This window comes from Catenulispora yoronensis, assembly GCF_039531695.1.
Lineage (GTDB): Bacteria > Actinomycetota > Actinomycetes > Streptomycetales > Catenulisporaceae > Catenulispora > Catenulispora yoronensis.
This window is the reverse complement of record NZ_BAAAQN010000009.1, coordinates 1-55,227: the sequence shown is the minus strand read 5'-3', so window position 1 is coordinate 55,227 and position 55,227 is coordinate 1. Positions and strand designations below refer to the sequence as shown.

Sequence of the window (55,227 nt, the reverse complement as noted above, 5' to 3'; positions counted from 1 at the left end):
TTGAACAACTTCGCGCCGCCGCGGAACCACTGACCGACGCCGCCCAGTGAAATCAAGACGCTGCGAAAGCGGGTGTATCAGGCTCCGGATACCCATCCGGCATAGAACAGCGCCAGTCCGATGCCGACGAACATCCCGCACAGCAGCCAGAACCGCACCACCACAGTGGTTTCGGGCCAGCCGATCATCTCGAAGTGGTGATGCAGCGGCGCGATCTTGAAGATGCGTTTGCCGTCGCGGTAGCGGTAAGAGGCGACCTGAAGCACCACCGACAGAGTCGTGATGACGAACAGTCCGCCCAGGACGGCCAGCAGGAGTTCGGTGCCGGTGCAGATGGCCAGGCCGGCCAGGCCGCCGCCGAGGGCCAGGGCGCCGGTGTCGCCGAGGAAGATCTGCGCGGGAGCCGTGTTGAACCACAGGAATCCCGCGCAGGCGCCGACCACGGCGGCCGCCACGATCGCCAGGTCCATGGGGTCGCGGACGGCGTAGCAGGCGTGGGGACCGGTGGGCAGGGCGCCGGGGCGCTCGCAGGATCCTCCGTCCTGCCACACGCCGATGAAGACGTAGGAGGAGAACACCAGGAGGCAGGCGCCGGTGGCCAGGCCGTCGGCGCCGTCGGTGAGGTTGACTCCGTTGGAGGAGCCGATCACCAGGCCGACGGCCCAGATGACGAACAGGATCGGTCCCAGGTAGAGCGAGGTGTCGCGGGCGAACGACAGGTACTCCGACGCGGGGTGGTAGCTGTGGGCGCCGTCGCTGGGAAAGAACAGGGCCAGGATCGCGAAGGCCAGGCCGCAGCCCCATTGCCCGACGGCTTTGGCGCGGGCGCGCAGGCCGAGGTTCCGCTGCCGGAACACCTTCAGGTAGTCGTCGAGGAAGCCGACCAGGCCGAGGCCGGCCATCAGGGCCAGGACCAGGACGGCGGAGGCGGTGGGTACTTTGGCGGTGACGGCTTTGGTGAGCGCGTAGGCCAGCAGGGTGCCGAGGATGACCACGACGCCGCCCATGGTCGGGGTGCCGTGCTTGACCTTGTGGGTGCTCGGGCCGTCTTCGCGGATCGGCTGGCCGTAGCCGCGGCGGGTGAAGATCCTGATCGCCAGCGGGGTGCCGGACAGGGACAGCACCAGGGCGAGGCCGCCGGCCAGGAGGACAGCGCGCACGTCGCCGAGGTCCACGGTGGTGCCGGCGGTCGCCAGTGGGCTGCGGGCGAGAGGCGCGCCGGACACCGCGCCCGGCGCACCGGCACGCTCGAAACCGAGCCCGGCAAAGCGTTCACTGACGTGTGCGATCACAGCCGGAAACGGCATCGGCGGAAGTCCCCCCACGTGGCGGTCGTCGGTCCCGCGGTGTCCCCCGGCCGACGGACGTGACGTCGAACGTATCAGCCCGGGCCGTTCACGGGGTCGGGCGGCGGGCGACACAGCGCCGAGGGACGCCGCACCGCGACCGCCGTGACCAGCACCGCGAGTCCCGCGACAAAAACCGCCCACCAGAGGACCCAGCCGCCGGGCGGCGCCCACTCGATCGGGTAGATGCCGTACTTCTTCCAGCCGCTGTGCGCGTAGCGGATCATCGACCAGTAGAAGGCGCCGACGCCGGCCAGGCCCAGGACGATCGCCGCCACCGCCGGGACGCGTCGTTCGATCGCGTCGGGCAGGGCCGGGCCGATGCGGCGCGCCACCAGCAGCCCGGCCAGCACCGGCAGGCCGACCACCCACGCCAGGATGTAGCGGCCCTGCCAGCCGATGCCGACGCGCCGGGCCTCGGAGATCTGGGCCGCGAGCGGGATCAGCACGGTGCCGAGCATCAGCGCCACCAGGACCAGCGTCTCGCGCCAGCGGGCGCAGCCCAGCGCGCACAGCACCAGCAGGCCGACGACCGCGTACCAGGCGATGGTGGTGCCCGGCGGGAGCGCCACGTCCAGCCAGCCGAGGTTGCCGATGGCCTCGATGAGGTAGGTGCCGGAGTTCCAGAAGACCTCGGTGGCGACCTGGCCGGTGGTCAGGTCCGGGAAGGACAGGGTCTGGGTCGTCAGGCGGTCGGAGTAGCGGTTCCACAGGACCGCCGCGACGCCGCCGGCGACCAGGACGCCGATCACGACCTGGACGGTGTGGTTGCGGCCGAGGCGGAGCAACGTCCGCGGACCGGCCACGACGGCGAGCGCCACGAGCACCGAGAGGGTGAACAGGACGCCGAGGCTGCGGGTATTGGCCAGCAGGACGCCGCCGACGCCGAGGGCGATGGCGCGGCGGGTCACCTGGCCGGGGCGCGGGTCGTCGTCGAGGGCCAGGGACATGCCGGCGGTCCAGGCCAGGACGGCGGCGGTGGCCTCCATGCCGTTGGAGTTGACGGTGCCGGACAGGAACAGCGTCATGGGGGTACCGCAGGCCAGGACGCCGAGGATCGGCCAGCCGGGGCGGCGCCAGCCGGCGGCGACGCCGACCGCGGCGGCGAGCAGCGCCGAGTTGAGGAGGGCGGACATGAGGCGCATGCCGTAGAGGGCGCTGACGCCGGGGAGCCAGCGGCTGGGCAGGCCGACGGGCCAGTAGTAGGCGGGGTTGTAGTTGCCGGCGGAGGTCTCGACGATCTTGATGGTGTCGTCGGTGCCGAACTTCTTGCCGCAGGCGGCGGAGAGGAACTTGTTGCGGAAGCAGGCCGACATGGCGTCGAGGGTCGCGTATTTGGCGGGGAGGGGGTAGCCGAGCCAGGTCTTCTCGAAGCCGCCCTTGATCTCGTGGCGGGAGGTGGAGTTGATGAATTCGCCGCGCGCGGTGGCGGCGGCCTTGACCATGTGGGAGGGCTCGTCGGGAGAGGTGGCGAGCGGCGAGGCGAAGGCCCAGCCGGCGGAGACGAGGAAGAAGCCGGCGAGGGCCAGGAACCAGGGGCGGGTGAGGAAGCGGGTGGTGGCGCGGGTGGCGCGGCGCCAGGGGGAGAGCGGAGCGGCGGGCGGCGGGGGCTCTGCGGCGAGGGGGACGGCGGCCAGGGGCAGGGTGGGGTTCGGTGGTGGCTGGAATTCGGTCGGCCGGGGGCGCGGGGCTTCGGGTGTCGCGGAGTCGGCGTGGGACCAGCCTGATGGCCATTCGGGCATCGGTTCCGGGATCAAGTCGGCGCGCACAGGCGGAAGTTGCCTCGTGGCAAGGCCATCATCGGGCGCTGGGCCATCGGGAGAAGCAAGCTCATGCTCCGCCGATCGCTCGCCAACCGCATCAGACACCACCGGCTTCGGAGCCCGGCCAGCAGAAGAAGCAGGCTCATGCTCCACCGCCTCAGGAGCAATCGGCTCGGAACCCTGGCCACCGGAAGCAGCAAGCTCCCGCTCCGCCGCCGCTCGCTCGCCATCCGCCTCAGGCACCACCGGCTTCCGAGCCGGGCTGTCGGCAGCACCGGGCTCGCGCTCAGCCTCTCCTGGAGGTTCCGGCTCTCCCGGACCACCACCGCTCACCGTGCTGATCCTCCGGAGCGTCGTGCGGGGCCGAAGGCGTAGCGGGCCAGTGTCCGTACTCCTGAGCTGCTCCCCCGGCGGGCTGCGCCGGGCAGCAGGGTGGCGGCGTGCAGGCGGGAGGACAGGTGGAGGCGGGCTGTGCGGGCGGCTTTGCGCCAGCCGAGGCGGTCCATTTTGGCGGCTTCGTCGAGGAAGAAGGCGCGTTCCTCGGCGAAGCGGGTGCCGGTGTGGGCGCGTTCGCTGGAGACGCTGACGGCGTGGCGGCGGTATTGGAAGCAGGTGGTGTCGCTGACCACGATCTGGGCGCCGGCGCGGATCCATTCCAGGGTGAGGGCCAGGTCCTGGACGACGCGGAGGCGGGGGTTGAAGCCGACTTCGGTGATGATGTCGGCGCGCCAGCAGATGGCGGGGAAGTACATCCAGTTGCCGCGCAGCAGGCTCACGGCCAGGCTCTCGCCGCCCAGGACGGCCGCGCCGTGGACGCGGGGGGCGTAGACGCGGCGTTTGACCTTGTCGATCCAGGGGTCGACGACTTCGCCGTTCTCGTCGATGATCTCGACGCCGGGCTGGGTGAGGGAGGCCTGGGGGAAGGTGTTCATCAGGGCACGGACGGTGCCTATGTAGTTGGGCAGCATGCGGTCGTCGCTGCCGATCATGGTCACCAGCGGCTGGGTGACGAGGTCCAGGCATTTCTGGAAGTTCTCGGTGATGCCGAGGTTGGTCTCGTTGCGCTGGTAGTGGATCTTCTCGGGGCCGTGTTCGGCGACGAGGCCGGCGAACCATTCCGGGACGCCGGGTTCGGCGCCGTCGTCGACGACGGTCAGCCGCCAGTGCGGGTCCCGCTGGTTCAGGACGCTGCGCACCGCCTCCTGCATCATCCCGACGTCGCCGTAGTAGGGCATGAGGACGTCGACCGTCGCCTCCGGCGGCCGGGGCGGGGGCGGCGGGGCCAGGCTCGTCGCCGGGGGTAGGCCGGCGCGGACCCGGGCCCAGGTGAGGGCGTCGCGGATGGCTTCGGAGACGGTGAACTTCGGGGTCCAGCCCAGCAGCTGGCGGGCTTTGGCGGTGCCGGTGTAGGCGCCGATGACGTCGCCGGGGCGCCGGGGCGCGGTGACGACTTCGAGCTCGCCGGGGACCGCGTCCTGGAAGGCGTCGGCGAGCTCGCGGACGGTCGTGCCGTCGCCGGTGCCGAGGTTGATCACCTCGTAGGGCACCTCGCTGCGCTGCGTCCCGGGGACCAGGTGGCGGGCCACGATGGCGTCGAAGTTCCGCAGCGCGGCGAGGTGCGCCTCGGCGAGGTCCCAGACGTGGATGTAGTCGCGGATGGCGCTGCCGTCGCGGGTGGGCCAGTCCACGCCGGTGATGTGGAACGGCTGGTCCTGCTCGTAGGCGGTGATCATCTTGCCCAGCACGTGGGTGGGCTGGGGGTTGGGGTTGCCCGTGCGGAACTCGGGATCGGCGCCGATCGGGTTGAAATAGCGCAGCGCGATGGCCTGGAGTTCGCCGGCGCGCGCCACGTCTTCGAGGATCCATTCCATGACGGCTTTGGTCCGGGCGTAGGGGCTGGCGGGTCCGATGGGCGCGTTCTCGTCGACTTCGCCGGTGGCGCCGGCGGCGTAGACGGAGGCCGAGGAGGAGAACACCAGGCGGTGGCAGCCGTTGCGGACCAGGCCCTCGATGAGTTCGAGGGTTTTGGTGACGTTCTCGCGGTAGTAGCGGATCGGGTTGGCGACCGATTCGGGGACGACGGTCAGGGCGGCGCAGTGGACGGTGGCGGCGAGGTCGGGGTGCTCGCGGAAGATCCGGTCCAGGAGGGCGGCGTCGGCGATGTCGCCTTCGTAGAAGGTCCGGCCTTCGGTGAATTCGCGGCGGCCGGTGGACAGGTTGTCCAGGATGACCGGGACGTAGCCGGCGTCCAGGCAGGCGGAGGCGACGGTGGAGCCGATGAAGCCGGCGCCGCCGGTGATCAGGATTTTCTGCGGCGGGTGCACGCCTGCCGTCTGCTCCGTGCTCGTCGGCTCGGTGCTCATCGGCTCCGTGTTTGCCGGCTCGGTGTTCGTCGGCTCAGTGCTCATCGGTGTCCCGCCTCGAAGCGCTCGGCGTTCAGCTCGATGGCGTCGCGGACGGCGATGGCGCGCGCCAGTTCGGTGAAGCGTGCTTCCTGGGTCTTGAGCCGGAAGTAGGTGTTCACGGACACGAAGACGAAGGCGATGGCGAGGACGTAGAGGACGAGGTCGGTGCCGCGTCCGACGCCGACTTCGTGGGCGAGCCAGTCGACCCAGTCGGGGCGCAGGACGGCGATGACGACGGCGATGATGAAGCACAGGAAGGCGAGCCGTTTGAGGGCGCGGGTCTGGACGGCGTTCCAGTTGCGGATGAACAGGAGCAGCAGGAGGGCGGCGACGGCGAGCAGGACGATCTGGATGATCATTCATGACCTCCGTGACCGCAGGGAGAGATCGAACAGGATGTTGACGCCGTTGATGAGGGACTGGCCCTTGGCTTTGGAGTAGTCGGTGTACAGGACGGTCACGGGCACTTCGGTGACTTCCAGTTCCGAGCGCGCCAGGTAGTCGACGATCTCCGAGGCGTGGGCCATGCCGTTCATGGTGATCTTCAGCTGGGAGGCGGCGGGCCGGTTGAGGACGCGCAGGCCGTTGTGGGCGTCGGTGAGTTGGAGGCGGCGCGCGGCGGGGCTGAGGGCGGCGACGGTTTTCAGCAGGGCTCGTTTGATCCAGGGGACTTGTTCGGTGTCGCCGAGGAAGCGGGAGCCGAGGGCGACGTCGGCGTCGCCGCCCTTGACGGCGCGGACGAGTTCGGCGGCGTCCTCGACGCGGTGCTGGCCGTCGGCGTCGAAGGTGACGAAGTACTGGGCGTCGTCGTGGAGCAGCGCGTATTCCAGGCCGGTCTGGAGGGCGGCGCCCTGGCCCAGGTTCACGGGGTGGGTGACCAGGTGGGCGCCGGTGTGGAAGATGCGTTCGGCGGAGTCGTCGCGGGAGCCGTCGTCGACGCAGACGACGTGCGGGAAGGTCGGAAGCACGTCCTCGACGACGTCGGCGATGACCGCCGCCTCGTTGTAGACGGGGATGACGACCCAGACGTCGTCGAATTCCGAAGTCCCATCCGTACCGGGAGGCTCCGCTGTATGCACAGCTCCCAGATTGTGTCCTTATAGGACGTATCGCACGGCGATTAGGCCGTCCGCGCCAGCACGCGCCGGATCGCGCCGTCGACGGCGTCCGGGTGCTCCAGCGGCAGCACATGGCCGCCGCGGGGCACGATCTCCAGCCCGGCCCGGTGCCCGGCGCCCTCCGGCAGCGCGGCGGCGCCCTCGTCGATCTGGGCGGCCATCCGCTCGCTGTGGAAGGCCGGGGTGAGCAGGTCGTGGTCGCCGACGACGATCTCCACCGGCACGTGGCCCAGCGTGGCCAGGGCCCCGGCCTTGTCGTGCGCGGCGAAGGTCGGGAAGAAGTCGGCGATGACGTCCATCGGCGTCGAGGACAGCATCTCGTCGGTGAAGCGGACCAGGGCCGGCGGCACGTCGGAGGCGAAGGCGTAGCGGCGGGTCAGCAGCTGCGCGAGGTCGGTGCCGGCGCGGCGGGTGCGGTCCACGAGCGTGTGGCCGCGGCCGAGCAGCGCGAACACGCCGGGCGCGGTGCGCTGGAACAGCCGCGCGGCCCCGGCCGGCAGGCCCAGCGTCATCTCGTTCCAGTGGCCGTCGGTGGTGGAGACCAGCACCACGCCGCACACCCGGGCGTGGTCCCCGGCCCCGCCGCCGAACAGCTCGGGGTGTTCGGCGGCCAGCGCCAGGATCGACATACCGCCCATGGAGTGGCCGATCAGGATCACGTCGCCGTCCGGGCACACCGCGTCCAGCACGGTCCGCAGGTCGCGGCCGATCTGGTCGATGGTGTGGGAGGCCTGGGTGCCGCGCTCGGAGCGCCCGTGGCCGCGCTGGTCCCAGAACACGCAGCGGTTGGTCGCGGCGAACTCGGCGCGCTGGTAGTGCCAGGTGTCCTGGTGCAGAGCGTAGCCGTGGCAGAACACGAGGGTGGGGCCGCCGGGCGTGGTGCCGGGGCCCTTGCGGGCCCAGCCGGCGCCGCCGGTGAACAGCTGCGGGCCGTCCACCTCGACGTAGAGGCCCACGCCGTCCTCGGCGCGGACGGTCAGGGGACGCCCGCGCAGCGTCCCGTACGGCTCGGCCGGCCGGCGAGGTTCGGCCAAACGGCGTACCGCGCGGCCGATCGTGGCCCGCTCCAGGGCGAACCCGGCGGCCGCGCCGGCCGCGATCACCCCGACCGCGACCCCGGCTATGCCCGCCTTCTTCGCGGTGCTCGCTGCCATTGCGCCCCTTCCGGTGTTTGGGTCTACATCAAGATTTCCCGACGTAGACCCTCGGAACACGCGGACCGATGCGCGTGACGATCTCGTAATTCAATGTTCCCGCGGCGCGGGCCCAGTCGTCGGCGGTGGGCTCGCCCCGATCGCCGGGCCCGAAGACGACCACCTCGTCGCCGGCGTGGACGCGGTCCACCGCCGCCGGGTCCTCCAGGTCGACGACGAAATGGTCCATCGCCATCCGCCCGGCCACCCGGTACCGCTGCCCGCCGACCAGCGCCTCGCCGATGTTGGAGGCGTTGCGCGGCAGGCCGTCGGCGTAGCCGAGCGGGATCAGGGCCAGGGAGGTGTCGGCGTCGGTGTGGTAGCTGTGGCCGTAGGACACGCCGTGGCCCGCCGGGACGGTCTTGACCAGCGCCACGCGGCCGCGCAGGGTCATCGCGGGGCGCAGGCCGAGCTCGGCCGGGGTCACGTCGGCCAGCGGCGACAGGCCGTAGAGCGCCAGGCCGGGGCGCACCAGGTCGAAATGAGCTTCCGGCAACGTGAACGTGGCCGGGCTGTTGGCCATGTGCCGCACCTCGGGCCGCAGCCCGGCCTGGTCGGCGACCGCGAGCGCCTGCCCGAACGCGTCGAGCTGGGGCTGGATCGAGGGGTGGCCGGGCTCGTCGGCGCAGGCGAAGTGCGACCACAGACCGGTGATCTTCACGTGGCCGGCGGCCTCGGCCTTCGCCGCCCGTTCCACGAGTTCCAGCCAGTCGTGCGGCTGGGTGCCGCCGCGCCCCAGGCCCGTGTCGGCCTTGAGCTGCACGCGCGCCACGATGCCGAGGCGCTGCGCGGCCGCGACGATCTCGTCGAGGGCCCAGGAGGCGTAGGCGGTGACGTCGATGTCGTTGCGGATCAGGGCGTCCCAGGGGCCGCCGACGTGGTGCAGCCACGACAGGATCGGTCCGGTGATCCCGGCCGCGCGCAGTTCGAGGGCTTCCTCGGGCAGCGCGGTGCCGAGCCACGCGGCGCCGGCCTGTTTCGCGGCCCGCGCGCACTCCGCGGCGCCGTGCCCGTAGGCATCGGCCTTCACGACCGCCATCAGGCCGGCCCCGGAGCCGGCGGCGATCTGGCCCACGCGAGCGGTGTTCGCGCGGACCGCGTCGAGGTCGATCACCGCCTCGGCGCGGAGCACTGGCCCGGCGCCGGGCGTTAATCCATTGGCGGTCTGGTCTGTCATCGACGGTAGTCTGCCAGGCTGTCGCGTCCCCGACGTCGACGGCCGCCTCCAGCGGCCTTCCGAGTCGTCGTCGCGGGCTCCGTCCACGAGGGGGTTATCGATTTTGGAAACGCTGGAGTCGAAGGTCAACGGCTATCTCCATGCCAACGCGCGCGGCCGCGCGACCAACGAGGCGTGTGGGCCGTTCCACATCGGGTTCGACGCCGACAACGGGAACCCGTTCCTGAACTACGCGGTTCCGGAGCCGAACGCCGAGCCGACGCCGGAGCACATCGCAGCCCTGATCGCCGCCTTCGAGAAGCGGGACCGGACGCCGCGGCTGGAATTCGCGCCCGGCGGCGCCCCGGGGGTGGAGGAGGCGCTGAAGGAGGCCGGATTCGAGGATCAGCAACGGCTTCCGTTCATGATCGTGACGGCGGCGGAGCTGGTCGGGCCGCTGGACGTGGACGGCGTCGAGGTCGTGGTCCTGGACGCGACGGCCGGCGACGAGGAACTGCGGGGCGTGGCGCAGGCTCAGTGGGAGGCGTTCGTCGGCGAGGCGGGCGGCGAGTCCGGCGAGTCGGGCAAGGAGCACGACGGCGATTTCTCGGCGGAGGTGGCGGGCCTTCGCAGTTCCCTGGAAAGCGGCAAGTTCGCGGTGCTGGCACGCGGCGCCGCGGGGACGGCCGACGCGGGGGTGCCGATGGCCGGAGGGTCCTCGGGGCCCGGAATCGACGGCACGACCGAGATCGGCGGGATCGCGACGCGGACGGCGTATCGGCGGCGCGGGATCGGGGCCGCGGTGACGGCGGCGCTGACCCGGCACCTGCTGGAGGCGACAGGGCTGGACTGCGTGTGGCTTTCGCCGGCCGGGCCGGATCAGGAGCGGCTGTACGCGACGGTCGGGTACCGGAGCCTCGGGGAGATGCTGTTCATCTGGAAGCCGGGGGACGCGGCAGCGGCCGAGTAGCCCAGTAGCCGGCCAGCAGGCCGAATGGCTGTGTGGGCCGCCTGGCTCGGGACAGGCGGCCCCTTCGCACCTCACCCCCCTCCCCTATTGCAGAAGATATCTTCCGGAAGACACCTTGCAGAAGGAACCTTCTGAATCTACGGTGGTTCCTGTGACCGCACCCGAACCACCGACCACAGCCGCCACGCCGCGCCGCATCACCGACCCCGAAACCCTCAAGGGCCTCTCCCACCCGCTCCGCCAGCGGCTTCTCCGTCTGCTCACCCAGCTCGGCCCCTCCACCACCACGATCCTGGCCGAGCACCTCGACGGCGCCGACCCCGGCCGGATCAGCTACCACCTGCGGGAGCTCGGGAAGCGCGGCTTCATCGAGGAGGCCCCGGAGTTGGCGCGGGACCGTCGCGAACGGTGGTGGCGGGTTCCGCAGGGGGCCGTCGTCTGGTCGAACACCGACTTCCGGACGCCCGAGGGGCGGATCGTCGCCGAGGCGGCCTACGCCCAGCAGGTGGAGGACCAGTTCGAGCGGCTGCGGACCCACGCCGTGGCCCGCGAGGGCTGGAGCGCGGACTGGCAGGAGGCCGCGACCTCGTCGAACTCGAACCTGCGGCTGCGGCCGGACGAGCTGCGGGCACTGTGCGAGGAGCTGAACGCCGTCATCCGCCGCTGGTCCGAGCCGGGGCGGCGGGATCCCTCGCTGCGCCCGGAACAGCAGCCGGTCGACGGTCGCGAGCACGTGTTCCTGTTCTTCCACGCGTTCCCGGAACGGCCCTGAGGAAGGAGCCCGCCATGACGATCGCGCTCAAGACCGTGTTCCTTCCGCGCCGGATACCCGCGCACCGCAACGCCCAATACCTGCGCTACCTCGGTGGCGCCACGCTGAGCGCGCTTGGTGACCAGTTCTGGTACGTCGCGCTGTCGTACGCGGCCGTGCGTTCCGCGTCGCCCGCGGCGGCCGGGTTGGTGCTGTCCGTGTCCTCAGTGCCGCGGCTGCTGCTGGTGCTGTTCGGCGGGGTGCTCGTCGACCGCTACGACGTCCGGAAGCTGATGGTCGGCAGCGACGCGTTGCGGGTGGTGGTGTGCCTGGTGGCCGCGGTGCTGGTCACCGCGACGCCGGGGCTGGGGCTGCTGGCGGTGATCGCGGTGGTGTTCGGGATCGTGGACGCGGTGTTCATGCCGGCGTCGGCAGCGCTGCGGCCGCAGCTGCTGGAGCCGCACCAGTACGCAAGCGGGGCCGTGTTGGCAACGCTGTCGGGACGGCTGGCGTTGACGATCGGGGCTCCGCTCGGCGGCCTGGTCGCCGCGACGGCGGGCCTCGGGGTGGCGCTGGTGGTGAACGCGGTCAGCTTCCTGGCGTCGATGGCGGCGGTCATGAGCGTTCGGCCTCGGCCAATCGCTTCGGAGAACAGCGGCAGTGGCGAAGCGGAAGCCAACCACTCCGCAAAAACTCCGAACATGACCCAGACCGCATCCGCATCCGCATCCGCATCCGCATCCGCGACCACGAACACGAACACGAACACGAACACAAAAACCGGCGCCGATACCGACTACAGCCCGCGCGCAACTCCGGCCCCGCCCAAAGAATCCTTCGCCCGCAGCTTCCTCTCCGGCGTCTCCTACCTGCGCCGCCATCCCGTCCTGGGCCCCTACGTCGTCTGGCTCACCCTCTGCAACATCGGCTTCGTCGGCCCCCTCAACGTCGGCGCCGCCCTCCTCGCCACGCGACGCGGCTGGGGCGCGCCGGGCATCGGCCTGCTCCTCACCGGCTTTGGCGTCGGAGCGGCCGTCGGAGCGCTCTGCATGGGCAAGGTGCGGCCGCGCTGCGGTCTCGGGACCTGGCTGGCCGTCGCCGGCGCGGCCGAAGGCGTTGCCGCGGCGGCGATGGCGCTGGTCCCCTCGCTCGGAGCCGCCATCGCGGCGAGCGCCATCGTGGGGATCCTGTCGAGCGCGATCGGGGTGCCTGCGACGGTTCTTCAGCAGTCGGTGACCGAGGATGCGTTCCGGGGCCGTTTCGAGAGCGTCGTGACGCTGCTGTCGCTCGGGATCGTGCCGTTGACGATGGCGTTGATGGGCGTCGCGGTGGGGGTGCTCGGGTTGCGGGCCGCGTTCGTGCTCAGCGGGTCGATCGAGGTGCTCGGGGTGGTGTGCTTGGTGTCGCGGCCGTTCCGCGACGTGCGGGCTCCGGCGTAGTGCCGACCGCGCCGGCCGTCAGCACTTCCACCAGGTCCCCGGCAATGATCTGCCGCCCGGGGCGTTCTCGGAGCAGTTCCCGCGCCGCCGCGCCGTGCAAGTAGGCGGCGACGGAGCCGGCGTCGTAGGCGGTGCGGCCGGTGGCCAGCAGTCCTCCGGCCAGACCGGACAGGACGTCTCCGGAGCCGGCTGTGGCCAGGGCCGGTGTCCCGGTCGGATTGACGCGCACTGTCGGGTTCCCGGGCTCGGCCACCAGGGTCGTCGAGCCCTTCAGCAGCACCGTGCAGCCGGTTCTGGCGACCAGTTCCAGCACCACGGCCAACCGGGTGGCCTCGACGCGTTCCGGCGTCCACGGGTCGCCCAGCAGCCGCGCGGCTTCTCCGGCGTGCGGCGTGATGAGGGTCGGGTGCGGCCGGTGGACGGGATGCGGCAGGGCCGCCAGTCCGTCGGCGTCGACCAGGACCGGGACTTGTTCGGCGAGCGCCGCCGCGACCTGGCCGCCGTCGTCCAGGCCGATGCCGGGTCCGACCACCCAGGATTGGACGCGGCCGGCGCCGATGAGCACTTCGGGGTATTGCGCGAGCACCCCGGCGCTCACCTCGGATTCGCCGACGAACCGCACCGCGCCGGCGCCGCTGCGCAGGGCTGATCCGGTGGCCAGCACGGCCGCGCCGGGGTAGCGCGTCGAGCCGGCGACGACGCCGACGACTCCCCGGCGGTACTTGTTGCTCTCGGCGGAGGCGGTCGGCAGCAGGGCTTGGACGTCCTGGGCTTCGAGGGCTTGCAGGACCGGTTCGCCTTCCAGGTGGGGGGTGAGGCCGATGTCGACGAATTCCAGGGCGCCGACGTGCTCGGCCCCGGGGGAGATCAGCAGCCCGGGTTTGTGGGTGCCGAAGGTGACGGTGACGTCGGCGCGTACGGCGGGGCCGGTCACCTCGCCGTTGTCGCTGTCGACGCCGCTGGGGATGTCGACCGCCAGCAGGATCGGGCCGGTGCCCGGCGCGCGGCGGGCCCGTTCCACCTGGGCGAAGACGGCGGCCGCGGCGGGCCGCAGGCCTCCGCGTCCGCCGATGCCCACGACTCCGTCGAGCACCAGCTCGGCGCCGCCGAAGGTCCAGTCCGCCGCGTTGGCGGCGCGTCCCCCGGACGCCCGGAGGGCGGCCAGGCCGCCGCTGTGGGCCCGCGCCTCGTCGAGCAGCACGGCCTCCACTACTGCACCGCGCCGCGCCAGCCGTGCGCCCGCGTAGAGCGCGTCGCCGCCGTTGTCGCCGCTGCCCGCGACGACGACCACGCGCTTGCCGTAAACCCGTCCCCCGAGGTGCCGTACGCAGGAGGCCACCAGCCCGGCGACCGCGCGCTGCATGAGCTCGCCTTCGGGCAGCTGGGCCATCAGCGCCGCCTCCGCGCGCCGCACCTGGTCGACCGAGAACGCCGTCCGCATGGTCCCACCCTGGCGCGAGGCGGCCCGTGGCGCCAATCGCGGATCGCATTTCGGTGCGGAGCCCCGTGCCGCCGCACTGTCCCCCGCCACCCCGCCTCGCTAGGATCACCGGCATGTCAGGCGAGCTCGAACCGACGGCGCGTGCCGAGTTGCGTGCGTCCCACGAAGACCGCGACATCGTCGTGGACCAGCTCCGCGTCGCCGCGGGGGACGGCCGGATCGACCCCGACGAACTGGACCAGCGCATCGAGGACGCGCTGAACGCCCGGACCTACGGCGAGCTGGACCGGCTGATCAAGGACCTGCCGCAGTCGGCGACGGCCGCGGGGGTGGCGCGCCGGAGCGAGGCGGAGTCTTCGCAGAGCATCACCATCACGCACGGCAACACCCACAAGCGCGGGGCCTGGCTGGTGCCGCGGCAGCTGACGGTCACGGTGCGGCACGGGACGGTGGAGCTGGACTTCACCGAGGCGGTGTTCCACGGGGCCCGCGAGGTGGAGATCGTGCTGGACACGCGGCACTGCAACCTGCGGATGACCGTGCCGGACGGTTCCACGTTCGACACCAGCGCCTTGGTGGTGCGGCACACCAACGTGAACCAGCGGGATCTGGGCGCGGCCGGGCCGAACGCGGTGCGGCTGGTGATCTCGGGCCAGACGCAGCACACCAATCTGCGGGTGCGGAAGCTGTCGGGTCTCGCGGCGCGCCGCCGGGCCAAGCAGGCTCAGCGGGCGCTGCCGTAGCGCCGGACCACTCCCTGAACCGCACCCCTGAACCGCCTCCTGAACCGCCGGCGACTAAGGCGCTCCGAGGACGCATCGGCCGCAAACACAATGAATCGGCCGCATTGGGCCCGGTGCGCCCGCGACGCACACTGACCGGGTGAACAAGACGCGCGCACCTTTTGTCAGAACCCTGCTCGCCGCCTTCGTCGCCCTGTTCGCGGTGCTGGCCGACACGTCCCCGGCCGCCGCGGATCCGCCCGTCCTCCCGCCGCCGGCGAACAGCATCGTGTTCGTCGGCACCGGGATCGACCAGGCGTTGATCGGCGCGATCTGCGCCGCCTACGACGCCATCCCGCCGGCCGTCCCCTGCTACAGCTGGGACGCGACCGGCAGCTCGCCGATCGTCACGAAGGCCGGGGCCGCGCCGGTCGCCCGGCCGAACGGTTCGCAGGCCGGTATCAGCCTGCTGAACAGCACGTCGTCGTCCGTGGTCGACGTCGCGCGTTCGGCGCGCGGCCCGCTGTCGGGGAGCCTGGACTACTTCATCCCGTTCGTCAGGGACGCGATCGGCTGGTCCGCGGAGACCGGCGGGAACGCACCGAGCAATCTGACCAGCGCCGACCTGCGGGGCATCTTCTCCTGCACCATCACCTCCTGGAACCAGATCACGGACATCGCCGGCTACATCGGCCCGAGCACCACGATCATTCCGGTCCTGCCGCAGCTCGGCACGGACACGCGGGGCACCTGGCTGGCGGACCTCGGGATCACGGCCACCTCCGAGCCCTGCTGGTCGCCGGTCACCCCGACGGAGAACGAGGGCACGGCCGCGATATTCACGGGCAACCCCAATGTGATCTTCCCGTACAACCTGGCGCATTATGTGGGCCAGGTCTACGACGGCAAGGGCTCCGGGTCGGACCTGCCCGGCTCGCTGGACGCCTTCCGCTCCATCGACGGGATCGCGCAGATCCTCACGGTCGGTCAGCAGTTCAACTCCGGCCTTCCCTCGGCCTACCTGCGCAATCTCTACAACGTGGTGCGGGTCAGCGACTGGAACAGCGCGACCCTCGGGCCGCCGCTCAAGGCGCTGCTCGGCAGGGCTTCGATCAACGGCTGGATCTGCAAGAGCGGGGCGGCCGTCATCAGCAGCTACGGCTTCCAATCGCTCGGGGCCGGCTGCGGTACGCAGCTGATCGGGATCTGACGCCTCTCGGTCTCGCGCCCCCGCGGCGGTCGCGGTGCGGCGTGCTCGGCCCGGTCGAGCACGCCGCACCCTGGAGTTTCATCAAACCCCACTGAGAACCCTTAAAGCGTTTCAAGTCCGAACAGGCCACCTGACCTCCGGCCTTGGTCTGCCGCACACCCGGAGTTCATCCCAAGGTACGAATATCTTGATCATGGAGATGGACCTTCCCAATATGGGCGTGCCGGCCGAACTCGCCGCGCGCATGAGCATGGCCGAGCAGCACGAGTACCTGCGCTCGAAGTTCTCGCGGCGCGGCCTGATCCGGGGCGGCGCGCTCGCCGCCGGCGCGGTCGCCTCGATGCCGCTGCTGGCCGGGACCGCGAACGCCGCCCAGGGCGGTTCGCAGGGCGGCGACTCGCAGGGTGCCCCGGCCTACTACGGCCGTCCCGGCTCCGGCGCCGTCAACGGCGCGCTGGTCGCCCCTTACGGCCGCCACCTGGCCTTCGGTGCCGACCCCAGCAGCCAGTTCCGGGTGGCGTGGCAGACGCCGGTGCCGGTGAACCGTCCGTACCTGCGGTTCGGTCGCTCGCCGCTGGAGCTCGGCCACAAGATCTCGGCCGAGACCCGCGCCCTGCACACCCCCGCGCTGGTCACCACCGGCGCGGCGGTCGACCAGTTCTACCACCACGTGGCGATCGACCACCTGGAGCCGGAGACGACGTACTTCTACGGCGTCGGCCACGACGGCTTCGACCCGGCGGCGGTGCAGAACGCCGGCACCCTGGGCACCTTCACCACCGGCCCGCGCCCGCGCCGGCACGGCGGCGACGCGGCCGAGCCGTTCACCTTCACCGCGTTCGGCGACCAGGGCGTCAGCTACCACGCGCTGGGCAACGACAGCGTGATCCTGGCCCAGAACCCGGCGTTCCACCTGCACGCCGGCGACATCGCCTACGGCGACCCGGCCGGCCAGGGCCTGCCCGCCGACGGCTCCCAGTACGACGCGCGCACCTGGGACTCGTTCCTGTTCCAGACCGAGTCGGTGGCCAAGACGGTGCCGTGGATGGTCAGCGTCGGCAACCACGACATGGAAGCCTGGTACTCCCCCAACGGCTACGGCGGCGACGAGGCGCGCTTCGACTTCATCGCCAACGGCCCGGACCCGGTGAACGCCCCGGGCATCTACTCCTTCGTCTACGGCAACGTCGCGGTCATCTCCCTGGACCCCAACGACGTCTCCTACGAGATCCCCGCCAACTACAACATCACCGGCGGCAAGCAGACCCAGTGGCTGGAGCAGCAGCTGTCGGACTTCCGGCGCCGCTCGGACGTCGACTTCATCGTCGTGTTCTTCCACCACTGCGCGTTCTCCACCACCAACCAGCACGCCTCCGAGGGCGGCGTGCGGGACCAGTGGGTGCCGCTGTTCGAGCAGCACAAGGTGGACCTGGTCATCAACGGCCACAACCACGTGTACGAGCGCACCGACGCGATCGCCAACAACGCGGTCAAGAAGGCGCTGCCGGCCGGCAGCACGCACTACCCGGCCGACGGCGGCGTGGTCTACGCGACCGCCGGCGCCGCGGGCCGCAGCCTGTACTCGTTCCCGGTGCCGGACTCCTACGAGGGCAACGTGTCCTCGCTGGACTCGGTCGCGACCTACCACTGGGTCAAGGGCGGCGGCAAGGTCACCGAGACCGTCGGCTGGTCCCGGGCCCGCTACACCGGCTACTCGTTCCTGCGCGTGGACGCGACCCCGGCCCGCGCCGGCCGCACCACCACGCTGAAGGTGACGGCGCTGGCCGAGAGCGGCGCGCAGCTCGACCACTTCACGATCGAGCGGACCGCGGGCAAGCACTGAGCGCTGGGCGCTGAGTACGAAGCGCCGAGCGCTGAGCATTGAGTACGAAGCGCCGAGCGCTGAGCACGAAACGCTGAGCACTGCGCACTGAGCACGAAGCGCCGAAGCGGAAGCGGCCTCGCCGAGACGGTGCGGCCGGTTCGGTGAGGCGCTGAGCGACAAGCCAGCCTGGGACCCCGTCGCCGGTCGGCCGGTTCCAGGTATCGAGGTGGTGGTCCGGGTGGAACCGGCCACCACCTCTTGGTTTTCCCGCTGCTGGCTCTCCCGCCGCTGGTTCTCCCGCTGCCGGCTCTCCCGCTCGTGGCTCGCCCGCCAGCCTCAGGCCTCGGCGATCACCACGGCCGAGGCGATCCCGGCGTCGTGCGACAGCGACACGTGGAACGTGCGGATGCCCCGCTCCGCGGCCAGCGCCGCCACCGTCCCGGTGACCCGCAGCTCCGGCCGGCCGTCCGGCAGCGTCACCACCTCGCCGTCGTGCCAGCGCAGGCCGCGCGGCGCGCCGAGGGCCTTGGCGAGCGCCTCCTTCGCCGCGAACCGCGCCGCCAGCGAGGCGGTGCCGCGTTCCCGCTCCGCGGGGGTGAACAGCTTCTCGCGCAACGCCGGCGTGCGGGCGATCGACGCCGCGAACCGTTCGACGTCCACGACGTCGATGCCCACACCCAGGATCATGCGCGAGTCCTTACCTGCCGCTACTCCACCGTGACCGACTTGGCCAGGTTACGCGGCTGGTCGACGTCGTAGCCCAGGGCGTCGGCGAGTTCGGCGGCGAAGACCTGGAGCGGGATGGTGGCGACCAGCGGCTGGAGCAGGATCGGCAGTTCCGGGACGTGGAACAGGAAGTCGGCGTAGGGGGCCACGGCCTCGTCGCCGTCCTCGGCGATGACGATGGTCTTGGCGCCGCGGGCCCGGACCTCCTGGATGTTGGAGACGATCTTGTCGTGCAGCAGCGGCCGCTTGGGCGAGGGCACCACGACCACGACCGGCAGGTCCTGCTCGATCAGGGCGATGGGGCCGTGCTTGAGCTCGCCGGCGGCGAAGCCCTCGGCGTGGATGTAGGCCAGCTCCTTGAGCTTGAGCGCGCCCTCCAGGGCCATCGGGTAGCCGACGTGGCGGCCCAGGAACAGCACGGTGCGGGCGCCGACCATGGAGCGGGCCAGCTTGCGCACCGGGTCCATGCGGTTCAGGGTCTCGGCGATCGCCGCCGGGGAGTCCGACAGCTGGGTCAGGACCTCGGCGACCTCGTCGTTGAACTTCACGCCGCGGACCTGGGCCAGGTAGAGGCCGACGAGGTAGCAGGCGGTGAGCTGGGTCAGGAACGCCTTGGTGGAGGCGACGCCGATCTCCGGGCCGCCGTGGGTGTAGACGACGGCGTCGGACTCGCGCGGGATGGTGGAGCCGTTGGTGTTGCAGATGGCCAGCACCCGGGAGTGCTGCTCGCGGGCGTGCCGGATGGCCATCAGGGTGTCCATGGTCTCGCCGGACTGCGAGATCGCGATCACCAGGGTGTCGCGGGTCAGGATCGGGTCGCGGTAGCGGAACTCGCCGGCCAGCTCGACCTCGACCGGGATCCGGGTCCAGTGCTCGATCGCGTACTTGGCGATCAGGCCGGCGTGGTAGGCGGTGCCGCAGGCGACCACGATGATCTTCGTGATGGCGCGCAGCTCCTCCTCGGACAGCCGCATCTCGTCGAGCACCAGCTTGCCGTCGGCGTTGACCCGGCCCAGCAGGGTGTCGGCGACGGCCTGGGGCTGCTCGGCGATCTCCTTCTGCATGAACCAGTCGTAGCCGCCCTTCTCGGCGGCCGAGGCGTCCCAGGAGACGTGGAACCGCTTGCCCTGGACCTGCTCGCCGTCGAAGGTGGTGATCTTCACCGAGCCGTCCCGGTACACCTCGGCGACCTGGTCCTGGCCCATCTCGATGGCCTCGCGGGTGTAGGCGATGAACGCCGAGACGTCGGAGGCCAGGAACGCCTCGCCCTCGCCGACGCCGATCACCAGCGGGGAGTTGCGGCGGGCGCCGACGACCACGTCGGGGGCGTCGGCGTGCACGGCGACCAGGGTGAAGGCGCCCTGCAGGCGGTTCACGACGCGGCGCATGGCGGCGCCGAGGTCGCCGTCGCCGGCCTCGGCGAAGTCGCGGGCCAGCAGGTGCGCGACGACCTCGGTGTCGGTCTCGCTGAGGAAGGTGACGCCGTCGGCGACGAGGTCGGCCTTGAGGCGGGCGAAGTTCTCGATGATGCCGTTGTGGATGACCGCGACCTTGCCGGCGGTGTCGGTGTAGACGCCGTCGGCGGGGGCGGAGAAGTGCGGGTGGGCGTTGCCGTCGGTCGGGCCGCCGTGGGTGGCCCAGCGGGTGTGGCCCAGGCCGGTGGTGGACGCCGGGAGGGGCCGGACGTCGAGTTCCTTCTCCAGGTTGGCCAGCTTCCCGGCTTTCTTCGCCCCGGCCAGCCGCGCCTCGCCGGCGGACCGGTCGACCACGGCGATGCCCGCCGAGTCGTATCCCCGGTACTCCATCCGGCGCAGACCTTCCACCACGATGCCAAGGGCTTGCTGAGAGCCTACGTAACCCACGATTCCGCACATGGGGAGGAGCATAGTGGTATACCCGCTGACCTGGATTGGTACAGACCAATACGGCGCCGCTACCAGTCGGTAGGCTGTCGGTAGGGTGGAGCCGTGACCAGTGCCCAGGCCCAGGCCGCACCTCCCGCGCCCAACCCGTTCTTGGAGTTCAGCCGAGACGCGTGGGCAGCCCTGAGGGACCGGACCCCGCTGCCGCTGACCGAGCCGGAGATCGAGCGGCTGCGCGGCCTGCTCGACGTGACCGACATCGAGGAGGTCCGCGACGTCTACCTGCCGTTGACCCAGTTGCTGAGCCTCTACGTACGCTCCACCGCGCACCTGCGCGGCACCATCGCCTCGTTCGCCGCCGGAGTCGGCGACCCGCAGGGGCAGTGGACGCCGGAGACGGCGCCGCCGTTCGTGATCGGCATCGCCGGCTCGGTGTCGGTGGGCAAGTCCACCTTCTCCCGGACACTGCGGGAACTGCTGGCCCGCAGCCCCGAGCACCCCGAAGTGGGATTGATCACCACCGACGGGTTCCTGTACCCGAACACCGTGCTGGAGAAGCACGGCCTGATGGGCCGCAAGGGCTTCCCGGAGTCGTACGACCAACGAGCGTTCCTGCGCTTCCTGTCGGCGGTGAAGTCCGGCCAGGCGACGGTCGAGGCACCGGTGTATTCACATCTGGTCTACGACATCGTGCCCGGCGAATGCGTGACAGTGCAGCGCCCCGACATCCTGCTGGTGGAGGGACTGAACCTGCTCCAACCGGCCCGGACCCGAGCCGACGGCCGCACCTCGATGGCGGCCTCGGACTTCCTGGACTTCTCGATCTACCTCGACGCCCGCCGCTCGGACCTGAAGCGCTGGTACACCGACCGCTTCCTGGCCCTCCGCTCCACAGCATTCAGCGACCCCCAGTCCTACTTCCACCGCTTCGCCTCACTGACCGACGACGCCGCCCGCGGCCTGGCCGAGGAGATCTGGACCTCGATCAACGAGCGGAACCTGATCGACAACATCCTGCCGACGCGCGGCCGGGCGAAGCTGGTGCTGCGCAAGAGCGCTGATCATCGGGTGGAGCGGGTGCAGCTGCGGAAGCCTTGAGGTGGGGGCACAGGACTCAGGACACAGAAAGCAGGAAGGGGAAGCAGGGGCGGGAGTGGGGCCGGGGCAGAGTAGCTGGCAGGCGGCACGCGAGAAGTGGTGCGCGGCAGGCAGCGAACAGTAGCTGGCGAGCGGAGAGTGGCAGGCGGCGGCAAGAAGCGGTCCACAGCGGCGAGCGGCGAGCAGTAGCCGGTGCGCGAGAAGCGGTGCATGGCAGGTGGTATCCGCCGAGCGGTTTTGCTTAGCGGTGGCTGCTGGGCGGGTGTCGCTGAGCGCCGAGTCGCGGTCGGCAAGTCGCGCGCGGACCGCGATGGCGAATCAGAGCTCTCCGACTCGTCGGATCGAGCCGTCCGGCCGACCCCGCCGACCAGCCCGTCTCCCTTTTCTACAAGACATCGGCGCGCCGCTCCGGCCATCGTGTGGAGGCATGCCGGTCCGCTCGATGCGGGGGGACGGCACCGCGACCGGCCGCGGAACCGGCCGGAACGGTGTCGTCACGCGGGTCGGAGGCGAGGTCGGGGCGGCTGGGCAAGAGCCGGAGGTGCGAGGGCCGGGGCAGGTCACTGCGTCAGTCGAGCAACACGCTGGTGACCCGTCCGGGGAGCCGGTCGAGTGCGGACCCGGGCGGGGCTCCGTGCCGCAGCTCCGCCAGCCGTCCCGGCGTCAGGCCGGTCATCGCTTTGACGTCGCGGGTCAGGTGCGCCTGGTCGTGGAAGCGGGCCAGGGCCGCGGCCTGGGCCCAGCTGCGGCCGGTCAGCCGGGCCCGCAATGCTGTCTGCAGGCGCAGTATCCGCGCCACCGATTTCGGGGGCATTCCCACCTGCTCCAGGAAGCGGCTGCGCAGGTGGCGGGCGCTCCAGCCGACGTCGTGCTGCACCTCCCGCAGTGGTCGGCCGGCCGCGATCAGTCGCAGCGCGCGTGTCACCTGCCAGGACGGGACCACGGGCGAGTCGGCCGCGCGCCGTTGGAGCCAGCCGTCCAGGAGGTGGAAGCGCTGCTCCCAGTCCGGCAGGCCGGCCAGTTCCTCCACCAGCAGCTCCCCGGGGCGGCCCAGGATCTCGGCCAGGGTCGGGAAGCCGGTGGCCAGGTGTGCCATCGGCAGGCCGAGGAGCCGGTGGGTGCCGGTGTGGCCGAGGGTGATCTCCAGGCCGTGGACGCGGCCGCGGTGCCGGCCGATCGAGGCGGCCGAGCGGCCCGCGGTCAGGAACGAGCCGCGCTCGAACGGCGGCTCGGCGGCCTCGATCGGGCCGATCCGGATCGGTTCGCCGAACGCCAGCAGCAGAGTGACCGCGCCGGAGGGGATCTCCAGGCGCGATCGCTCGGGGGCGTGCGGCAGGTGGAAGCCGTGGTAGCGGTGCGCGAGGCGGCGCAGTGCGGGGTCCGGCTCGCGGCGCACGCTTTCCATGGCCGCCAGGCTATTGTCAGGCGGCCTCCCCGGAAACCCTGAAGGACTGCAGGCGGCGGGTGCCGTAGATCAGCGCCCCGGCCGTGAACACCACCGACATCACCACCGAGGTGCTCATCGTCAGGTGCGCGCCGAGGTTCGGCAGGTGCCCGATCTGGTCGGCCAGGCCCAGTTCGTACTGGCCGATGGACAGCAGCCGCAGACCGCTGACCTGGCGGGTCAGCAGGCTCTCCCAGACCAGGATGTAGATCAGGGTCACGGCCACGGAGCGCTTGGTCACCACCGACAGGAACAGGAAGAAGGCGCTGTAGACCACGGCCCCGACGGCGGCGGCCACGATCACGCCGAGCGCCTCGGCGGTGTCGCCCTTGACCGGGGTGAAGGTCATGTCCAGCGGGCCGGGGTTGTCGACGTAGCCGGTGGTGCCGACGAACGCCGCGACCGTGATCGGCACGACGGCGAACACCAGGGTGGCGGCCGAGGCCACGATCCACTTGGTGGTCATCACCGTGGCCCGGCTGACCGGGGTGGCCAGCAGGTGCAGGATCGAGGCGTCGTCGACCTCGGTGCCCAGCACCGAGGTGCCGATGATCATGGCGGTCAGCGGCAGCAGGGTGACCAGGCCGATCTGGCCCAGCACCACGCCGGGCCAGCCGAAGTCGTGCGAGCTGTTGATGTCCGTGGTGACCCGCAGCCCGATGGTCAGGGCCAGCAGCAGGGCCGGCGGCAGCGCGATCAGCAGCGAGCGCCGGCGGCCCAGCAGCCCGCGCAGGGTGATGGCGGCGATCGTGGGGTTGAAGACGGTCGACATGGGTGTCAATCTCCTTACGAAGCCACCAGATAGGTGAACACGGACTCCAGCGACTCGTCGGCGGGCAGCACCGTGCGCAGCCGCACGCCGTGCTCCCGGGCGACGGCCGCCAACTCCCGGCTGAACGCGCCGTAGTCGCCGGCGCGGACCTGGAGGCCGCCGCCGGGGACGAGTTCGACGCCGTTGACCGAGTCCCGGCCGATGAGCGCGGCGGCCAGGACGCGGTCGTCGCTGGAGGCGACCTGGAACACGTGCGGGCGGGAGGTCATCAGGCGGCGGATAGTGCGGTAGTCGCCGGAGGCGGCGAGCCGGCCGGAGACGATGACCTGCACGGTGCCCGAGAGCCGTTCGACCTCTTCCAGGATGTGCGAGGAGAACACGATCGTGTGGCCGCTGTCGCCGAGGCGGTGCAGCAGGTCCATCATGTGCATGCGCTGGCGCGGGTCCATGCCGTTGAACGGCTCGTCGAGCAGCAGCACCCGGGGCTGGTGGACCAGGGCGGCGGCGACCTTGATGCGCTGCCGCATGCCTTTGGAGTAGGTGTCGATGCGGCGGTCGGCGGCCTCGGTGTCCATCTCGACCATGGTCAGTGCGCGGGCCACGGCGGTGTCGACGTCGGCGAGCTTGTGCAGTTTGGCGGTGGCGGTGACGAACTGGCGGCCGGTGAGGAAGGCGTAGACGGAGTCGCGTTCGGGGACCAGGCCGATCAGCCGGTAGATGCCGGGGTTGTGCCAAGTGGCCTGGCCGGCGACGGTGACGGTGCCGCGGGAGGGCGACAGGAAGCCGGAGACCAGGTGCAGCAGGGTGGACTTGCCGGCGCCGTTGGGGCCGAGCAGGCCGGTGACGCCGGGGCCGATGGTCATGCTGATGTCGTTGACGGCGACGACGTTGCCGTACCAGTGGGTGACGTTGTCGAGCACGATCTCGGCCGCGGCGCCGTGCCCTGCGGCCGGGTCCGGGGCGATCGTGGCGGCACTGGAGCCGGATTCGGCGCCGGTGCCGGCCGCCGCGGTGTCCCGCTGGCCGGGGATGTTGTCGATGGTCACAGCAGGCTCGCCTTCTGGTAGCGGCGCATCAGCAGGAACAGGCCCAGCGCGCACAGGGCGACCAGGACGATCAGGTAGACCGCGCCGAAGCCGCCGGGGTAGGGGATCTCGGCCTTGTCCGGGGCCCGGCCGACGATCCATTCCTTCATGCCCTCGATCATGTTCGCCGGGTTGAGCAGGCCGGAGATCTTCGGGCCCAGGCCCGGGCTCTCGGGCTTGACGAAGTAGCCGCCGCCGTCGGGGTCGTGGTGGTAGTGCGGCCGGAACCCGGTGAGGTGGACCATCGCGGTGGAGACCACCCAGGTGCCGAAGAAGAACACGGCGACGGCGCCGGTGGCGAAGGCGCGGCGGCCGGTGAAGCAGGACAGCAGCGCGGCCAGGATCGCGAAGGTGACGGAGTAGACCACGGCCAGTTCCACGCCGGGCAGGAAGGCGCGGGTCTCGTGCCAGACCTCGGAGGCGCCGTGCAGCGAGCCGATGGTGCCGACGTAGAGCAGCAGCTCGGGGACCGCGGTGAGCACGAGCATCGCCGTGATCAGGGCACTGACCTTGGCCAGCGGGTAGTCGGTGCGGCGCAGCGGCCGGGAGAAGTACAGCGGCAGGGTGCGGTTGCGGATGTCGCGGGAGATCAGCTCCGGGGTGACCGCGGCCAGGTACAGGACCAGCACGAGCTGGAAACTGAACATGTACTCGTCGTAGGCGATGGCACGGATGCCGGTGCGGGAGACCGAGAAGGCGTTGGCGACGGCCGGCAGGCACATGATGACCAGCGCCATGAACGGCACGATCTTGGCCTTGGGGCCGCGGCCCAGGCCCCAGGCCGAGCGCAGGCTGTGCCAGTACAGGGCGCGGACGATGCCCAGGCGGCCGACGCGTTCGCCGTCGTAGGTGCGGTAGCCGATGTCGTGGATGACACCGGACGGGGTGGCGGTCTCAGTGCTCATCGGCGCTCTCGTTTCCGGTCGCGGCGCCGCCGGCGGTGGTGCCGGCGGAAGGGGGGTCGGCGGGGGCGGCGGCCGGGTCGGCAGCGGCGGAAGAGTCGGCAGCGGCAGCCGGGTCGGTGGGGGCGGCGGCGACCGGGTCGGCAGCGGCGGCAGGGCCGTCGGCAGGGCTGTCGGCAAGGCTGTCGGCAGAAAGGGCGGCGGCAACCGGGGCACCGACAGAACCGATGTCGGTAGCACCGGTGCCGGCAAAAGCCGTACCGGCGGCGGGAGCGCCGAGGGCGGCCTCGTCGTCGAACCGGTCGTCCTCGAACCGCTCGTCGGCGAACAGCTCCTCCACCCGGTGCCGGCGCCGTTCCAGCCGGTTCAGCGGCAGGCCGAGGTCGGCCACCGCGTCCCGGATGGCGTCGTACACGCGGTCCGCCTCCTCGTCGGTGGCGCCCAGCCGGACCAGCAGGGCGCGGCCGTCGCGGCGCGGCTCCAGCCCGGCGGCCTTCAGGGCGGCGCCGAGCTGTCCGGTGCCCTCGTCGACCTCGACCGCCAGCACCGCGCTGGCCTTGGTGAAGGCCGACATCGAGGCGGCCCGCAGCAGCTTGCCGGAGTCGATGGCGACCAGCGAGTCGCAGATCTGCTCGATCTCGCCGAGCAGGTGCGAGGCGACCAGGATGGAGATGCCGAACTCGGCGCCGATCCGCTCGATCAGGTCCAGCATGGCCTCGCGGCCGGCCGGGTCCAGGCCGTTGGTGGGCTCGTCGAGCAGCAGCAGCCGGGGGTCGCCGACCAGGGCCTGGGCCAGCTTCACCCGCTGCTTCATGCCGGTGGAGTAGGTGCCGGTCAGGCGGTAGCGCTCCTCGTGCAGGCCGACGTGCCGCAGCGCCTCGGCGGCCCGCTCCTTGGCGGCGGTCGGCGGCAGCCCGCCCATCCGGCCCATGTGCGTGACGAACTCGGTGGCGGTCACGTCCGGCGGCAGGCAGTCGTGCTCGGGCATGTAGCCCACCAGGGTCCTGATCCGCTCGGCCTGGTCGACCACGTCGTAGCCGAGGACCGCGGCCGAGCCGGAGGTCGGCGCCAGCAGCCCCAGCAGGATCTTGATCAGCGTCGACTTGCCGGCGCCGTTCGCCCCGACCAGGCCGATGACGCCGGGCGGGACCGCGAGGGTCAGGCCGTCCAGGGCCGTCACCGGCCCCCGGGAGGTGCCGGGATAGCGCTTGGTGAGGCCGGATGCCTCGATCACGGCGGCGAGGCCCGCCGCGGGGACGGCCGCGCCGGCGGGGCCGGCCGTCGGTGTCGTGGCTGTGGTCATAGTGCCCACCGTAGGGAACGCGGGGTCCCGGCGCTTCAGCTTGAAGTGGGGATCCGGTGTAGGCCGCGAGGATGACGCGATAGGCCCCGGGGAGTACGCGCAGGGTCTCCCGGGGCCTCCCGGGGGCGGCCGGGGCCCCGGGACCGGGCCAGCCTCCGGGGGGCGCTCCAGGGCGTTCCGAGGCCGTTTCCAGCGGCAGGCCGGATGGTGGACCACCAAGCGGCGGAACTCCGGAATCTTGTTACGGTGAACCTATGAATACGGCCGATCTTCTTACCATCACCTCCGATGATCTGGCCATTACGCGCCTGGGCGACCGCACCGTCGACACCCCGCTGAAGGAACTCCTCGGCGAGCGGCAGGAGACGATGCACTACGTCACCGAGACCGACCGGGTCCTGCTCGACGTGGTGCAGGGCATCGCGAAGAAGCGCGGCGTGGACGTCGCGGGGCTGCCCGCGTTCAACCCCGGCGGCCCGCGCGAGAAGCTTTTCTTCGAGCCCACCGAGGTCACCGCCGGCATCGTCACCTGCGGCGGCCTGTGCCCGGGCCTGAACAACGTGATCCGCGGCCTGGTGCTGCACCTGGGCCGGGCCTACGGCGTCCGCAAGGTGCTGGGCTTCCGCAACGGCTTCAAGGGCCTGGCCGACGGCTCCGAGCCGCTCCAGCTGACCGAGCAGGCCGTCGCCGACATCCAGAACCGCGGCGGCACCATACTCGGCACCTCGCGCGGCAACCAGGACCCCTCGATCGGCGTCGACACGCTGGTCCGGCTCGGCGTGAACATCCTGTTCGTGATCGGCGGCGACGGCAGCCTGCGCGGCGCGCAGAAGCTGGCCGACGAGGCGCGGCGGCGCGGCGAGCGGATCGCGGTGGTCGGCATCCCGAAGACCATCGACAACGACATCCCGTGGATCGACCGCTCCTTCGGCTTCCAGACCGCGCTGTCCCAGGCCGCGGAGTCGATACGGGCCGCGCACGTGGAGGCCTTCTCCACCGAGAACGGCGTGGGCCTGGTGAAGCTGATGGGCCGGCACAGCGGCTTCATCGCCTGCCACGCCACCCTGGCCAGCCACGACGTGGACTTCACGCTGATCCCCGAGGTCCCCTTCGACATCGACGTGTTCCTGTCCTGTCTGAAGAAGCGGGTCGAGCACCAGGGCCACGCCGTGGTGGTGGTGGCCGAGGGCGCCGGGCAGGAGCACTTCCCGGCCTCGGACCAGACCGACGCCTCCGGCAACGCCCGGCTGAACGACATCGGCGGGCTGCTGAAGAAGCGGATCGTCGACTGGTTCGGCGACACGCCGCTGTCGGTGCGGTACGTGGACCCGGGCTACGAGATCCGCTCCGTGCCCGCGAACGCCTACGACGCGGTGTACTGCACGCGGCTGGCGCAGGCCGCCACGCACGCCGGCATGGCCGGGTTCACCTCGATGGTGGTCGGGCAGTGGCACGGCCGGATGGTGCACCTGCCGATCTCGCTGGCCACCGGCAGCCGGAACGTGGTGGACCCGTACGGGCAGCTGTGGATGAACGTGCTGGAGACCACCGGGCAGCCGAAGAAGATGAGCTGAGGTATCGCTTCGCGCACTGGAAGCGAAAACGTATAGCGGTAGTCGGCGGGTGGCGGCCGCCGCTATACGTTTTCGCTCTATGGCGTTGTCATCGCGTTCTATTGCGTTGTCATCGCGTTGCCGCGTTCTGCCGGTCGCTAGCCGAGCGCGGTCTTCACCACGCCGGCCAGGTGCTCGGCCAGCCGCCGCGCCAGCTCGGCGTCCTCGGCCTCGACCATCACCCGCACCAGCGGCTCCGTGCCGCTGGGGCGCAGCAGGACCCGGCCGGTGTCGCCGAGCTCGGCCTCGGCCTCCTTGACCGCCTGCGCCAGCTCGGCGCTGGAGGCGGCGCGGGACTTGTCGACGTCCTTGACGTTGATCATCACCTGCGGGAGCTTGGTCATCACCGCGGCCAGCTCGGCCAGCGGCCGGCCGGTGGCGGCCACCCGGGCCAGCAGGTGCAGCGCGGTCAGCGTGCCGTCGCCGGTGGTGGCGTGGTCGGTGAGGATCACGTGGCCGGACTGCTCGCCGCCGAGCACGAAGCCGCCGGCCCGCATCGCCTCCAGCACGTAGCGGTCCCCGACCGCGGTCTCCACGAAGTTCAGGCCCTCGCGCTGCATCGCCTGCTTGAAGCCGAAGTTCGCCATCACGGTGCCGACCACGGTGCCGCCGGTCAGCGTGCCGGTCTCGCGCATGGCCAGCGCCAGCACCGCCAGGATCTGGTCGCCGTCGACCTCCTCGCCGGCGGCGTCGACGGCCAGGCAGCGGTCGGCGTCGCCGTCGTGCGCGATGCCGGCGTCGGCGCCGTGCGCGACCACGGCCGCGCGCAGGCCCTCCAGGTGCGTGGAGCCGCAGTTGTCGTTGATGTTCAGGCCGTCCGGCTCGACGTGGGTGGCGATCACCTCGGCGCCGGCCCGGCGCAGCGCCTCCGGCGAGACGTGGAACGCCGCGCCGTTGGCCTCGTCGACGACCACCTTCAGGCCGTCGAGGCGGTTGGGCAGGGTGGAGAGCAGGTGCTCGACGTAGCGCTCGCCGCCCTCGGGGTAGTCCCGGACGCGGCCGATGGCGGCCCCGACCGGACGGGTCCACTGCTCGTTCATCCGGCGCTCGATGGCGTCCTCAAGGGCGTCGTCCAGCTTCACGCCGCCGCGGGCGAGGAACTTGATGCCGTTGTCCGGCGCCGGGTTGTGCGAGGCGGACAGCACCACGCCGAGATCGGCGCCGAGCACCTCGGTCAGGTAGGCGACCGCCGGGGTCGGCAGCACGCCGAGGCGGAGCACGTCCACCCCGGCGGAGGCGAGGCCGGCGACCACCGCGCCCTCCAGGAACTCGCCGGACGCACGCGGATCGCGGCCCACGACCGCCTTGGGACGGTGGCCTTCGAAGAGGCCGACCTCGCCGAGGACGTGTGCGGCGGCCACCGACAGGTCCAGCGCCAGCTCCGCGGTCAGTTCCCGGTTGGCCATGCCGCGTACGCCGTCGGTGCCGAAAAGCCTGGTCATATGCGCGCTCTCCTCGAGGGGGCAGGAGGGGTGGAAACCCTAGGGGACGGTATTCCCGGGAAAACATCGTACGAACGCCCCGGGAAGGGGAACCTCCCGGGGCGTTCGTTTTCGACGGGACCGCGAAATTCCTCTCGCGGAGGCGCCGGTGTTTAGCGCTTGCTGTACTGCGGAGCCTTACGGGCCTTCTTCAGACCGGCCTTCTTACGCTCGGTGGCGCGCGGGTCCCGAGTCAGGAAGCCGGCCTTCTTCAAGGTGGCCCGGTTGTTCTCCAGGTCCGCCGCGTTCAGCGCGCGGGCCACGCCCAGGCGCAGCGCGCCGGCCTGGCCGGAGATGCCGCCGCCGTCGATGCGGGCGACGACGTCGTAGGCGCCGTCCAGCTCCAGGACCTTGAACGGGTCGTTCACCAGCTGCTGGTGGACCTTGTTCGGGAAGTAGGAGTCCAGAGTACGGCCGTTGATCTTCCAGACGCCGGTGCCCGGCACGATCCGGACGCGGGCGATGGCCTCCTTGCGGCGGCCCAGGCCCTGCCCGGAAGTGGTGGCGGAGCGGCGCACGACGGGCGCGGCCGCCGCGGCGGGGGTCTCGGAGGTGTACTCGGTGAGCTCCTCCTCCTCGCCGCCGCCGCCGGCGAACTCGTCAACGAACTCGGGGGTGGTGTCGACCTCGGTCACAGCCACAGTTCCTTTCTGGGTGAACTAAGAAGAGTGGAGTGGCCGGGACTACTGCGCGACCTGGGTGATGACGTACGGCTCCGGCTTCTGGGCCGCGTGCGGGTGCTCCTCGCCGCGGTACACCTTCAGCTTCGACAGCATCTGGCGGCCGAGGGAGTTCTTCGGCAGCATGCCGCGAACGGCCTTCTCGATGGCCTTGCGCGGGTCCTTGTCGATCAGGTCGCCGTACTTCACCGAACGCAGACCGCCCGGGTAGCCGGAGTGGCGGTAGGCGAGCTTGTCCTGGCGCTTGTTGCCGGACAGGTGCACCTTCTCGGCGTTGATGATGATGACGAAGTCGCCCGCGTCGACGTGCGGGGCGAAAATCGGCTTGTGCTTGCCGCGAAGCAGGTTCGCGGTCTGGGTGGCCAGACGCCCGAGAACAATGTCACGGGCATCGATGACGTGCCACTGACGCTGCACGTCACCGGGCTTGGGGCTGTACGTACGCACGGAAATGCTCCTGGCGTGTGTCGTAGACGTTTACGCGATGAAGAAGCACGCCGTCGTCGTGAGTACAAGGCATGCCTAAAGGCGCGTGTCCCCTCGCCATACTCCCCGTTTCCCCGGATGCAACGCCAGGGACACGGTTTTGTACGAACACGGGATGGACGCACCGAAGCACCAGCTTACCCGATGGTCGGGGATGCTCAGGACTTCGCGCCGGACTTGACCGGCCGGCGGTCCGGCCGGCGCTCGTCCCAGACCGGTTCCGGGGCCTCGTAGACCCGGCCGTCGGTGCCGAACACCAGGTAGCGGTCGAAGCCCTTGGCGAACCAGCGGTCGTGGGTGACGGCGATCACGGTGCCGTCGTACTGCTGGAGACCGTCCTCCAGGGCGTCGGCCGACATCAGGTCGAGGTTGTCGGTGGGCTCGTCGAGCAGCAGCATCGTGGCGCCGCTGAGCTCCAGACGCAGGATCTGGAAGCGGGCCTGCTGGCCGCCGGAGAGGTTGCCGAAGCGCTGCTCGGCCTGGTTGTTCAAGGCATAGCGGGCCAGCGTCGGCGAGGCGTTGTCGCGCTGGAAGGAGAACTCCTCCCAGAGGATCTCCAGAAGCGTCTTCTGCTCCAGGTGCGGCTGCCTATGCGTTTGGCGGAAGTGTCCAGGGACGACGCGCGCGCCGAGTTTGAAAGTGCCGGTGTGGGCGACGTCGTCGCCGCCGGCGAGGAGGCGGAGGAAGTGGGACTTCCCTGAGCCGTTCCCGCCGAGGACCGCTACGCGTTCGCCATAGAAGATCTCCGTGGAGAACGGCTGCATGAGGCCGGTGAGTTCCAGGTTCACGCACTCGAAGGCGCGCACTCCGGTGCGTCCGCCCTTAAGGCGCATCTTCACCTGTTGCTCGCGCGGCGGCGCGGGCGGCGGGCCGGCCTGCTCGAACCTCTCCAGGCGGGTGCACATGGCGCGGTACTTCGCGGCCATCGCCTCGCTGTTCTTGGCCTGCTGGCGGAGTTCGACGACGAGGTCCTTGAGGCGGCGGTGTTCTTCTTCCCAGCGGCGCAGGAGTTCTTCGAAGCGGTCGAAGCGGGCCTTGCGGACTTCGTGGTAGTTGGCGAAGCCGCCGCCGTGGATCCAGACCGAGCCGCCGATACCGCCGCCGGAGCCGACCTCGACGGTGACGATCTTCTTCGCGGTGCGGGCGAGGAGTTCGCGGTCGTGGGTGACGAACAGGACCGTCTTGGGCGTCTCGTTGATGGCTTCTTCGAGCCAGCGCTTGCCGGGGACATCGAGGAAGTTGTCCGGCTCGTCGAGCAGGAGGACTTGGTCCGGACCGCGCAGGAGCGCTTCGAGGACGAGGCGCTTCTGCTCGCCGCCGGAGAGCGTCGCGGCGGGGCGGAACTGGGCCTGGATGTAGGGAACGCCCACGGCGATCGTGCAGCAGGCGTCCCATAGCGTTTCCGCCTCGTAGCCGCCCGCGTCGCCCCAGTCGACGAGCGCCTGGGCGTAGCGGAGCTGGGTGGGCTCGGCGTCGTCCTCCATCATCAGCAGCTCGGCGGTCTCAAGCTCCGCGGCGGCTTTCTGGAGGTTCGGCTGGGCGACCGACAGGAGCAGGTCGCGGACGGTCGGCGGCTCCTGGCCGGGTTCGGTTTTGCGGTCGACGAACTGGCGCATCACGCCGAGGCCGCCGGAGCGCACCACGGCGCCGCCGGTGGGATCGATGTCGCCGGCGATGAGGCGCAGCAGGGTGGTCTTGCCGGCGCCGTTGGCGCCGACCAGGGCCGCTTTGTCGCCGTCGCCGATCCGGAAGGTGATGTCCTGGAGCAGGACGCGGCCGTCCGGAAGGTGGTACTGGAGACTGTTGACGTCGATATGGCCCATGGCGTGCAGTGTCGCTCAAAGCGGCCTAGTGGCGCGAATGGATATAGCGTCGCGGGCATGGGTGAGGTGTTACTGCTGTGCGGGTCGGTGCGTAAGGGATCCTCGAATGAGGCGATGCTGCGGCTGGTACAGGACGTAGCTGGGGAAACGTATAGCGCGGTGTTCTATGAGGGGCTTGGGGATCTCCCTCATTTCAATCCCGATCTGGATGTCGATCCGTTGCCGGAGGCGGTTGCCGGGCTGCGGGCCGCCATCGCGCGCGCGGACGCGGTTCTGGTGTGCACACCGGAGTACGCGGGGACGTTGCCAGGATCGTTCAAGAACCTGCTGGACTGGACGGTCGGCGGAACCGAGATCTGCGACAAGCCGACGGGATGGATCAACGCGGCGAATCCGGGGCGCGGCGAGGGCGCTGTGGCGACGCTGCGGACGGTGCTGGAGTACACCGGTGCGGGGATCGTGGAAGAGGCGTGCGCGCGGATCGCTATAGCGGATCCCGACGCGCGCGAACGTATTACGGAGGTTCTGCGCGCGTTGGTCCGGTAGAACGAACGGATGCGACCGGAACCAGGCCAGGTATTGCATTTCTCGGAAGACCCGACCATCACTCGCTTCGCACCGCATGTGGCCGCCACCGCGCGACAGCCGGAGGCGTATGTGTGGGCTGTCGACCGCGACAGGTGCCCCGACTATTGGTTCCCGCGGGAGTGCCCGCGGGCGATGGCCTGGGTGCAGCCGGGCACCACCGCCGAGGACCGCGACCGGATCATCGGCCCCGGCGGCGGACCGCGGGTGCACGCGGTGGAGTACGGCTGGCTGGAGCGGATGCGGACGGTGGAGCTGTACGCGTACCGGTTCGACGCGCGCGAGTTCCGGCCGTTCGGCGATCCGGTCCACGCGCACGTCGCCGAGCGGGAGGTGCGGCCGCTCGGTCCGGCGGAGCGGGTCGGAGACGTGTTCGCGCTGTTCGAGGCGGCGGACATCCAGCTCCGGGTGCTGCCGACGCTGCTGCCGTTCTGGGAGCAGGTGATCGGGTCGACGCTGGGGTTCAGCGGGATCCGGATGCGGAACGCGCGTACTGGGGTTTGAGCTGCGGGGCCGTGGGACTGCGTGCTGCGGGGCTGCGGGGCTGCGGGGCTGCGGGGCTGCGGCTAGAGCATCAGCTCGGCGGTCGGGGTCGGTCAGTCCGATTCCAGCACCCTGACGCGCCGGGTCTTCCGCTGCTGCGCGGCCAGCTCGTCGTCCGGCGGGTAGACGACCTCTTCGAGCGTCAGCCCCTGCGGCGGGGCAACCTTCACCTCGGAGGAGCGGACCTGCTCGGCAAGGATCCGGCCGGGATCGCCGACCGGCCGCCGGCCCTCCCCCACCGCCAGCAGCGCACCGACGAGGCTGCGGACCATGGAGTGGCAGAAGGCATCCGCCCGCACGTCGGCGACGAGCAGGCCGGTCGGCGTCAGCGTGGTCGGCGCCTCGCGGGTCCAGGTGAGGCGGGTGAGGCAGCGGATGGTGGTCGCCCCCTCGCGCTTCTTGCAGAAGGAGGCGAAGTCGTGCTCCCCGAGCAGCGCTGCGGCAGCCTCGTTCATCAGGTCCGGGTCGAGGACGCGCGGATGCCACAGGACGTCGTGGCGGCGCAGCGGGTGCGGGCCGTAGGGGGCGTCGGTGACACGGTAGGTGTAGCGGCGGCCGACGGCGGCGAACCGAGCGTCGAAGCCCTCCGGAGCGGCCGCGGCGGCCCAGACCCGCACATCCCCCGGCAACACCGCCGCGAGCCGCCTCAGCAGCCGCTCCTGGTGCTCGGCCCACAACTCCTCGGGCACGTCCAGATGCGCCACCTGTCCCCCGGCGTGCACCCCGGCGTCGGTCCGTCCGGCCACCACCAGCGTCACGTCCCGCCGCAGCACCGTGGACAGCGCGGCGGTCAGCTCCCCGCACACCGTCCGCCGCCCCGGCTGGACGGCCCACCCGGAGAAGGCGGTGCCGTCGTAGGCCAGGTCGAGGCGGACGCGGACGTCTCCGGGGAGGGGCTCGGTGCTCACGGGTTCATTCTCGCGCAGAGCGCGCGACGGCTGCCGCCGGCCCGGTCGGCGTCTAGACCGGCGGAGCGGAAAAGAATTTCTCCAGCGAGACCCCGTTGACCCAGTGGCTGAGCTTGTCGCGATCGATCAGGACCACCTGCTGGGACTGGGCCAACTCCCGGCATTGTCTGGTGAAGCGCCAGGCAGTGGTGACGAACACCGGCAGATCGGCGCCGTGCACCGCGCGGACGGTGCCGAGGAACCGCTGCATGTCCGGGCCGGGCACCGGCGCGCTCTCCTTGTACCGCTTGCACTGGATCACGACGAGCCTGCCGTCCGGGGCCTTGGCGATCACATCGGCGCCGAGGTCGCCCGCCCCGCCGCCGGCTCTCACAACCAGGAACCCGTCCCGATGGCACAGCCCGGCGACGAACTTCTCGAACTCCGTTCCGCTCATCGCGTCCAACGCGCGGAGGCTGCGGTGCCGGCCGGCCTGTTCGAGCTCGGCGAGCCGCGCCGCCTCCGCAGCTTGTTCCGCACGCCCGGCGCTGCTGGCGCGCAGCAGCAATGCCACGCCGACGGCGACGACCCCGGCCGCCGGAATCGCCGGCCAGGCCCCCAGCGTGCCGGTCGCCGCCTCGCCGACGGCGACGACCGCACAGGCGGCGAGCACGGCCACCGCCAGCCGCCTGGCCGGCGTCACCGACGGCTCAGCCCGCTGCCGCTGGTTCCCCGCCGGCCGGCCGCCCCGTGCGCCGGTGGGTCGTTTGCGCGGTGCCTTGGTCTGAGCCATGGAGACCACCCCCCTGCGAGCCATCGGATCGTCGAACACTGTGTTCCCCGGGAAGCCGATGGCGAGACGCTATGAGAAATAGCGAAGGCCCGCCCCCTCCGAAGAGGGGGCGGGCCTGGAAACCGCGGAAGGACTTACTCCTTCTCGGCAGCCTCGGTCTCGGTGGCCTCGGTGGCCTCGGTGGCCTCAGCCTCGACAGCCTCGACCTCCTCCGCCGGAGCCTCGGCCGGAGCCTCGGCGGCGGCCGGGGCCTCCGCCTTCGCGGCCTTCTCCTTCACCGAGCGCTTCGTGGCGGCCTCGGCCTCGCGGACCGCGGTCTGCTGCACGGTGAGCGCCTCGACCAGCTCGATCACGGCCATGGGGGCGTTGTCGCCCTTGCGGTTGCCGGCCTTGATGATGCGGGTGTAACCGCCGGGGCGGTTGGCGTAGTTCGGCGCGATCTCGTCGAACAGGCGGAAGACGATGTCCTTGTCGCGGAGCACGGCCAGGACCTGGCGACGGTTGTGCAGGTCGCCCTTCTTGGCCTTGGTGATCAGCCGCTCGGCGTAGGGGCGCAGCAGGCGCGCCTTGGCCTCGGTGGTGGTGATCTTGTCGTGCTCGAACAGCGACTTGGCGAGGTTCGCCAGGATCAGCTTCTGGTGCGCCGGGGAGCCGCCGAGGCGGGCGCCCTTCTTCGGCTGGGGCATTTCTTCTCCTTGGTGTCTCGGGCCGTGTCAGGTACCCGGGATCAGAACCGCCGGCGGGCGGGTGCCCGGCGGCGGGGGTGGGGCCGCGCCCTGGCGGGTGCGGCCCCGGTGCGGAGCCTTACAGCTCCTCGGTCTCCGCGTACGCGGCGTCCAGGTCCTCGTCCTCGTCGAACTGGTTGTCGACGACCAGCGAGGGATCGAATCCGGGCGGGGAGTCCTTCAGCGCCAGGCCCATGCTCATCAGCTTGACCTTGACCTCGTCGATGGACTTCGCCCCGAAGTTGCGGATGTCCAGCAGGTCGGCCTCGCTGCGCGCGACCAACTCGCCCACGGTGTGGATGCCCTCGCGCTTGAGGCAGTTGTAGGAGCGGACGGTCAGCTCCAGGTCCTCGATCGGCAGCGCCAGGTCGGCGGCCAGGGCGGCGTCGGTCGGGGACGGGCCCATGTCGATGCCCTCGGCCTCGATGTTGAGCTCGCGGGCCAGGCCGAACAGCTCCACCAGGGTCTTGCCGGCGGAGGCGACGGCGTCGCGCGGGCGCATCGACTGCTTGGTCTCGACGTCCAGCACCAGCCGGTCGAAGTCGGTGCGCTGCTCGACGCGGGTGGCCTCGACGTCGTACTTGACCTTCAGCACCGGCGAGTAGATCGAGTCGATCGGGATGCGCCCGATCTCCTGGCCCGCCTGCTTGTTCTGCACCGCGGAGACGTAGCCGCGGCCACGCTCGACGGTGAGCTCCATCTCCAGCTTGCCCTTGCCGTTGAGGGTGGCGATGATCAGCTCGGGGTTGTGGACCTCGACGCCGGCCGGCGGGGCGATGTCGGCGGCGGTAACGGTGCCCGGGCCCTGCTTGCGCAGGTACATGGTCACCGGCTCGTCGATCTCGGAGGAGACGACCAGCTGCTTGATGTTCAGGATCAGGTCGGTGACGTCCTCCTTCACACCCGGGATCGTGGTGAACTCGTGGAGCACGCCGTCGATCCGGATGGACGTCACCGCGGCGCCGGGGATGGACGACAGGAGCGTCCGGCGCAGCGAGTTGCCGAGGGTGTAGCCGAAGCCGGGCTCCAGCGGCTCGATGAGGAACCGCGAGCGGTACTCATCGATGATTTCCTCGGTCAGAGTGGGGCGCTGTGCGATAAGCACGCTTTCAACCTCCAGTGCCTGGGCCGGCCGCTATATACCGACCACGGGGGTGGTGCACCCATGGGGAGCCCGCGAAGGCTCCCCATGGGGACGAGCCGCTACTTGGAGTAGAGCTCGACGATCAGCTGCTCCTGGACCTGCGTGTCGATGACCGCACGCTCCGGGAGCGAGTGGACGAGGATCCGCATCTTCGACGGGATGACCTCGATCCAGGCCGGAGCCGGACGCTCGCCGGCCTCGGCGCGGGCCACGACGAACGGGGTGAGCTCCAGGCTCTCCTTGCGCACCTCGACGATGTCGCTGGGCGACACGCGCATCGAGGGGATGTTCGCCTTGTGGCCGTTCAGCAGGATGTGGCCGTGGCGGACCAGCTGGCGCGCGTGGTCGCGGGACTTGGCGAAGCCGGCCCGGTAGACCACGTTGTCCAGACGGGACTCGAGGATGCGGAGCAGGTTCTCACCCGTCTTGCCACCCTTGCGGTTGGCCTCCTCGTAGTAGCCGCGGAACTGCTTCTCCAGAACGCCGTAGATACGGGCGGTCTTCTGCTTCTCGCGAAGCTGGAGCAGGTACTCGTTCTCCTTGGTGCGACCGCGGCCGTGCTCACCCGGGGGGTAGGGACGGATCTCGATCGGGCACTTGGGGCCATCGCACTTGCTGCCCTTGAGAAAGAGCTTGGTCTTCTCGCGGCGGCAGCGCTTGCAGTCGGGGCCGGTGTAACGGGCCATGGTTCTTCTACTCTCCTAGCTCAGACGCGCCGGCGCTTCGGCGGACGGCAGCCGTTGTGCGGCGAAGGGGTGACGTCGTTGATGGATCCGACCTCCAGGCCGGTCTGCTGCAGCGACCGGATGGCGGTCTCGCGGCCGGAGCCGGGACCCTTGACGAACACGTCGACCTTCTTCATGCCGTGCTCCATGGCCCGACGGGCGGCGGCCTCGGCGGTCATCTGAGCGGCGAACGGGGTCGACTTGCGCGAGCCCTTGAAGCCCACCTGACCCGAGCTCGCCCACGCGATCACGTTCCCCTGCGGGTCGGTGATCGAGACGATGGTGTTGTTGAACGTGCTCTTGATGTGAGCGTGCCCGTGGGCGACGTTCTTCTTTTCCTTGCGGCGCAGCTTGGGAGCCTTGGCGCCGGCCTTACGGCTCTGGGGAGGCATTGTGCTGGGTTCTCCTGATTGAGGTGATCGGTCCGGGCCACTGACAACCAGCTAATCCGGTCCGTGGCTGGACTACTTCCGGCCGGCCTTCTTCTTGCCGGCGATGGCCTTGCGCGGGCCCTTGCGCGTACGCGCGTTGGTGTGGGTCCGCTGGCCATGCACCGGCAGGCCCTTGCGGTGCCGGATGCCCTGGTAGCAGCCGATCTCGATCTTGCGGCGGATGTCCGCCTGGACCTCACGGCGCAGGTCACCCTCGACGCGGTAGTTCGTGTCGATCCACTGGCGGAGCTTGACGAGGTCGTCCTCCGTCAGGTCCTTCACGCGCGTGTTCGGGTCGATGCCGGTCTCCGCGCAGGTCTGCTGCGAGCGGGTGCGGCCGATGCCGTAGATGTAGGTGAGGGCGATCTCCAGACGCTTCTCGCGCGGGATGTCCACACCAGAGAGACGTGCCATCAGGCAGGCTCCTGTTTCTGTTCGTTCCGGAGGTGTCGAAGCAGCGCCGGTCCTGGTGCCTGACCAGGTCTCCGGCCTCCGGGCCGGGGGTAACGTCCGGGAGCCTCATGGCGAAGGCTCGCGGGGTCGGGACGCTGCGATAAAACAACCGGACCGCGGCGGGTCCGGTCCGAGCTCAGCCCTGACGCTGCTTGTGGCGCAGGTTCTCGCAGATGACCATGACGCGGCCGTGGCGACGGATCACCTTGCACTTGTCACAGATCTTCTTGACGCTGGGCTTGACCTTCATGGTGGTTCCTTACTGGTATCGGTCGTCCGGCGCGCGGAAACGCACCGAAAGGCAGCCCACCGCTCTTGTTCGCGGTGAGCCTCGATGGACGTGAACGGCAGGGACCCCTCTTGGTGGAAGAGGAGCCCTCCAGGTCACTTGTAGCGGTAGACGATGCGCCCACGGGTCAGGTCGTACGGGCTGAGCTCGACGACGACCCGGTCGTCCGGAAGGATCCGGATGTAGTGCATCCGCATCTTGCCGGAGATGTGCGCGAGGACCTTGTGGCCGTTCGCCAGCTCAACGCGGAACATCGCGTTGGGCAGGGACTCGATGATGGTGCCCTCGATCTCGATGGCGCCTTCTTTTTTGGCCAAGTTCCTTCAATCTCCTTCAGAAGGGTGTCTACTGCCGCGTCGGCTTCCGTACTCCAGGAGCAAGTGGTGACTCGCACAGGTGCACTCATAGACCCAGCCGCGGGGGCGCACCAGAGCCACTCCATACGGAGCCGACACGCCAGTGTACGCCGAACGCTTGCAGAACGCGAAACCGGAGATTATTACCCCGTTCGCACCAGCTGTGAAACCCGTGGGGGGCGGCGAGAATTCCCGTCGCGTTCGGCGTGCGGACAACCTGGGGCCCGGCGGGGGGCGGAGGGCACGACGGGCAGGGCTGTGAGCGGCACGCCGATGGGCGGGCCGATGGGCGGGCCGATGCGCGGAGCGAAGGGCACCTTACAGTGCCGCTGACCTGCTACAGCGCGGCGGCCATGTCGGTGGTCGCGGTGGTCACGGTGGTCGCAGCAGTCGCAGCGGTCGCGGCGGTCGCGGCGGTCGCGGCAGTCGTGTCGGCCGTTCGTGACAGTCGTGCAAGTCGCGCAGGTCGCGCCGGTCGCGCAGATCGTGCCAGTCGCAGCGGTCGCGGCGGTGGTCGCAGCGGTCGTGGCAGTCGTACCGGCTGTTCGTGCCGGTCGTGCCGGTCGCAGTGGTCGTGCCGGTCGCGGTGGCGGCGGCTGTCGCGAGGCGCGGTTCAGTTGCGCTTGTTGTTGATGTTGTGGGCGACCATCAGCGCGCCGGTGATGCCGATCGGCCAGATCGGCCAGAAGTTGCCCCAGCTGCCGCCGCCGCTCAGGCCGGTGATCAGCCAGATCGTGGTGAGCAGGACCGACAGGCCGATCCAGGAGCCGAACGAGTCCCAGCCGCGGCCGCGGCGGGCGGCGCGCTGCTCCCAGCGCTGCTGGTGGCGCTCGATGCGGTCCTGGTGGCGGGCCAGGTGGTGGCGGTGCTTGTCCTGGTGGCGGGCCAGGTGGTCGTTGATCCGATCCTGGATGGCCTGGTTGTCGATGTTGATCTGCATCCGTCCGGCCCCGTCCCGCCGGATCTCGACCGGGCGCCCGGGGGCGGTGCGCTGCTGGGCCTGCTGGAGGTTCAGCTGCGCCAGGTCGATCGGCAGGTCGCGGGTGAGGACGCGCAGTTCGCCGTAGGTCTTGGCGGAATAGGCCTGGACCATCCGCTCCTCGAACTCGTCCAGCGTCAGGCGGCCGGCGGCGTGGTGCTCGCGCAACTGCTCCACCAGGCGTTCGCGGTCGGCGTCGCCGGCGCGCATCTCGGGTTCGAAGGCGGCCCCACCCTGCGTCATCTGCGTGACTCCCCAACTGACTCGCGACATATCTCGACTGTACCTCAGGTCCGTCCCCCAAGGATCCCCCCGGAGAGGGAGGTGCGGCTACTCCCGGCGGAGCATGATCTGACTCGTGCACTTTCCGGGGGCGCCCCAGATTCGCGAATTCCGGCCGCGCCGGCCCCGGCAGGCCGATGTGCTGGTCACGTTGATCATCATGGGTCTGAACACCGGCGGGTACCTGTTGCCGGGGGTGATGCCGTTCGGGCCGTGGCGGTACGCGATGGAGACCGCGACGATCGTGCCGCTGCTGTGGCGGGAGACGTACCCGGTGCTGGACGCCCTGGTGGTCGGGGGGATGACGCTGCTGGTGACGTCGGTCGTGCACCCTGCTCAACCGTTCCCGTACGCGGTGCTGGTCTCCCAGTTCACGATCGGGTCGGCGCTGCGCGGGCGGGCGCGCGTGCTGATGATCGGCTTGTTCACGGTCGGGAACGTGATCGCCGAGCTGCTGCACCACCAGCAGGGCAATCCCGAGGACTTCTTCGTCACCTTCACGCTCAGCCTGACCTCCGTGTTCCTGGGGCTGCTCACCCAGTCCGAGCGGGACTCCGCCGAGGCGCTGGCCGAGCGGGCCGCGCAGGCCGAGCGGGCCCGGATCGCGCGGGACATGCACGACGTGGTGGGGCACGCGGTGGCGTTGATGGTGGTGCAGGCCGAGGCGGGGCCGTTGCTGGTGCGGTCGCGGCCGGAGCGGGCCGAGGCGGCGTTCGAGGCGATCTCGGCGGCGGGACGCGACGCGATGACGCAGTTGCGGGCCATGGTGGGGGTGTTGCAGCAGGAGGCGGGGAACCGGCGCGATCCGCTGCCGACGCTGGCGGGGCTGGAGGATCTGGTCCGGCAGGTGCGCCGGGCCGGGCTGCGGGTGGAGCTGGCGGCCGACGGTGTGCCGGCGCCGCTGTCGCCGGGGGCCGAGGCGGCGGCGTTCCGGGTGGTGCAGGAGGCGTTGACCAACACTCTGAAACACGCGCGGGCTTCGCGGGCCGAGGTGCGGCTGGCGTGGTCGGTGGACGCGTTGGAGATCACGGTGGCCGACGACGGGAGAGGCGCGGTGCACGGCACCGACGGTGGGCACGGGCTGAACGGGCTCAGGGAGCGGCTGGTTCCGGTCGGTGGCTGCCTCAGCTGGGATGCGCGCCCCGCGGCGGGCGGGTTTGCGCTCATGGCGCGGATACCGTCCGAGCGTTGATCGGGGCCCACCGGTCCTCCCTGATCCGGACATCGCCGACGGCGGCCGCCGGGGCCTGGTAGAAAGCGTTCGTGGCGATACGCGTGGTGGTGGCGGACGACCAGGAACTGGTGCGCAGCGGCTTCGCGATGATCCTCGACGCGCAGCCCGATATCGAGGTGGTCGGTGAGGCGGGGAACGGTGCCGAGGCGGTGGAGTTGGCGCGCGTCCTGGCGCCGGACGTGTTGCTGCTCGATGTGCGGATGCCGGTGATGGACGGGATCGAGGCGGCGCGGTTGGTCAGTGCCGAGAGTGGGGTCGGGGGTGGGATCGAGGGTGGGGTCCGGATCCTTATGCTCACCACGTTCGATCTGGATGAGTACGTCTACGACGCGCTCTATGCCGGTGCTTCGGGGTTCCTGCTCAAGGATGTGCGCCGTGACGATCTGGTGCACGCGGTCCGGGTGGTGGCTGCTGGGGAGGCTTTGCTGGCGCCGTCGGTGACTCGGCGGCTGATCGCTGATATCGCGGCGCGGCGGCCGGCGCGGGGTGGGGGTGGAGGCGGCAGTGGCGGGGGTGGTCGCGGTGGCGGTGGTAGCGGCGGCGGCAGCGGCGGATCAGCGGTGGCGTCGTCGGAGCGGCTGGCTGCGCTCACGCCTCGGGAGCGCGAGACGCTGGTGCTGATCGCGCAGGGCGCCTCTAATGCGGAGATCTCTGCGGCGTTGTTCGTCTCGGAGCACACGGTGAAGACCCATGTCAGCAATGTCCTGATGAAGCTGGGGCTGCGAGACCGGGTGCACGCGGTGATCTTCGCGTATGAGAGCGGGCTGGTGACTCCCTCCTGGGAGGGATGAGTCCCTCGTTCGAATGAGGGGGGTCGCACCCCCGTCGGAGGGATCTCAGGGTGCGTGGTCGTGGCGCACCGTGGGTGGCATGTTGAAACATGCTGTGGAACTCGCCATTCGACGCCCGCGGACCGTCGTCGCGGTCTGGCTCGTGGTGTTCGCGGTCGGCCTCGGCCTGGGCGGTGCGGTCTTCGGCAAACTCGGGGGGCTCGGCGCGGCGGTGCCGGGAAGTGAGTCCCGGGTGACCGCGGACCGGATCGACAAGCTCGATCCGGGGAGGGACACCATCGACGCGATGGTGACCGCCGTCCCCGGTCCGGCTGGGGGCACGACCGGAGCCGCGGGCGGCCGCGTGATCGTGGACGATGCCGGGCTGAAGGCCCGGGTCGCCGCCGCGGTCGCCGAGATCAGGACCATTCCCGGGGTGGCCGAGGTCCCGGATCCGTATCGGACACCGGGAATGACCGGGGACGGCCGGGTCGTCGCGGTCACCGTGACCTTCGTCGGCGGGCTCGCCGACAAGGCTGAACACACTGCGCTGGACGCCGCCGAGGCGCGGCTGCGGGCGATCGGTACGACGGAGTTCCAGGTGCGGGTCAGCGGTGGGCCGCTGCTGGACCAGGCGCTGAACAACACTGCGCAGTCCGACGCGAGCAAGGCCGAGATGCTGTCGTTGCCGATCGTCCTGCTGTTGCTGGTGGTGGTGTTCGGCGGGCTGCTGGCGGCGGCGCTGCCGCTGTTGCTGGCGCTGTGCGGGGTGGCCGCGACGTTGCTGGTGCTCTACGCGTTCAGCTTCGTGACGGATCTGTCGGTGTACTCGGTGCAGATCACGACGATGCTCGGGCTCGGGCTCGGGGTCGACTACGCGCTGTTGATGGTGACTCGGTTCAAGCAGGAGCGGGCGATCCACGATGAGGTCGCGGACTGCGTGCGGGCCACGGGCGCGGCCGCTGGGCGGACGGTTCTGTTCTCCGGGCTGACGGTCGCTGTGAGTCTGGCCGGGATTGTGGTGTACCCGGCGCCGTTCTTGCGGAGTATGGGCCTGGCGTCGTGTGCGGTGGTCGCGGTCGACATGCTGGCGGCGGTGACGCTGCTTCCTGCGTTGCTGGTCAAGTACGGGCATCGGATCAAGCCGGCGAGTCAGCGGCGGTCAGAGGGGCGCTGGTTCGGGCGGGTCGCCGGTGGGGTGGTGCGGCGGCCGATGCCGGTGCTGCTGGTGGTCGGGGCGGCGCTGGTGACGGCGGCGTTGCCGGCGCGGGCGCTGTCTCTGACGCCTGGTGATGCGCGTGAGTTGCCGGCCAGTTCGGAGGCGCGGCAGGTCTACGAGCTGGGGTTGGCGCACTTTCCTGGGCACAGTAATGCCGACCCGATCGAGGTGCTTGTTGATGGGGGCGCCGCGCGGCCGGACTATCTGAAGCACCTGCGTGCGCTGCCGGGGGTCGTCGACTCGTCGCAGAAGGCGTATGCGGACGGCAGTGCGATTGTGACGTTGGTGCCGGCTGGGACGAACGACGGTGCGGTCGCTACTGGGTTGGTGAAGACCATCCGCGGTGAGCATGTGGATGAGAATGCGAATGCGAGCGCGAACGCGAACGCGAACGCGAACGCGAACGCGAATGAGGAGCAGGAGCGGGCGTCGGTTACTGGTGCCAGTGCGCACCTGGTCGACTTCCGGGAGATGTTGGTCGAGCGGCTGCCGTACGCGGTCGGGGTGGTGCTGGTGTCGGTGTTCGTGCTGCTGTTCTTGTTCACGGGGTCGGTGTTGATTCCGGTGAAGGCGGTGTTGACCAACTTGCTGAGCATCGGGGCGGCGCTCGGGGTGACGGTGTGGGTGTTTCAGCAGGGGCACTTTGCGGGGGTCTTCGGCCCGGGGATGCGGGGTGGGCTGGGGGCGTTGGATGTGACGGTGCCGCCGTTGATGATCGCGGTGGCGTTCGGGTTGTCGATGGACTACGAGATTTTCATCCTTGGGCGGATCCGCGAGGCGCGTCTGCATGGGGAGGATGCGCAGCAGGCGGTGGTGACCGGGGTGCGGCATACCGGGCGGGTGGTTACGTGTGCGGCGGCGCTGCTTGTGATTGTGTTCGCGTGTTTTATGACGGGTGGTTCCGCGCCGATTTTGGAGTTCGGGTTGGGGTTGACGTTGGCTGTGTTGATCGATGCGACTTTGGTTCGGATGCTTTTGGTGCCGGCGGTGCTGGCGTTGGTTGGGGAGGGGGGGTGGTGGGCTCCGGGGTGGTTGCGGGGGGTGCATCGGCGGTTTGGGGTTGGGGAGGGGGTTGGGGTTGATGGTGAGGGTGAAAGTGGGGTTGAGGGTGAAGGCGGGGTTGAGGGGATGGGGATTGAGGTGGTGGAGGGGGGTGTGGCGTCGGAGTCGGCGCGTACTGGTCTGTCTGGTTGGTGAAAGCCAGTCAAAAGCCGTGAAAAGCTAAAAGCAGGCGCCTCCGGCGGGGGCCTCGGATCCCTCGGAGAACTGGCGCCAGTCCATAGGGGGGTACATTCAGGGCCCTGCGCTGGCGGTTTGTGAGGTGGGGGTTCGTTCCCCTCGCTCACGTCGGCAGCCCTACGGGTACAGCACCGCCGCCCAGATATCAAGTCCATGCCGTCGCCTGTTGTTCTGGCGCTGCGGTTGCGCTTGCATGAACTTGACACCTGGTCGGCGGCACTGTAGGCAAAGCCCTGCCGACGTGACCGAGGAGAACGAACCAAAACCTCGGGAGAAGGCTTGAAGGATCCGGGGGGAGGGGTGGTCCGGTTCAGCTTGCGGCCGCCGGTGGGCAAGCCTTCGGCCGAACCTCACCTCAGCCCCCCTCCACCTTCCCCACCGCTCGAGCGACCACATCCTGCGTCAAGCCCGAATCAGTACCCCCGAGCCCCGTGTTGGCGACGTACAACAGTGTGCTGCCGATCCGGACCACCACGATGTCCACCTGGGCTGGGTAGCCGCCGATATCGGCTGACATCCGTGTAGCGCTGCTGCCGTCACCGGTCTCCGGGAAGGGGAGGGCTGCGACGCCGAAGTCGTAGCTGCTGCCGTCCTTGTCGGTCTCGGTGAGGGTGGTGCAGGTCTTCATCGCTGTGGAGATGGTGGTCAGGAGGGTCTCGGCGGTTTGTGTTGATGGGAAGCTGGCCAGGCCGGTGGCTACGTTGGGGCCGAGTTCGGATTTGGTGAAGGAGGTGTTGGTGGCGGCTGTGGCGGTGGGGGGTTTGCCGTCGCTGTTCATCAGGTCGACCAGGGGTTTGCAGTGGGGGTCGGTCGAGCTGATGGTGCCGTTGGTGTCGGTGGCGTCGGTGTCGACGGTGAAGCCGGTGGGCAGGTCGTTGACGGTGAGCAGACGGGTGTGGAGGTCGCTCTCGGTGAGGGTCGTGGGGGGTGCTGAGGTGCTTGGCTTCGGGGTGCGGGAGTCGGTGCTTCCGCAGGCGGAGGTGGTGCCGAGCGTCAGCGCGAACGCTGACGCCAGCGCGAACGATGCGGCACGGGGCATGTCACCATCGTCCGACGTCAGGAGGGCCGGCGCATAGCGGGACTGGCCGGGCGGTCACTCCTTGTGGGCATGGGGGGTCACTCTTCCGGAGCAGTGGTGACCACGATGCCGTCGGGGGTCAGGGCCACGGTGTGTTCCCAGTGCGCGGCGGCGGAGCCGTCTTTGGACACGACGGTCCAGTCGTCGGCGAGGACCCGGGTCTTGTTCTTGCCCAGGGTCAGCATCGGTTCGATGGCGATGGCCATGCCGGTGGTGAGGACTGTGTGCTCGCCGCGGACCGGGTAGTTGTAGACCATCGGCGTCATGTGCATCTGGGAGCCGATGCCGTGGCCGCCGTAGTCGCGGATGATGCCGTAGCGGCGCGGCTGGGAGCGGGTGTACTCGTCGATCGCGGTGGAGACGTCGTTGAGCGCGACGCCCTCCTTCACCGCGCGGATGCCGGCCCACATCGCCTGCTCGGTGACGCGGGAGAGCTCGGCCAGTTCCGGGGCGACCTCGCCGACGGGGACGGTGATCGCGGAGTCGGCGTGCCAGCCGCGGGTGTTCCAGCGGCCGGTCGCGACCTGGGTCGGGTCGGTGGGGATGATGGCGCCGCAGTCGATGGAGATCAGGTCGCCCTCGCGCAGGACGCGGGCGCCGGGGATGCCGTGGACGATCTCGTCGTTGACCGAGGCGCAGATCGAGCCGGGGAAGTCGCCGTAGCCCAGGAAGGAGGGCACGGCGCCGTGCGAGCGGATGGATTCCTCGGCGATCCGGTCCAGCTCACCGGTGGTGATGCCCGGCCGGACCGCCGAGCGCAACAGCGCCAGCGTGCGCGAGACGACCTTGCCGGCCTGTTTCATGGCCTCGAACTGCTCGGCGGTCTTCAGTTCGATCGTGCCGTCGTCGGCGCCGTGGGCGTGCATGGGTCGGAACTTCCTTCGGGACTGCTCGGGTGGGTGGTGCTCGGCCGGGTCAGCCGCGGGCCGCGTCCACGGCCGTGATGGCGCGCTCGGTGATGACCTGCACCTCGCCGGCCGCCTCGATGGTCGTGAGCACACCCTGCTCGCGGTAGTAGTCGATGATCGGCGCGGTCTCGGCCGCGTAGACCTCAAGACGCTTGCGGACGACGTCCTCCTTGTCGTCCGAGCGCTGGTACAGCTCGCCGCCGCAGACGTCGCACCGGTCGCCGGACTGCGAGGGGCTGTAGTCGACGTGGAAGATGTGCCCGGAGTCGTTGCGGCACAGCCGGCGGCCGGAGATCCGCTTGATCACCTCGTCGTTGTCGACCTCCAGGTCGAGCACGATGTCCAGGTAGGCCTTGCCGGCCCCGGGCTGCACCCCGTTGTCGGCCAGGATCTGGTCCAGCTCCTCGGCCTGGGCGACGTTGCGCGGGAACCCGTCGAGCAGGAACCCGCCGGCCGCGTCCGGCTGCGAGAGCCGGTCGCGGACGATGTCTATGGTGAGCTCGTCCGGGACCAGGTGGCCGGCGTCCAGGTACTCCTTGGCCTTCACGCCCAGCGGCGTGCCCTGGGAGATGTTCGCCCGGAAGATGTCCCCGGTGCTGATCTTCGGGACGTCCAGGTGCGAGGCGATGAACGAGGCCTGCGTGCCCTTGCCCGCGCCCGGCGGACCGACGAGAACGATACGCACTAGTTGAGGAACCCTTCGGCGTCGATGGGACGGACGGCCGAGCGCCGTCCGCGGTGGGTGAGGCGCGTCGACGCCGTTGTCGCAGCCGTCACCGCAGGAAGCCTTCGTAGTTGTGCTGCTGGAGCTGCGACTCGATCTGCTTCACGGTCTCCAGGCCCACGCCCACCATGATCAGGATAGTCGTGCCGCCGAACGGGAACTTGCCGCTGGCGTGCAGCTCGGCCAGCGCGATCATCGGGATGATGGCGATGATCGACAGGTACAGCGCGCCCGGCCAGGTGACCCGGGTGGACACGTACTGCAGGTACTCGGCGGTGGGCTTGCCGGCCCGGATGCCCGGGATGAAGCCGCCGTACTTCTTCATGTTGTCGGCGATCTCGTCCGGCACGAACGTGATCGAGACGTAGAAGAAGGCGAAGCCGAGGATCAGCAGGAAGTAGGTGATGGAGTAGGCCAGCGAGTACCCGTCGGTACTCATGCCGAACTCCTTGTTGACCCAGTGCGCCCAGCCCTTCTGGGCGTTCGGGTGCGTGAAGTTCGCGACCATCAGCGGCAGCTGGAGCAGCGAGGAGGCGAAGATGACCGGGATGACGCCGGCCTGGTTCACCTTCATCGGGATGTAGGTCGAGGACCCGCCGTACATCCGCCGGCCGACCATCCGCTTGGCGTACTGCACCGGGATCCGGCGCTGGCCCTGCTCGACGAACACCACGGCCCCGACCAGGATCATGCCCATCAGCAGCACGCCGAAGAACACCGGCCAGCCGTCCATGGTCTTGCCGGCCTGCTTGATCGCCCACAGCGACTGCGGGAAGTTGGCGGTGATCGAGGTGAAGATCAGCAGCGACATGCCGTTGCCGATGCCGCGGTCGGTGATCAGCTCGCCCAGCCACATGATCAGCGTGGTGCCGGCGGTCAGCGTCAGGACCATGACCGTCATGCCGGTCCAGTCGATCTTGCTGTAGATGACGTCCTTGCCGGCGCAGCCGTTGCCCAGCAGCGCACCCGGGTTGTTCTTCATCAGGGTGAGCATCGTGGTCGACTGCAGCACCGCCAGCCCGATGGTCAGGTACCGGGTGTACTGCGTGATCTTCGTCTGCCCGGCCTGGCCCTCCTTCTTCAGGGCCTCCAGGCGCGGGATCACCACGGTCAGCAGCTGCAGGATGATCGACGCGGTGATGTAGGGCATGATGCCCAGCGCGAAGATCGACAGCTGGAGCAGCGCGCCGCCGGAGAACAGGTTGATCAGGCCCAGGGCCTGGTTCCCGCTGTTCTGCGACTTGGTCAGGTTCAGACACGAGCTCAGCGTGTGGGTGTCCACGCCCGGAGCCGGAATGTGCGCGCCCAACCGGAACAGCGCCATGATGCCCAGCGTAAAGAGCAGCTTCTTGCGCAGGTCGGGCGTGCGGAACGCCCGAGCAAATGCGGTGAGCATGGTCCTCCTGCGCCTTACGCGACGAGAGTTAAAGGGTCCTGATTCCCACGGGCCGTAGGCTTCACGCTGGTGCGCGGCGCTTTCGGGCACGCGGGGTCAAGTCGGGGTGATGGCCGACCTGCGCCATCTTACGCATAGCAGGAAGCCTATGGCGACCCTCGGCCGGGGGGAGTTGTGGGCGGTGTACTGGGGGTGAGGGTGGAACCGGGCTCCGGGGTGCCCGGGCCCGGCGTCGCGGGGCCCGGAAAGGGTGCTGACGGTTGCCGGGCCGATGACACCGGACCGGCGCGCATCCGCCCGCCTCGCACCGCCGAGCGCACCCTCGGCGCACCCGCGCGCGGGCCGCGCGCACCCTCGCGCCCGCCCCCGCCCCGCGAAACGGCGAGGAGGGCGCCGCCCCGGGTCTCCCCGCAACGACGCCCTCCTCGTTCACTTCACCGCGTGGCGGTTCAGATCTCCTCGGCCGAGCCGCCGGCCGCGGCCAGCTTCTCCTTCGCCGACGCGGAGAACGCGTGCGCCTTGACCCGCAGCGCGACGTTCACCTCGCCGGTGCCGAGCACCTTGACCAGCTCGCTGTCGCGGACCGCGCCCTTGGCGATCAGGTCCTCGACCGTGACCTCGCCGCCGGCCGGGTACAGCGCCGACAGCTTGTCCAGGTTCACGACCTGGAACGTCACCTTGAACGGGTTCTTGAACCCGCGGGCCTTCGGCAGGCGCATGTGCAGCGGCATCTGGCCGCCCTCGAAGCGCGCCGAGACCTGGTAGCGGGCCTTCGTACCCTTGGTACCGCGACCCGCCGTCTTGCCCTTGGAGCCCTCGCCGCGACCCACGCGGGTCTTCGGCGTCTTGGCGCCCGGGGCCGGGCGGAGGTGGTGGACCTTCAGCGTCATGTCAGTCGACCTCCTCGACCTTGACCAGGTGGCGAACGGTGTGGACCATGCCGCGGAACTGCGGGAGGTCCTCCTTCACCACGGTGTCGTTGATCCGCTTCAGACCGAGCGACCGGAGGGTGTCCCGGTGGTTCTGCTTGGTCCCGATCTGCGAGCGGGTCTGCGTGATCTTCAAACGGGCCATGTCTCTCAGCTCCCCACACCGGCGCGGGCGCGCAGGAGGGCGGCCGGAGCCACGTCCTCCAGCGGGAGCCCGCGGCGCGCGGCGACTTCCTCCGGACGCACCAGGTCCTTCAGGGCCGCCACGGTCGCGTGGACGATGTTGATCGGGTTGTCCGAGCCGAGCGACTTGCTCAGCACGTCGTGGACGCCCGCGCACTCCAGCACGGCGCGCACCGGGCCGCCGGCGATGACGCCGGTACCGGGGGCGGCCGGCTTGAGCAGAACGACGCCGGCGGCGCGCTCGCCCGTCACCGGGTGCGGGATCGTGCCCTGGATGCGCGGGACCTTGAAGAAGTTCTTCTTGGCCTCCTCGACACCCTTGGCGATCGCGTCGCGGACTTCCTTCGCCTTGCCGTAGCCCACGCCCACGGTGCCCTCGCCGTCACCGACGATCACCAGGGCGGTGAAGCTGAAGCGACGGCCACCGCGCACGACCTTGGCCACCCGGTTGATGGTGACGACGCGCTCGATGTGCGCCGACTTCTCCACCGGGGCCTGGTCGCCGCGACGGTCGCGGCGCTCGCGGCGGTTGTTGCCGCCCTCGCCGCCGCCGCCCTGGTTCTGCCCACCGAAGCCGCCTCCGCGGCGCTGCGGACCCGCCATCAGAGGCTCCTTCCCTTCGAAACAGTGATGCTCACAGCTCCAGCCCCGCTTCCCGGGCGCCGTCGGCCACCGCGGCCACCCGGCCGTGGTACTTGTTGCCGCCGCGGTCGAAGACGACCGTGCCGACACCCTTGGCCTTGGCCCGCTCGGCGACGAGCTTGCCGACTTCCTTGGCCTTGGCCGTCTTGTCGCCGTCCGCGGTGCGCAGGCCGGCCTCCATGGTGGAGGCCGAGGCCAGCGTCACGCGGGTGACGTCGTCCACGACCTGCGCCACCATGTGGCGCGCGGAGCGGGTGACGACCAGGCGCGGCCGCAGCGCGGTGCCCGAGACCTTCTTGCGGACCCGCAGGTGGCGACGCTTGACAGCGTTGCGCTTCTTCGCCGGCCCCTTGCCGATCTTGACTGCGAAAGCCATTACTTCTTCCCAGCCTTTCCGGCCTTGCGGCGGATGACCTCGCCGGCGAACTTGATGCCCTTGCCCTTGTAGGGGTCGATCTTGCGCAGCTTCTTGATGTAGGCGCAGGTCTCGCCCACCAGCTGCTTGTCGATCCCGGACACGGAGAACTTGGTCGGGCTCTCGACGGCGAAGGTGATGCCGTCGGGGGCCGGGACCGGGACCGGGTGGCTGTAGCCGAGGGCGAACTCGAGGTCCTTGCCCTTGGCGGTCACGCGGTAACCGACACCGGAGATCTCCAGGTTCTTGGTGTAGCCCTGGGTGACGCCGATGATCATGTTGTTCACCAGGGTGCGCGACAGACCGTGGCGCTCCTTGGAGACCCGCTCGTCGTTCGGGCGGGCGACGACCAGGTTGCCGTCCTCACCCTTCGAGATCGAGATCGGGGTGACGACGGTGTGCTGCAGGGAGCCCTTGGGCCCCTTGACGGTCACGTCCTGGCCGTTGATGGTGACGTCGACGCCGGCGGGAACCGGGATCGGCAGCCGTCCAATACGAGACATTGCTCCTCCTCCTTCCCTTACCAGACGTAGGCGAGGACTTCGCCGCCGACGCCCTTGCGGGCGGCCTGGCGGTCGGTCAGCAGACCGGTCGAAGTCGAGATGATGGCGACGCCGAGTCCGCCGAGCACCCGCGGCAGGGCCGTGGACTTCGCGTAGACGCGCAGGCCCGGCTTCGAGATGCGCTTGATCCCGGCGATGGACCGCTCACGGTTCGGACCGAACTTCAGGTCGATGGTGAGCGTCTTGCCCACCTCCGCGTCCTCGACCTTCCAGGAGGCGATGTAGCCCTCCTGCTTGAGGATCTCGCAGATGTGGGTCTTGATCTTGCTCGACGGCATGGACACCACGTCGTGGTACGCCGAGTTGGCGTTCCGCAGCCGGGTGAGCATGTCCGCGATCGGGTCGGTCATGGTCATGGTTGGCCGTAGGCCTTCCTCGCCGTGGTATCCCTGCGCTGCTCACACTCTCCGATACGAGTGCACATGCGCAGGGACCTGCGGCGTGTAGTAGTTACCAGGAGCTCTTGGTGACGCCGGGCAGCTCGCCGGCGTGTGCCATCTCGCGCAGGCAAACCCGGCACAGGCCGAACTTGCGGTAGACCGAGTGCGGACGGCCGCACTTGGAGCAGCGGGTGTAGCCGCGCACCTTGAACTTCGGCTTCGCGAGCGCCTTGTTGATCAGGGCCTTCTTCGCCATATGCTCACGCCTCCTTGAACGGGAAACCGAGGAGACGCAGCAGGGCGCGACCCTCATCGTCGTTGCGAGCGGTCGTCACGACGGTGATGTCCATGCCGCGCACGCGGTCGATCTTGTCCTGGTCGATCTCGTGGAACATCGACTGCTCGTTCAGACCGAAGGTGTAGTTGCCCTTGCCGTCGAACTGCTTGGGCGACAGGCCGCGGAAGTCGCGGATACGGGGCAGCGCGATCGACACCAGCCGGTCGCAGAACTCCCACATCCGGTCGCCGCGCAGCGTGACGTGCGCGCCGATCGGCTGACCCTCGCGCAGCTTGAACTGCGCGATGGACTTGCGGGCCTTGGTCACGGTCGGCTTCTGGCCGGTGATCGCCGCGAGGTCGCGGACGGCACCGTCCATCAGCTTGCTGTCCCGGGCGGCGTCGCCGACGCCCATGTTGACCACGATCTTGGTCAGCGTGGGGATCAGCATGACGTTCTCGAACGCGAACTGCTCCTTGAGCGCCGCGGCGATCTCCGACCGGTAGCGCAGCTTCAGGCGCGGCGCGACGGTCTCGGTCTCAGTCACAGTCATCAGATGTCCTTACCGGTGCGCTTGGCGTAGCGGACGCTGCGCGTGACGGTCTTCTTCGTCCCGTCGGCGAGCGTGCGCTCCTCCTCCACGCGGCGGTAGCCCACCCGCGTGACGACCTTGGCGCCCTCGTGCTCGACGACCAGCATCACGTTGGAGACGTGGACCGGGGCCTCGACGGTGATGATGCCGCCGGTCTTGCTCCCGCGGACGGACTGGCCGACCTTGGTGTGCTTCTTGACCCGGTTGACGCCCTCGACCAGGACCTTCTGGGTGGTCGGGAAGGCCTGGATGACCTTGCCCTGCAGCCCCTTGTCCTTGCCGGTGACGACCTGGACCAGGTCGCCCTTCTTGATGTTCATGCCCGACATGTCTTACAGCACCTCCGGGGCGAGCGAGACGATGCGCATGTAGCGCTTCTCGCGCAGCTCGCGGCCCACCGGGCCGAAGATGCGGGTCCCGCGCGGGTCCCCGCCGTCCTTGATCAGGACGGCCGCGTTCTCGTCGAAGCGGATGTACGAGCCGTCCGGACGCCGGCGCTCCTTGACGGTGCGCACGATGACGGCCTTGACGACGTCGCCCTTCTTGACGCCCGCACCGGGCAGGGCGTCCTTCACGGTGGCGACGATGACGTCGCCGATTCCGGCGTAGCGGCGGCTGGAGCCACCGAGCACGCGGATGCAGAGGATTTCCTTCGCACCGGTGTTGTCGGCGACCCGGAGCCGCGACTCCTGCTGGATCACTTGTTATCTCCTTCGTCGTGCCGGTTCACCGGGGGCCGGCGGGCTGTGCTCGCTGGGAGCCCAGCCCCGCCGGCTTGTCCCGGTGCCTGGCCGAACGGACTGGTTACTTGGCCTTCTCGAGGATCTCGACCAGGCGCCAGCGCTTGGTCGCCGAGAGCGGCCGGGTCTCCATGAGCAGGACACGGTCGCCGATGCCGGCGGTGTTCTGCTCGTCGTGGGCCTTCAGCTTGGCCGTGCTGCGCACGACCTTGCCGTACTTGGCGTGCTTCTTGCGGTCCTCGACCTCGACGACGATGGTCTTGTCCATCTTGTCGCTGACCACGTAGCCCTCGCGCACCTTGCGGCGCCCGCGCTCCTCGGCGTTCGCCTCGGTGCTCACCGTCTGCTCGCTCACTTCGCCTCCTCTGTACTGCCGATGCCGAGCTCGCGCTCCGTCATCAGCGTGTAGATGCGAGCGATGTCCTTCTTCACGGCGCGCATCCGGCCGTGGTTCTCAAGCTGGCCGGTGGCCTGCTGGAAGCGGAGGTTGAACAGCTCCTCCTTGCTCTCACGGAGCTTCTCCAGCAGTTCGGCGTCGCCGAGCTCGCGCAGTTCGCGCGCGGTGATCCCGGTCGCCATCAGATGTCACCTGCCTCACGCTTGATGATCCGGCACTTGAGCGGGAGCTTGTGCGTGGCCCGGAGCAGGGCCTCGCGCGCGCGCTCCTCGTTCGGGTACGAGAGCTCGAAAAGCACTCGGCCGGGCTTGACGTTCGCGACCCACCATTCCGGCGAGCCCTTGCCCGAACCCATGCGGGTCTCGGCGGGCTTCTTGGTCAGCGGACGGTCCGGGTAGATGTTGATCCACACCTTGCCACCACGGCGGATGTGCCGGTTGATGGCGATACGGGCGGACTCGATCTGCCGGTTGGTCACGTACGCCGGGGTCAGCGCCTGGATGCCGTACTCGCCGAACGCCAGGTTGTTGCCGCCCTTGGAGGCGCCGTCACGACCGGGGTGGTGCTGCTTGCGGTGCTTGACCCGCCGCGGGATCAGCATGGGGTCACGCCTCCTTGGTCTCGGTCGCGGCCGGAGCCTCGGCCGCGGCCGGAGCCGCGGCCTGGGCCTGGGCCTGGCCGGCCTGCTGGCCGCCACCGGTGTCGCGGCGCGGGCCGCGGCCAGCGCCGCCGCCT

59 protein-coding genes and 1 pseudogene (1 of these 60 only partly in view) are annotated in these 55,227 nt (G+C 70.1%); 14 read left to right on the top strand and 46 right to left on the bottom strand.

Going from position 1 to position 55,227, the window contains the following annotated elements; all coding sequences use genetic code 11:
* Window positions 1–33, top strand: partial view of a lipopolysaccharide biosynthesis protein gene (locus ABD481_RS10295; RefSeq protein ID WP_344665340.1) — the final stretch only. The gene continues 2,991 nt to the left of window position 1, outside the view; only the last 33 of its 3,024 coding nucleotides appear in the window; the start codon falls outside the window, past its left edge; its stop codon occupies window positions 31–33.
* Window positions 34–77: 44 nt separating this feature from the next.
* On the opposite strand, the gene mraY is transcribed toward ABD481_RS10295, so the two are convergent.
* From mraY to alr, 7 genes are all read right to left on the bottom strand, one after another.
* The gene (mraY, locus tag ABD481_RS10290) at window positions 78–1,160 is read right to left on the bottom strand and encodes a phospho-N-acetylmuramoyl-pentapeptide-transferase (protein ID WP_344665464.1); all 1,083 of its coding nucleotides are present in this window, start codon (window positions 1,158–1,160) and stop codon (window positions 78–80) included.
* Window positions 1,161–1,381: 221 nt separating this feature from the next.
* Window positions 1,382–3,115: a DUF2142 domain-containing protein gene (locus ABD481_RS10285; RefSeq protein WP_344665339.1), complete on the bottom strand. Its 1,734-nt coding sequence runs from the start codon at window positions 3,113–3,115 to the stop codon at window positions 1,382–1,384.
* 323 nt (window positions 3,116–3,438) lie between these two features.
* On the bottom strand, window positions 3,439–5,517 hold the full coding sequence (gene galE / locus ABD481_RS10280; RefSeq protein ID WP_344665338.1) for a UDP-glucose 4-epimerase GalE: 2,079 nt from the start codon (window positions 5,515–5,517) through the stop codon (window positions 3,439–3,441).
* A complete protein-coding gene (locus ABD481_RS10275) occupies window positions 5,514–5,873 on the bottom strand; it encodes a DUF2304 domain-containing protein (protein ID WP_344665337.1) in 360 nt (119 codons plus the stop codon). Before ABD481_RS10275 ends, galE begins: the two co-directional genes overlap by 4 nt.
* Window positions 5,874–6,593, bottom strand: a complete 720-nt coding sequence (locus ABD481_RS10270; protein ID WP_344665336.1) for a glycosyltransferase family 2 protein — start codon at window positions 6,591–6,593, stop codon at window positions 5,874–5,876. It lies immediately after the preceding gene.
* 41 nt (window positions 6,594–6,634) lie between these two features.
* A complete protein-coding gene (locus tag ABD481_RS10265; RefSeq protein WP_344665335.1) occupies window positions 6,635–7,786 on the bottom strand; it encodes an alpha/beta fold hydrolase in 1,152 nt (383 codons plus the stop codon).
* A 28-nt stretch (window positions 7,787–7,814) separates the two neighbouring features.
* The gene (gene alr, locus ABD481_RS10260; RefSeq protein ID WP_344665334.1) at window positions 7,815–9,002 is read right to left on the bottom strand and encodes an alanine racemase; all 1,188 of its coding nucleotides are present in this window, start codon (window positions 9,000–9,002) and stop codon (window positions 7,815–7,817) included.
* Window positions 9,003–9,105: 103 nt separating this feature from the next.
* Between alr and ABD481_RS10255 the strand changes: the two genes are divergently transcribed.
* The 3 genes from ABD481_RS10255 (at window position 9,106) to ABD481_RS10245 (ending at window position 12,141) form a co-directional block, all read left to right on the top strand.
* Window positions 9,106–9,951 (top strand): GNAT family N-acetyltransferase, encoded by an 846-nt coding sequence (locus ABD481_RS10255; RefSeq protein WP_344665333.1) that lies wholly within the window; start codon window positions 9,106–9,108, stop codon window positions 9,949–9,951.
* Between the two features lie 151 nt (window positions 9,952–10,102).
* Window positions 10,103–10,723: a helix-turn-helix domain-containing protein gene (locus ABD481_RS10250; RefSeq protein WP_344665332.1), complete on the top strand. Its 621-nt coding sequence runs from the start codon at window positions 10,103–10,105 to the stop codon at window positions 10,721–10,723.
* Window positions 10,724–10,737: 14 nt separating this feature from the next.
* Window positions 10,738–12,141: an MFS transporter gene (locus tag ABD481_RS10245; RefSeq protein ID WP_344665331.1), complete on the top strand. Its 1,404-nt coding sequence runs from the start codon at window positions 10,738–10,740 to the stop codon at window positions 12,139–12,141.
* Here the strand turns inward: ABD481_RS10245 and ABD481_RS10240 are convergent.
* A complete protein-coding gene (locus ABD481_RS10240; protein ID WP_344665330.1) occupies window positions 12,065–13,582 on the bottom strand; it encodes an NAD(P)H-hydrate dehydratase in 1,518 nt (505 codons plus the stop codon). The genes ABD481_RS10245 and ABD481_RS10240 overlap by 77 nt on opposite strands.
* Before the next feature lie 113 nt (window positions 13,583–13,695).
* Here ABD481_RS10240 and ABD481_RS10235 point away from each other — a divergent pair, with 113 nt between their 5' ends.
* The 3 genes from ABD481_RS10235 to ABD481_RS10225 all read left to right on the top strand — a co-directional run bounded on the left by ABD481_RS10235 (window position 13,696) and on the right by ABD481_RS10225 (window position 17,357).
* Entirely contained in the window at window positions 13,696–14,325 is a 630-nt protein-coding gene (locus ABD481_RS10235; RefSeq protein WP_344665329.1) for a DUF1707 SHOCT-like domain-containing protein, read from the top strand.
* A gap of 139 nt (window positions 14,326–14,464) precedes the next feature.
* Window positions 14,465–15,514 (top strand): substrate-binding domain-containing protein, encoded by a 1,050-nt coding sequence (locus tag ABD481_RS10230; protein ID WP_344665328.1) that lies wholly within the window; start codon window positions 14,465–14,467, stop codon window positions 15,512–15,514.
* A gap of 199 nt (window positions 15,515–15,713) precedes the next feature.
* Window positions 15,714–17,357: a purple acid phosphatase family protein gene (locus ABD481_RS10225; RefSeq protein WP_344665327.1), complete on the top strand. Its 1,644-nt coding sequence runs from the start codon at window positions 15,714–15,716 to the stop codon at window positions 17,355–17,357.
* A 318-nt stretch (window positions 17,358–17,675) separates the two neighbouring features.
* Here the strand turns inward: ABD481_RS10225 and ABD481_RS10220 are convergent, their stop codons facing one another.
* Window positions 17,676–18,026, bottom strand: a complete 351-nt coding sequence (locus ABD481_RS10220) for a holo-ACP synthase (protein WP_344665326.1) — start codon at window positions 18,024–18,026, stop codon at window positions 17,676–17,678.
* Window positions 18,027–18,046: 20 nt separating this feature from the next.
* Window positions 18,047–19,939 carry a glutamine--fructose-6-phosphate transaminase (isomerizing) gene (glmS, locus tag ABD481_RS10215; protein WP_344665325.1) on the bottom strand — a complete coding sequence of 631 codons (1,893 nt, stop codon included), beginning with the start codon at window positions 19,937–19,939 and terminating at the stop codon, window positions 18,047–18,049.
* 93 nt (window positions 19,940–20,032) lie between these two features.
* On the opposite strand from glmS, the gene coaA reads away from it, so the two are divergent.
* Entirely contained in the window at window positions 20,033–21,025 is a 993-nt protein-coding gene (coaA, locus tag ABD481_RS10210; protein ID WP_344665324.1) for a type I pantothenate kinase, read from the top strand.
* A gap of 568 nt (window positions 21,026–21,593) precedes the next feature.
* Here coaA and ABD481_RS10205 read toward each other — a convergent pair.
* The 5 genes and pseudogenes from ABD481_RS10205 to ABD481_RS10185 all read right to left on the bottom strand — a co-directional run.
* A complete protein-coding gene (locus tag ABD481_RS10205; protein WP_344665323.1) occupies window positions 21,594–22,430 on the bottom strand; it encodes an AraC family transcriptional regulator in 837 nt (278 codons plus the stop codon).
* 16 nt (window positions 22,431–22,446) lie between these two features.
* The gene (locus tag ABD481_RS10200; protein ID WP_344665322.1) at window positions 22,447–23,241 is read right to left on the bottom strand and encodes an ABC transporter permease subunit; all 795 of its coding nucleotides are present in this window, start codon (window positions 23,239–23,241) and stop codon (window positions 22,447–22,449) included.
* Window positions 23,242–23,255: 14 nt separating this feature from the next.
* On the bottom strand, window positions 23,256–24,206 hold the full coding sequence (locus ABD481_RS10195) for an ABC transporter ATP-binding protein (RefSeq protein WP_344665463.1): 951 nt from the start codon (window positions 24,204–24,206) through the stop codon (window positions 23,256–23,258).
* A 77-nt stretch (window positions 24,207–24,283) separates the two neighbouring features.
* Window positions 24,284–25,231, bottom strand: a complete 948-nt coding sequence (locus ABD481_RS10190; protein WP_344665321.1) for an ABC transporter permease — start codon at window positions 25,229–25,231, stop codon at window positions 24,284–24,286.
* Between the two features lie 319 nt (window positions 25,232–25,550).
* A pseudogene (locus ABD481_RS10185) lies at window positions 25,551–26,462 on the bottom strand (ABC transporter ATP-binding protein); the annotation flags it as partial.
* 323 nt (window positions 26,463–26,785) lie between these two features.
* Between ABD481_RS10185 and ABD481_RS10180 the strand changes: the two are divergent.
* Window positions 26,786–28,105, top strand: a complete 1,320-nt coding sequence (locus ABD481_RS10180) for an ATP-dependent 6-phosphofructokinase (protein WP_344665320.1) — start codon at window positions 26,786–26,788, stop codon at window positions 28,103–28,105.
* A 137-nt stretch (window positions 28,106–28,242) separates the two neighbouring features.
* Here the strand turns inward: ABD481_RS10180 and glmM are convergent, their stop codons facing one another.
* The 4 genes from glmM to ABD481_RS10160 all read right to left on the bottom strand — a co-directional run bounded on the left by glmM (window position 28,243) and on the right by ABD481_RS10160 (window position 32,614).
* The gene (glmM, locus tag ABD481_RS10175) at window positions 28,243–29,586 is read right to left on the bottom strand and encodes a phosphoglucosamine mutase (protein ID WP_344665319.1); all 1,344 of its coding nucleotides are present in this window, start codon (window positions 29,584–29,586) and stop codon (window positions 28,243–28,245) included.
* A gap of 152 nt (window positions 29,587–29,738) precedes the next feature.
* A complete protein-coding gene (gene rpsI / locus ABD481_RS10170) occupies window positions 29,739–30,260 on the bottom strand; it encodes a 30S ribosomal protein S9 (RefSeq protein WP_344665318.1) in 522 nt (173 codons plus the stop codon).
* Between the two features lie 48 nt (window positions 30,261–30,308).
* Window positions 30,309–30,752, bottom strand: a complete 444-nt coding sequence (rplM, locus tag ABD481_RS10165; protein ID WP_344665317.1) for a 50S ribosomal protein L13 — start codon at window positions 30,750–30,752, stop codon at window positions 30,309–30,311.
* Between the two features lie 197 nt (window positions 30,753–30,949).
* Window positions 30,950–32,614 carry an ABC-F family ATP-binding cassette domain-containing protein gene (locus tag ABD481_RS10160; RefSeq protein WP_344665316.1) on the bottom strand — a complete coding sequence of 555 codons (1,665 nt, stop codon included), beginning with the start codon at window positions 32,612–32,614 and terminating at the stop codon, window positions 30,950–30,952.
* A gap of 57 nt (window positions 32,615–32,671) precedes the next feature.
* Between ABD481_RS10160 and ABD481_RS10155 the strand changes: the two genes are divergently transcribed.
* Together ABD481_RS10155 and ABD481_RS10150 are read left to right on the top strand one after the other, a co-directional pair.
* Window positions 32,672–33,160, top strand: coding sequence for an NADPH-dependent FMN reductase (locus tag ABD481_RS10155; protein WP_344665315.1), 489 nt, complete (start codon window positions 32,672–32,674; stop codon window positions 33,158–33,160).
* A gap of 9 nt (window positions 33,161–33,169) precedes the next feature.
* Window positions 33,170–33,703 carry a DUF6886 family protein gene (locus ABD481_RS10150; protein ID WP_344665314.1) on the top strand — a complete coding sequence of 178 codons (534 nt, stop codon included), beginning with the start codon at window positions 33,170–33,172 and terminating at the stop codon, window positions 33,701–33,703.
* A gap of 92 nt (window positions 33,704–33,795) precedes the next feature.
* Here the strand turns inward: ABD481_RS10150 and truA are convergent, their stop codons facing one another.
* The 10 genes from truA to ABD481_RS10100 form a co-directional block, all read right to left on the bottom strand.
* Complete coding sequence (gene truA, locus ABD481_RS10145) at window positions 33,796–34,650, bottom strand: tRNA pseudouridine(38-40) synthase TruA (protein WP_344665313.1); 855 nt, start codon at window positions 34,648–34,650, stop codon at window positions 33,796–33,798.
* A 52-nt stretch (window positions 34,651–34,702) separates the two neighbouring features.
* Complete coding sequence (locus ABD481_RS10140; RefSeq protein WP_344665312.1) at window positions 34,703–35,422, bottom strand: restriction endonuclease; 720 nt, start codon at window positions 35,420–35,422, stop codon at window positions 34,703–34,705.
* Window positions 35,423–35,556: 134 nt separating this feature from the next.
* Complete coding sequence (gene rplQ, locus ABD481_RS10135; protein WP_344665311.1) at window positions 35,557–36,108, bottom strand: 50S ribosomal protein L17; 552 nt, start codon at window positions 36,106–36,108, stop codon at window positions 35,557–35,559.
* Between the two features lie 118 nt (window positions 36,109–36,226).
* Window positions 36,227–37,252, bottom strand: a complete 1,026-nt coding sequence (locus ABD481_RS10130) for a DNA-directed RNA polymerase subunit alpha (RefSeq protein WP_344656612.1) — start codon at window positions 37,250–37,252, stop codon at window positions 36,227–36,229.
* Between the two features lie 98 nt (window positions 37,253–37,350).
* Window positions 37,351–37,977, bottom strand: coding sequence for a 30S ribosomal protein S4 (gene rpsD / locus ABD481_RS10125; protein ID WP_344665310.1), 627 nt, complete (start codon window positions 37,975–37,977; stop codon window positions 37,351–37,353).
* 20 nt (window positions 37,978–37,997) lie between these two features.
* Window positions 37,998–38,408, bottom strand: coding sequence for a 30S ribosomal protein S11 (gene rpsK, locus ABD481_RS10120; RefSeq protein ID WP_012785188.1), 411 nt, complete (start codon window positions 38,406–38,408; stop codon window positions 37,998–38,000).
* A gap of 72 nt (window positions 38,409–38,480) precedes the next feature.
* Window positions 38,481–38,861: a 30S ribosomal protein S13 gene (gene rpsM, locus ABD481_RS10115; protein WP_344665309.1), complete on the bottom strand. Its 381-nt coding sequence runs from the start codon at window positions 38,859–38,861 to the stop codon at window positions 38,481–38,483.
* Window positions 38,862–39,036: 175 nt separating this feature from the next.
* Window positions 39,037–39,150: a 50S ribosomal protein L36 gene (rpmJ, locus tag ABD481_RS10110; RefSeq protein ID WP_009740505.1), complete on the bottom strand. Its 114-nt coding sequence runs from the start codon at window positions 39,148–39,150 to the stop codon at window positions 39,037–39,039.
* Between the two features lie 134 nt (window positions 39,151–39,284).
* Window positions 39,285–39,506: a translation initiation factor IF-1 gene (infA, locus tag ABD481_RS10105; protein WP_012785186.1), complete on the bottom strand. Its 222-nt coding sequence runs from the start codon at window positions 39,504–39,506 to the stop codon at window positions 39,285–39,287.
* 652 nt (window positions 39,507–40,158) lie between these two features.
* Window positions 40,159–40,797, bottom strand: coding sequence for a DUF1707 SHOCT-like domain-containing protein (locus ABD481_RS10100; RefSeq protein WP_344665308.1), 639 nt, complete (start codon window positions 40,795–40,797; stop codon window positions 40,159–40,161).
* Between the two features lie 85 nt (window positions 40,798–40,882).
* Here ABD481_RS10100 and ABD481_RS10095 point away from each other — a divergent pair, with 85 nt between their 5' ends.
* The 3 genes from ABD481_RS10095 to ABD481_RS10085 all read left to right on the top strand — a co-directional run bounded on the left by ABD481_RS10095 (window position 40,883) and on the right by ABD481_RS10085 (window position 45,226).
* On the top strand, window positions 40,883–41,998 hold the full coding sequence (locus ABD481_RS10095) for a sensor histidine kinase (RefSeq protein WP_425559135.1): 1,116 nt from the start codon (window positions 40,883–40,885) through the stop codon (window positions 41,996–41,998).
* Window positions 41,999–42,069: 71 nt separating this feature from the next.
* Window positions 42,070–42,831, top strand: coding sequence for a response regulator (locus tag ABD481_RS10090; RefSeq protein WP_344665306.1), 762 nt, complete (start codon window positions 42,070–42,072; stop codon window positions 42,829–42,831).
* A 79-nt stretch (window positions 42,832–42,910) separates the two neighbouring features.
* Window positions 42,911–45,226: an MMPL family transporter gene (locus ABD481_RS10085; protein ID WP_344665305.1), complete on the top strand. Its 2,316-nt coding sequence runs from the start codon at window positions 42,911–42,913 to the stop codon at window positions 45,224–45,226.
* A 397-nt stretch (window positions 45,227–45,623) separates the two neighbouring features.
* Here the strand turns inward: ABD481_RS10085 and ABD481_RS10080 are convergent, their stop codons facing one another.
* The 17 genes from ABD481_RS10080 to rplP all read right to left on the bottom strand — a co-directional run bounded on the left by ABD481_RS10080 (window position 45,624) and on the right by rplP (window position 55,093).
* A complete protein-coding gene (locus ABD481_RS10080; RefSeq protein WP_344665304.1) occupies window positions 45,624–46,307 on the bottom strand; it encodes a sensor domain-containing protein in 684 nt (227 codons plus the stop codon).
* 77 nt (window positions 46,308–46,384) lie between these two features.
* Entirely contained in the window at window positions 46,385–47,212 is an 828-nt protein-coding gene (gene map, locus ABD481_RS10075) for a type I methionyl aminopeptidase (RefSeq protein ID WP_344665303.1), read from the bottom strand.
* A 49-nt stretch (window positions 47,213–47,261) separates the two neighbouring features.
* Window positions 47,262–47,939 carry an adenylate kinase gene (locus ABD481_RS10070; protein WP_344665302.1) on the bottom strand — a complete coding sequence of 226 codons (678 nt, stop codon included), beginning with the start codon at window positions 47,937–47,939 and terminating at the stop codon, window positions 47,262–47,264.
* A gap of 88 nt (window positions 47,940–48,027) precedes the next feature.
* Window positions 48,028–49,374: a preprotein translocase subunit SecY gene (gene secY / locus ABD481_RS10065; protein WP_344665301.1), complete on the bottom strand. Its 1,347-nt coding sequence runs from the start codon at window positions 49,372–49,374 to the stop codon at window positions 48,028–48,030.
* Window positions 49,375–49,823: 449 nt separating this feature from the next.
* On the bottom strand, window positions 49,824–50,264 hold the full coding sequence (gene rplO, locus ABD481_RS10060; RefSeq protein ID WP_344665300.1) for a 50S ribosomal protein L15: 441 nt from the start codon (window positions 50,262–50,264) through the stop codon (window positions 49,824–49,826).
* Between the two features lies 1 nt (window position 50,265).
* Window positions 50,266–50,448, bottom strand: coding sequence for a 50S ribosomal protein L30 (rpmD, locus tag ABD481_RS10055; protein WP_344656624.1), 183 nt, complete (start codon window positions 50,446–50,448; stop codon window positions 50,266–50,268).
* A 5-nt stretch (window positions 50,449–50,453) separates the two neighbouring features.
* Window positions 50,454–51,089, bottom strand: a complete 636-nt coding sequence (gene rpsE / locus ABD481_RS10050; RefSeq protein WP_344665299.1) for a 30S ribosomal protein S5 — start codon at window positions 51,087–51,089, stop codon at window positions 50,454–50,456.
* Between the two features lie 31 nt (window positions 51,090–51,120).
* Window positions 51,121–51,504, bottom strand: a complete 384-nt coding sequence (gene rplR, locus ABD481_RS10045) for a 50S ribosomal protein L18 (protein ID WP_344665298.1) — start codon at window positions 51,502–51,504, stop codon at window positions 51,121–51,123.
* On the bottom strand, window positions 51,504–52,046 hold the full coding sequence (gene rplF, locus ABD481_RS10040; protein WP_344665297.1) for a 50S ribosomal protein L6: 543 nt from the start codon (window positions 52,044–52,046) through the stop codon (window positions 51,504–51,506). Before rplF ends, rplR begins: the two co-directional genes overlap by 1 nt.
* A 17-nt stretch (window positions 52,047–52,063) precedes the next feature.
* Entirely contained in the window at window positions 52,064–52,462 is a 399-nt protein-coding gene (rpsH, locus tag ABD481_RS10035) for a 30S ribosomal protein S8 (protein ID WP_344665296.1), read from the bottom strand.
* A gap of 94 nt (window positions 52,463–52,556) precedes the next feature.
* Complete coding sequence (locus ABD481_RS10030; RefSeq protein WP_012785171.1) at window positions 52,557–52,742, bottom strand: type Z 30S ribosomal protein S14; 186 nt, start codon at window positions 52,740–52,742, stop codon at window positions 52,557–52,559.
* 4 nt (window positions 52,743–52,746) lie between these two features.
* Window positions 52,747–53,316: a 50S ribosomal protein L5 gene (gene rplE / locus ABD481_RS10025; protein WP_344665295.1), complete on the bottom strand. Its 570-nt coding sequence runs from the start codon at window positions 53,314–53,316 to the stop codon at window positions 52,747–52,749.
* Window positions 53,316–53,675, bottom strand: coding sequence for a 50S ribosomal protein L24 (gene rplX / locus ABD481_RS10020; protein ID WP_344665462.1), 360 nt, complete (start codon window positions 53,673–53,675; stop codon window positions 53,316–53,318). Before rplX ends, rplE begins: the two co-directional genes overlap by 1 nt.
* A gap of 12 nt (window positions 53,676–53,687) precedes the next feature.
* Window positions 53,688–54,056 (bottom strand): 50S ribosomal protein L14, encoded by a 369-nt coding sequence (rplN, locus tag ABD481_RS10015; RefSeq protein ID WP_012785168.1) that lies wholly within the window; start codon window positions 54,054–54,056, stop codon window positions 53,688–53,690.
* A 103-nt stretch (window positions 54,057–54,159) separates the two neighbouring features.
* Complete coding sequence (rpsQ, locus tag ABD481_RS10010) at window positions 54,160–54,450, bottom strand: 30S ribosomal protein S17 (RefSeq protein WP_344665294.1); 291 nt, start codon at window positions 54,448–54,450, stop codon at window positions 54,160–54,162.
* The gene (gene rpmC, locus ABD481_RS10005; protein ID WP_344665293.1) at window positions 54,447–54,674 is read right to left on the bottom strand and encodes a 50S ribosomal protein L29; all 228 of its coding nucleotides are present in this window, start codon (window positions 54,672–54,674) and stop codon (window positions 54,447–54,449) included. Before rpmC ends, rpsQ begins: the two co-directional genes overlap by 4 nt.
* A complete protein-coding gene (gene rplP, locus ABD481_RS10000) occupies window positions 54,674–55,093 on the bottom strand; it encodes a 50S ribosomal protein L16 (protein WP_344665292.1) in 420 nt (139 codons plus the stop codon). Before rplP ends, rpmC begins: the two co-directional genes overlap by 1 nt.
* Window positions 55,094–55,227: the final 134 nt, after the last annotated feature.

Coding starts and splice junctions, on each gene's coding strand:
- galE (WP_344665338.1), bottom strand. CDS start 5,517: ATGAGCACTGAGCCGACGAACACCGAGCCGGCAAACACGGAGCCGATG.
- ABD481_RS10275 (WP_344665337.1), bottom strand. CDS start 5,873: ATGATCATCCAGATCGTCCTGCTCGCCGTCGCCGCCCTCCTGCTGCTC.
- ABD481_RS10265 (WP_344665335.1), bottom strand. CDS start 7,786: ATGGCAGCGAGCACCGCGAAGAAGGCGGGCATAGCCGGGGTCGCGGTC.
- alr (WP_344665334.1), bottom strand. CDS start 9,002: ATGACAGACCAGACCGCCAATGGATTAACGCCCGGCGCCGGGCCAGTG.
- ABD481_RS10245 (WP_344665331.1), top strand. CDS start 10,738: ATGACGATCGCGCTCAAGACCGTGTTCCTTCCGCGCCGGATACCCGCG.
- ABD481_RS10240 (WP_344665330.1), bottom strand. CDS start 13,582: ATGCGGACGGCGTTCTCGGTCGACCAGGTGCGGCGCGCGGAGGCGGCG.
- ABD481_RS10235 (WP_344665329.1), top strand. CDS start 13,696: ATGTCAGGCGAGCTCGAACCGACGGCGCGTGCCGAGTTGCGTGCGTCC.
- ABD481_RS10225 (WP_344665327.1), top strand. CDS start 15,714: ATGGACCTTCCCAATATGGGCGTGCCGGCCGAACTCGCCGCGCGCATG.
- ABD481_RS10220 (WP_344665326.1), bottom strand. CDS start 18,026: ATGATCCTGGGTGTGGGCATCGACGTCGTGGACGTCGAACGGTTCGCG.
- glmS (WP_344665325.1), bottom strand. CDS start 19,939: ATGTGCGGAATCGTGGGTTACGTAGGCTCTCAGCAAGCCCTTGGCATC.
- ABD481_RS10205 (WP_344665323.1), bottom strand. CDS start 22,430: ATGGAAAGCGTGCGCCGCGAGCCGGACCCCGCACTGCGCCGCCTCGCG.
- ABD481_RS10200 (WP_344665322.1), bottom strand. CDS start 23,241: ATGTCGACCGTCTTCAACCCCACGATCGCCGCCATCACCCTGCGCGGG.
- ABD481_RS10190 (WP_344665321.1), bottom strand. CDS start 25,231: ATGAGCACTGAGACCGCCACCCCGTCCGGTGTCATCCACGACATCGGC.
- ABD481_RS10180 (WP_344665320.1), top strand. CDS start 26,786: ATGAATACGGCCGATCTTCTTACCATCACCTCCGATGATCTGGCCATT.
- glmM (WP_344665319.1), bottom strand. CDS start 29,586: ATGACCAGGCTTTTCGGCACCGACGGCGTACGCGGCATGGCCAACCGG.
- ABD481_RS10160 (WP_344665316.1), bottom strand. CDS start 32,614: ATGGGCCATATCGACGTCAACAGTCTCCAGTACCACCTTCCGGACGGC.
- ABD481_RS10155 (WP_344665315.1), top strand. CDS start 32,672: ATGGGTGAGGTGTTACTGCTGTGCGGGTCGGTGCGTAAGGGATCCTCG.
- ABD481_RS10150 (WP_344665314.1), top strand. CDS start 33,170: ATGCGACCGGAACCAGGCCAGGTATTGCATTTCTCGGAAGACCCGACC.
- ABD481_RS10140 (WP_344665312.1), bottom strand. CDS start 35,422: ATGGCTCAGACCAAGGCACCGCGCAAACGACCCACCGGCGCACGGGGC.
- rplQ (WP_344665311.1), bottom strand. CDS start 36,108: ATGCCCCAGCCGAAGAAGGGCGCCCGCCTCGGCGGCTCCCCGGCGCAC.
- rpsD (WP_344665310.1), bottom strand. CDS start 37,977: ATGGCCCGTTACACCGGCCCCGACTGCAAGCGCTGCCGCCGCGAGAAG.
- rpsK (WP_012785188.1), bottom strand. CDS start 38,408: ATGCCTCCCCAGAGCCGTAAGGCCGGCGCCAAGGCTCCCAAGCTGCGC.
- rpsM (WP_344665309.1), bottom strand. CDS start 38,861: ATGGCACGTCTCTCTGGTGTGGACATCCCGCGCGAGAAGCGTCTGGAG.
- rpmJ (WP_009740505.1), bottom strand. CDS start 39,150: ATGAAGGTCAAGCCCAGCGTCAAGAAGATCTGTGACAAGTGCAAGGTG.
- ABD481_RS10100 (WP_344665308.1), bottom strand. CDS start 40,797: ATGTCGCGAGTCAGTTGGGGAGTCACGCAGATGACGCAGGGTGGGGCC.
- ABD481_RS10085 (WP_344665305.1), top strand. CDS start 42,911: ATGTTGAAACATGCTGTGGAACTCGCCATTCGACGCCCGCGGACCGTC.
- ABD481_RS10080 (WP_344665304.1), bottom strand. CDS start 46,307: ATGCCCCGTGCCGCATCGTTCGCGCTGGCGTCAGCGTTCGCGCTGACG.
- map (WP_344665303.1), bottom strand. CDS start 47,212: ATGCACGCCCACGGCGCCGACGACGGCACGATCGAACTGAAGACCGCC.
- secY (WP_344665301.1), bottom strand. CDS start 49,374: ATGCTCACCGCATTTGCTCGGGCGTTCCGCACGCCCGACCTGCGCAAG.
- rplO (WP_344665300.1), bottom strand. CDS start 50,264: ATGACGCTGAAGGTCCACCACCTCCGCCCGGCCCCGGGCGCCAAGACG.
- rpmD (WP_344656624.1), bottom strand. CDS start 50,448: ATGGCCCGTTTGAAGATCACGCAGACCCGCTCGCAGATCGGGACCAAG.
- rpsE (WP_344665299.1), bottom strand. CDS start 51,089: ATGGCGGGTCCGCAGCGCCGCGGAGGCGGCTTCGGTGGGCAGAACCAG.
- rplR (WP_344665298.1), bottom strand. CDS start 51,504: ATGGCTTTCGCAGTCAAGATCGGCAAGGGGCCGGCGAAGAAGCGCAAC.
- rplF (WP_344665297.1), bottom strand. CDS start 52,046: ATGTCTCGTATTGGACGGCTGCCGATCCCGGTTCCCGCCGGCGTCGAC.
- rpsH (WP_344665296.1), bottom strand. CDS start 52,462: ATGACCATGACCGACCCGATCGCGGACATGCTCACCCGGCTGCGGAAC.
- ABD481_RS10030 (WP_012785171.1), bottom strand. CDS start 52,742: ATGGCGAAGAAGGCCCTGATCAACAAGGCGCTCGCGAAGCCGAAGTTC.
- rplE (WP_344665295.1), bottom strand. CDS start 53,316: ATGACTGTGACTGAGACCGAGACCGTCGCGCCGCGCCTGAAGCTGCGC.
- rplX (WP_344665462.1), bottom strand. CDS start 53,675: ATGAACATCAAGAAGGGCGACCTGGTCCAGGTCGTCACCGGCAAGGAC.
- rpmC (WP_344665293.1), bottom strand. CDS start 54,674: ATGGCGACCGGGATCACCGCGCGCGAACTGCGCGAGCTCGGCGACGCC.
- rplP (WP_344665292.1), bottom strand. CDS start 55,093: ATGCTGATCCCGCGGCGGGTCAAGCACCGCAAGCAGCACCACCCCGGT.